The organism is Psychrobacter pocilloporae, from assembly GCF_029872915.1.
Taxonomy (GTDB): domain Bacteria; phylum Pseudomonadota; class Gammaproteobacteria; order Pseudomonadales; family Moraxellaceae; genus Psychrobacter; species Psychrobacter pacificensis.
On record NZ_PGFT01000001.1, the window covers coordinates 2018502 to 2076172 of the forward strand.

Sequence of the window (57671 nt, forward strand, 5' to 3'; positions counted from 1 at the left end):
TAAAAACGGAAAACCACCTATCAAGGTGGTTTTTTGCTTTTGGTAGATAGTTTACCGCCAAACTCTCGCAAGCTTGTCGTTTTGCTTATGCACCACTTATCTCTTCCATAATGGGCACATCAACCGCCTAGTGGAGAGACACAAATGATCGCATATAACCAAGCAGAAAAAACTGTACAAAATATGGCACAGCAAATGGCTCATGCAGCTGACCAATTGCAACTGCATGGATTTGATCGTTATTATAATGCGATGGTTGGCGCTTATGTCTCAGAAGTTTATAAGACACTGCCTTATTCAACCTTTGCGCAGATGACCAACCGTGCAAAGACGCCGCTATGCTCGGTTGAGCAGGCGATAACTTATACTACGCTATATGGTAAGAGTCATTTTGACCGCTTCAGTAGCGTTATTGGTCAAATCATGGGGCGCAGTACACGTACAAAGGCCGTTACCAAAACGATCAATGTTGTAGATTATGGCTGTGGACAAGCCATCGCTAGCCTAGCCCTATTGAGCTATATTGAAACGTACGTCAACTGTGAGAACTTTACGTTGAACTTTTATCTGGTGGAGCCTTCACAGACTACGCTTGATATAGCGGTACTATTGGTGAGCAAAATGTCATCACGTATCGCTGCCAATGTCGTTATTCATCAATACCATACGGATCTTGCTGGGTTTTTGGCGGCAGACAGTCATAAACTTGCGCCAGCAGATTATTCTCTGCATCTATTCTCTAACGTACTAGATATCCCTAAGATACAGCAGATAATTCCAACACTGTCTACCTATCTGCAAGCTATCGATGGCAAACAGATGGTCATCGCTGTGGGTCCGCAGTATTCAAATAACTATACGGGTCTGCAGCAGCTAAAGCAGTCATTAGGCGGGGTGACGGTCAAACAAGACATCACTGACTTCTCTGTTGAGAGTGAGATATACTCAGTGACCAGTAATCATTGGCGGCACTCTCACTCTCGTGGTGTGATGATGGGGCTGTGTTTCAAAAACTCACTCGATGATGCAGGCAAGACAGACTTGGCTGCTTAATCATAATGCGAAGTCAAAAAGCTTATAGAACGATTAGTGCCAAGTGCAACTGATATTATATTTTTGAGGAGCGTTATTATGGATTTATTTGACAGCCTACCGACAGACGATTCTGCATCTGCATTGACCAACTTCATTATCGATGGCAAATTTATGCAGTCTGACTACCCTGCTCATATTCATGATGATGGTAAAGGCATCGTGATCGATATACCAGATGGCAGACTCTACTACGCGCCGCGATACTTCGATAGTACGCTCAGCGATAGCATCATAGACAGTTTGCTAGCGTGCGATGGCATCGACCATAGCACTCACGACTGGCATCAGCAGAGTGATATTGGTGCGCTGCCCTTCAAAAACATACAGTGGCAACAAGACAGCGTGAGTATGTTTGGCAAAACTCATGATTTGCCTCGGCTATCGGCATGGTATGGCGATAATGATAAGCCCTATACCTACTCGGGTATCACCCTACAGCCCAAACCATGGAATGATATCCTGCTAGAGTTGCGAGCAGCGCTCGTGCCCATCTGCAAAAGACAGTTCAACAGCGTACTGCTCAACTGGTATCGCTCCGGCAATGACCATATCAGTTGGCATACAGACGCTGAGCCTGAGCTTGGCACAAACCCACTCATCGCCTCGGTGAACTTTGGAGCTAGCAGGCGGTTTTTGCTACGCCGCCGTGAGGATCATACTATCAAACTAGAGATACCGCTCCAGCACGGTAGCATACTCGTGATGGCAGGTGCATTGCAGCATCATTGGCAGCATAGTGTCCCCAAACAAAAAAAGGTCAAAGAAGGTCGTGTCAATCTGACTTTTCGTACGATTCATACTTAAAGCGCATCTATATACGGTCAAACTCAAAGCCATCTCATCTAGCATCGCTCTGTTCACAGATCTTACTTCCGGTCGATGCAGCACACTTATGGACGTCAGACTATGACACAACGGCTATATCTTGTCGGCTATGATATTAGTGAACCAAAGCGCCAAGCTCTGCTGCGCTATAACATCAAGAGCTATAGCGCAACAGGTCAGCAGTCTGCCTATGAGTGTCTGTTATCAACAGATAGTATGCAACAATTGAGCGAGTTTGCTGTCTCCAAAGTCGAAACAGGCGATGCATTCTTTATTGTCAAGACCCTTAATACATACTGGTCGCAGGTGGCAAAGGACAATCCTTCAAAACCAAAGGATGCAGCGATAGATCATTTTTATATTGGGTAATCATTTGCTTAGGAGGCTGTGATGCAAAATATAGTCATCGACAAAAAAGGCAGTCAGATCTACTCGCAGCGAAACCTGCTCATCATTCAACACCCAAGCTTTGCTAAGCCGTTGAGTATTCCTATATCTCAGATACAGAGCCTAACCATTACCACCCAAGTAGACTTGAGTAGTAGTCTCTTGACTCGACTATCTGAAAACAACGTGAGTCTATGTGTGATACCCAGTGGTCGAACGGGCGAGGCGTGCTTTTTATTGGGTAGTTGGCATGCCGCTACAGAGCGCCGAATACAGCAATACGATGTCATTCATCAGGCATCATCGAAAAGTTACTGGGCATCGGTACTGGTCAGGCTTAAACTGCACCAACAAGCAAATGTACTAATCAAATTAAAGCAGCATTACATAGCAGCGATTACCCAAACATCAGGCAGCACAGATCAGCGCAACCGCGCTGCCATCACAGAATCGCAGCTTGCAGAGATAGATGAAGCAGTACAGAAGCTCAAAAGCTTGCGAGATAAGTTCCGTAAGCATTATCCGACCGCAGCTGTCCCGCCCAGCCATCCATCGAGAGTCTATAACGACCACATACCTCATTATCAGATAGCGAGCCTACTCGGTACAGAGGGTATTGGCTCTGCCATTTATTTCAAATGTTATCAGCAGTTTTTTGCGGATGATCTACAATTTCGCTCCCGTAATAGACGCCCACCCAAAGACCCTGTCAATGTGGTTTTGTCCTTGTCTTATACCCTACTACAGCATCTATATCAGCAAGCCATATATAGTGTTGGGTTTGATCCTTATTATGGCGTGCTACACAGTACAAGCTATGGCAGGCAGTCTTTGGCCTGTGACTTTGTTGAGTTGCAGCGCGGTACGGTTGATTTTTGGGTATGGACGTTGTTTGAACAACGCATTTTGGTCTTGGAAGATTTTAGTCTGTCTGGTGATTCTGCTATATCTGACGATAGCAGCTATCCATGTGAGCTACTAAAGTCTGGACGTAGTAAATTCTATAAGGCATTCTCTGGCATTCGCCCCATACTGAGTAAACACGCCTTAAGCCATGCTTGGCTATGGCAAAACCGCATACAGCTTTATCATTCTGATAAAACAGTGCCCTCATCTCTATCCTTCGTCAGTCATCACCCTGAGTCCTCGCACCCCTCTCTTTGATAAAGTGATGAAATGGCGATAAGGATACGCGCTTGGATACTATCGTTGATACTGTCTCTCACCATAGGTTCTGATATGACTATGAAAAAGACGTGTTTTATCATTGCCTATGACATCAGTGAAAAAAAGAGACTTCAACGCTTGCAGCGGCTAGTCAGCAATCAATTTTTGCAATTACAGTACTCGGTGTACTATGGATCGATGACGCATCAAGCGATGGATCGCTTCATCATCGCTATACAAAAGATTATCCATAAAGATGACGACGATGTGCGTATATATGAGGTCGAACCGTTAGAAAATGCCTTTGTGATTGGCAAGCGTTGTGATGACATTATGATGTTCAGTGATATAGGAGAAATCACACTATAACAATCACTAGCCAGCCGCTATACATAAAACGGCTCTCTAATAGCTCGTTAATGACTGATTTTTTATCGCTTGTCTCAGTGGCACATCGCATCTTGCACTTGATGCAGACATCTATTATTATAATGTAGTGAGCTATGATTATTCACACCCTAAGTGATTAGGGGCGGATTCAGACTTTATCTGACGAAGATATTGGCTACTATTTAACGTTTTGGACGTATAATTGGTTATTATTTATACAATTTATGGCAAAAAATTGGTTAAAAAATCACCAACTTTTAAGTCGACTTATGTTGGGTAAAATAAGATATGTAAGTTATTGATTTTATTGATAATAAAAATGGTTGTACAGTCTGAAACGCTCCCTGATTTCTAAGGGATTAAGACGTTTCGACTTAATGTGGATATATTATTAGGTAGTCTGTCTGAAACGCTCCCTGATTTCTAAGGGATTAAGACTTAAAGTCTATCGCCATTTGTTTAGCATCTTCCGTCTGAAACGCTCCCTGATTTCTAAGGGATTAAGACGGTATATGCATCTGTATCTGCTAGTACAGTAATGTCTGAAACGCTCCCTGATTTCTAAGGGATTAAGACCCACTACCAAATGGTAGCAGCCAAACGAGGATGTGTCTGAAACGCTCCCTGATTTCTAAGGGATTAAGACAGCACAACGAATTGCACTAATGATTAAATCTTTGTCTGAAACGCTCCCTGATTTCTAAGGGATTAAGACAGCAGAAGAATCTGTTCTAGCAGATGATCTACGTCTGAAACGCTCCCTGATTTCTAAGGGATTAAGACATCTGACGTTGAACCTCTTCAACTGTCTTATCGGTCTGAAACGCTCCCTGATTTCTAAGGGATTAAGACATATGGAGGCTGAATAATCCATTCATTGTTAAGTCTGAAACGCTCCCTGATTTCTAAGGGATTAAGACATTCCGGTAGCTTTTTTCTACCCCAGTTGTTTGTCTGAAACGCTCCCTGATTTCTAAGGGATTAAGACGCACCCTAAATACAAATCTCTAGCTTCATCTTCGTCTGAAACGCTCCCTGATTTCTAAGGTGAGAGACGTTAAAAAATTGCATGCCAATTTTAGTCTCGCAAGAGAAAATTCCTTAAATGGAATTTTCTGAGGAAATAACGAAACACTGCCTCAATCAAGCGCAAGAGAATTTGCATTCTCGCAAATTCTGTAAAGTTTGACACAACAGGCTAAATAGGATTTTCTGAAAGACGACTGTCACAATGTCTGAAATCGGAAAATCCCAGATTTTCCCTTGCGTCGGGGCAAAGCACTGCTTTGCTGCTTCCCTCCTCATCCCTGATTTATAAGGTGAGCGAGGATCAGTAAGTGTCTGGGAGACACTTACCCGAAGCGCAAGGCGCAGAGCTATGCTCGAGCAAGACGTTAAAAATTCCACTGGAATTTTAGCTTCGCAAGTAAAAATCCTTTAAATAGGATTTTCTAAAGAGTTAGTAAGCGTGTGGGGCACGCTTACACAAGGCGCAGATCAGATTTATGACTGGCTTACGATGACAGGGCAAAGGTTTTAAACCTTTGCCCTGTTTTTTATAGCTGATATAAAATACAATCAATGCAACTGGTTTTTGCTATAGCCTGCGCTACTGGCACGTATAACTATATGCAACATTATTGCGACCAAATAACCCTAATAAGAGGATAAATACCAAGTGACGACGCTAATCAGCTTTTTGGGTGGTGGTAAACAAGGTGACAGCTATAGAAGCACAGATTATAAATTCTCAGATGGGACACTTTATAAAGATGAACGCTACTTTGGATTGGTACTCACCAAAGAAGTGAAACCTGACAAACTGGTTTTGCTGGGGACATCAGGCAGTATGTGGGATGTGTTTTTTGAGGCTGGATTCGAAAACTATTTAGAAGAATGGAGCGAGTTATCACAAGCAGTGATAGACGATTCTGTGACCGTAGCTCAGTTACAGCCTTTTGAGCAGTTTTTGACTGAAAAGCTAGGTCTAAATGTCACCTGCCAGCTGATCGATTATGCCAAAGATGCTACAGGACAAGTCAGTATACTCAAAAAACTCGACGAGCTACTGGTTGAAAATGAGCAAGTGGTCATGGATGTCACTCATGGCTTTCGCCATTTACCACTGATTGCATTGGTTGCAGCGCGCTACCTACAAGTTACCAAAAACGTGCATATCCAACATATTTATTATGGTTTTCACTCGGCCGAGCTCAAAGTATCTGAGGTATTAGAGCTGCGCGGCTTGCTAGATATGCTCGACTGGGTCAGCGCCCTTGAGACTTTTGATAAAGATGGGGATTATGCCGTGTTTGCCCCATTACTGGTCACTATCGGGCTGGACAAGACTTCTGCGGATGAGCTAGAGCGAGCCAGCTATTTAGAGCGCTTGCTCAATGCCAGTGGCGCAAGTGCCAAGCTGACACAAATCATGCCAAAATTAGAGGCACTGCATACTGCAGATGCGCCGCTGTATAGCTTATTTTATGAGCCATTAGCCAAACGGCTCTCGTGGTACAAAAAATCGTCGCTAGGGCTACAAGAGCAAGATCTGGCCGAAAAATACCTAAAGAGAAAAGACTATGTACGAGCGGTCGTCTATGCGATGGAAGGACTGATCTCCAGAGAAACCGCTCTAAACAATGACAACGTTCATAACTTTCAAGATCGCAAAAACGCTTATGATCATTTGATAGACTCAAAAGATAAGTTTAAGGATTTTAAAGAATTTAGAAATGCCATGGTGCATGGCACCGCCTCTGGCAAAGATAAGATACGCCAGATAATGAAAGATCCTACGCGGTTGCATGCTTCGTTAAAGGATCGCTTTAAACAGTTATTTAAAGAGACACTATAATAGACACGATCACGCGCTACTATTTGGCGCAGTTATAATAACCCTCTGGATAGTCGAAGGATGGTATTGGCTACTATATGGCCGCTACCAATGCCACTTACGCTCCCACTTAGTATGTATATCGCTACATTGGAGACTTGTTCACTACGCGCTTTTCCATAAATACACCAGTTGATGAAATGTTCACAGTTATTGGTCAGCAGATTATACTTATCTTCAGTCAAACGGCTACGAGCACGTTTAACAGTTTGCTTATGACAAAATACCCTATTGTCATACGACTGAACGTAGGTGGGCTTGCCTTGAGAGAAGTGATCCAAACTTGTAATCTCGACGGGTCCGGCACGTAGACCATTAGCAAGTCCAGAGTAGTGTATGAGCTATGCTGAAGAAACCGTACAACTAAACTTGGTAAACTAAGCACAATTATAGGAGTTTACCATGACCAAGAAATTAAGAACCTACAGTAACGAATTTAAAGCTGAAGCTGTCAAGAAGATAGCAGATAATAATGGCAATATCTCAGCTACTGCAAAGCAGTTAGGTATTGCCATGCAAACGCTATCAAACTGGCATAACAAAGCCAATCAAGGCAAGCTTGTTGGCACAGAGCAATATGATCCTGACCTTATGAGTGCTCTTCAAGAAATAAAGCAGCTCAAGCGTCAGCTCAAAGTGGCTGAAGAGGAGCGCGAGATTCTAAAAAAGGCGACCGCGTACTTCGCGAAAAACAGCCCGTAAAGTACGCTTTTATCAAAGACAATCGTCAGATATTTAGCACCACTACTATGTGCCGTGTATTAAGCGTTAAGCCCTCAAGCTACTACGATTGGCTAAGTCGTGACATCAGCGAACAGCAGGTACACCGCAATCAGTGCGAGCTACTAGTTAAAGCCGCTCACAGTGAAATGAAAGAACGTTATGGCGTAGATCGATTGCATGCTCATCTAAGCAAACAAGGCCACAACATTAGCCTGTATATGGTAAGAAGCATCAAAGAGGAACACGGCATCAAATGCCGTCGTCATAAGCGCTTTAAAGTCACTACTGACTCAAACCACAACAAGCTGGTCTATGACAATGTTTTAGATCAGAGGTTTGACGCTAAGCGTCCTAACGAAGCATGGGTCAGCGACATTACCTATATCTGGACTGCTGAGGGCTGGTTATATTTAGCTGGAGTGAAAGATTTATACACCAAAGAGCTTGTCGGCTACGCTATCAATAAGCGCATGACCGCTGATTTAGTATGCCGTGCACTCAATATGGCAATCAAGAACAAACGACCTACTCAAGGACTGATTGTTCATTCAGATAGAGGTAGCCAATATTGTAGCCATGCGTACCATAAGATTATCGAGCAGCATAAGTTTACAGGCTCAATGAGCGGCAAAGGTAATTGCTATGACAACGCACCTATAGAAAGCTTCTGGGGCGTCTTGAAGAATGAACTAGTATATCATCAAGATTATAAAACGAGGTTTGCAGCCATTAGCGATATCATTGGGTATATTGAGCTGTATTATAATCAGACTAGGATTCAAAAGGGCTTGGGCTATCGAGCGCCAAGACAGGTGTGGTTTGACTACTATCGTCAGGCTGCGTAATTAAAATCTCCCAAGTTTGGTTCTACGGATTTGACAGCATGGGTCAGTATGACTTTATCCCTACCTAAGTAGATACCATGATGCGTATAGCCCAAACGCTTAGTAACCAAATGATCACCCACTGTTAACTCTCTATTGAAAAAGCTCATCGCAACCTCACTTGTCATTGACACTGTGAGATTTATCATAGCAACTACTACTCATAACGGTGCTTATGACAAGCTTGTCATTTATACTGCAGAATAATAGAGATATAATGACGAGTAGATAAATGGCTGAGCATAATGCCATACCTTATACTATCTATCGTAGGCTAAAATGAGAGTCTGTCATGAGTATGCGCTTGCCATCGTATCTTCTCTTGCACTTGATGCAGACATCTATTACTATAACGTAGTGAGCTATCACTGTTCACACCCTAAGCGATTAGGGGCGGATTCAGACTTTATCTGACGAAGATATTGGCTACTATTTAACGTTTTGGACGTATAATTGGTTATTATTTATACAATTTATGGCAAAAATTTGGTTAAAAAAACACCAACTTTTAAGTCAACTTATGTTGGGTAAAATATGTAGTATAAGTTATTGATTTTATTGATAATAAAAATGGTTGTACAGTCTGAAACGCTCCCTGATTTCTAAGGGATTAAGACAAGTGGACAACTCTAGAGTGCAGCTTTGAGTCGTCTGAAACGCTCCCTGATTTCTAAGGGATTAAGACATACTCATCAAATGCTGAAAGGCTATTTCTTTTGTCTGAAACGCTCCCTGATTTCTAAGGGATTAAGACTTTTAATGCTTATATCTTTGAGGAGTTTTATAGGTCTGAAACGCTCCCTGATTTCTAAGGGATTAAGACAACACCGAAGATAGTCTTGCAAACAATTAATACGTCTGAAACGCTCCCTGATTTCTAAGGGATTAAGACAAAGAGATACCCTTGTCTTCCATAAGAGTATAAAGTCTGAAACGCTCCCTGATTTCTAAGGGATTAAGACTTATTCGGACTCTTACAAGCCATGAAATAATGGTCTGAAACGCTCCCTGATTTCTAAGGTGAGAAGCGTTAAAAAATTCCACTGGAATTTTAGCTTCGCAAACAAAAATCCTTTAAATAGGATTTTTTGAAGACGAGATACACCAGTCTGATCAGAAAATCCCAGATTTTCCCTTGCGTCGGGGCAAAGCAGTGCTTTGCTGCTTCCCCCCCCTCATCCCTGATTTCGAAGGGATCAAAACGTTTTATTTTCAACGCCTTTCGCATACAATTCAGTCTAAAAAGTCGTAAAATCAATATAAAAAAGCCGTCTATCACTGATAGACGGCTTTTTTGTACTTTTTATATGCATCCTCGCAAGCTTGTCGATTTATCAAACATCAGCCAGAGAGGTCAATAATAGCCCCAAGACATCAAACAACTGCCTTGGGGATCACCGTTATGCCAACACCTTTTCAACTTCAGATTGATACTGCCTGCGAATCTATGACTGCTGGCTTTTTTGACTATTATCAAAATATGGTCAGCTACTTTCATCATAATGCTGCTCAAAACCTAAGCTATAGCGCTTTTTCTAACCGTACTAATAGAGCGACGAATGCACTTATCTCTGAAAAAGAAGCCATATTTTACATCGTTGCTTATGGCTGGCAGCATCACCAAAGTATGCAGCATCTATTAGCCGAAACGATCGACGTTACCAGTGATGTGCCAGAGTACCTGCGCGTGATAGATTATGGCTGTGGTCAAGGCGTAGCAACCTTAGCTTTTATAGATTATCTGGCACAGAAAGGGGTCGCTCAACAAAGCGCGCTTGAGGTACATCTGATCGAGCCCTCAAAAGTAAGCCTAGACATTGCTAAGCGCCTGATTGAACGATTAGCAGATGTCTATGGCATGCAAGTGTCTGTTCATTGCCAGCAGTGCACTCTCGATGATGCAGTACTGCAATTGGATAGTGAATGCCGAGAAACCTTTCACCTGTTATCTAATGTCATAGATATAGAAACGGTGCAAAACGCCCTACCAAATCTAGCAAAGCAGATGCAGTCCTGTACTGGTAAAAACTTCTTACTCGCTACCTGTCCGAAGTATCTACAAGCACAGGCAGGCTTTCACATATTGCGTCAAGAAATGGACTTCGCTGAAAACTGTCATGATGAGTGTTGGGAGATGACTTATCAGATGTACCGTGTCACACAGGCAAGCTGGAACGAATATACCTCTACACAGCGAATGCTCATGATGGAATGGACTGGTCTCTAATATAGCCTACCTGTGATACAGCATCATGCATTCAAACAGAACCAGAGATGTCACTAAAACTCAAAGCTATTTATGACACATTACACATGCTTTGCCTTGTCCATAGATATCATCCATATCTAGCTCAGGCTCACCATTAGGTCTAAGCGGATTAACTTTAATCCGCTTTTTCATTTTTGCTATTCTTTTTTCATGATCGGCTTTAATTTCAGCAATGCGCTCAGGGCGACTAAGCTCTTCCAGTGATTCACGCTCCGACCAAGTAAAAGGGGTTTGATTAGCGAGCGCTTCTTTCTCATAAGCCATAGCCTCTTTAAAAGCTTCAGGATGACGTTCTAGAAGCCCAACCCACTCTATCTTGCGTTGGAAGAAACAAAAGGTACAGCCACTGCGTGTACGCCATTCATAATACGACGGTAACCCTACTCCAGAGTTTTCTAGTATATCCATCACACCTGACTTATCGATACCATCTTCTCTAAAAGGTAATTTAATGACAAGCTTTTTATCACTAGAGTCATAACCAGTACGATATGGCTCATCTGAACGAATAGCGACATATGAGTGCACCTCATAGCCATCATCTAAAAATCCCTGTACCCAGTCTTGAAATGGTTTTAGTTTCATCTTAATAGTACACCAGCGAGCCTGGGGTGATGGCAAGTAGTCATTATGCTGAGTTAACCAAAAATCAAAATCTCTATCAGGATTAATATGTTGTACAGCTTTACCTAAGTACCCTTCTAGATAAGAGAGATACTCATATACTTCATCAAGCTCTTTACCTGTATCGGTAAAGAAGTATTCAATCTCTAAATCCGGGTAGTTATCACGCATATAAATAGCCAATGCTGCACTATCTTTACCACCTGATATACCCAATACGTGCTTAATTTTTGACATTTAGGATTCTTCCTTTTCAGCATCTTCTTCATTTAGAGCTTCTAAGAGCTTTGCAATCACAGCGATTCTATCGTTCATATCGAATTGACTTGCTTTTAGAGAGTTTGCAATTTCTTCTACCTTTTTACTGATAGGCTCGATATTTTTAGAGGTAATGTGTGCTTCTCTCACTCGACTGGTCGTTGCACTAGGAGACTTAGTAATCACCCCGACTTTTTGTCTATCTGGGCTGGCATTCACATCAGCATTGACTTCTGCTTCTAAAAACTGAAACCCATACGTCGCAATACGCTGTTGCGCCTTGATGATATCTTGATCAATCCACTTTTTAGATGGCTTATTGCCTGCTAATAAACTAATGAGACTTTCAGCATCATTCATAGAGCCATCGTATTTAACAAGTCTAGCTATAAATGCATCTAACAAATAATCACCAGACTTGCCAAATAAAGCTTCTGAACGTTTATTGATTTCAGTATAAGGGTTAATACTATCTTCTTTTATTTTAAGATAATTCTGTAGTCCCATATTTATTTCAGATACGAGGTCTGGATAAACCTTATCTAACTCTTGTAGACCTTTGATGATTTTTTCTACTTTTGCATCATCATCATCTACGGCGTTAAAGAACTTTGGTAAGTCATCAAAGAGTAATTGGTTAGGATCATTTGCTTTTTTCAAAATATCACGCAGCTGCCTAGTTTTAGGTGATAATTTGTTGGTACGTTGAATCCATGGATGCAAACTATAGAAAATACTGACTAATGCTTGAGCAATAGGTAAAGGTTCATCTTCAATATGAGCATTTAGACGAGCGCCGAACTCTTCTTGCAATCTGTCTCTCAAAATATGAATCCACGATTGGACACCCTCTAAGAAAGATACTTCTCTTACACCTACATCAGCAGGGACTTTAATTAGATACTCAGCCAATAAGTATTGGACCGAAGGCTTGTATTCACCATTGATATAATTAGCTAAATCACTATGACGCGATAATATATAAGCAATATATAAGATTTCATGAAGTCCTGCCTTTACGCCATAAGGAGGTGCCTGCCAAGCTTCATAGATCTCCTTAGCAGTAACTAGATCTCCTTTAGCCTCAGCAATGATGTTATCAGCACACGTCCAGATAGCTTGTAACTGCATATTATCGGGCTTAGAAAAATAATAGTTACCTTCACTATCCGCCTTATGCAAACCATTTTTGACAATAACTGATTCATATACGCCTTTTTCAGGTGGGTACTTATCAATTCCTAAGCTTGCTTCTTCACTACATTCAATCATACGTTTAAGCAATTCACGAATAGCGCCTTTTGCGCTAGGTGAGGGTTTATTGCGATTGACCAGCTCGTTATTACAAATGAAGTTCTGAGTCACTTGCTTATCGGCGATGGTCGATGCAAGCGCTGAAAGCTTGAATCGATTCAATTGGGTTTCAGGACTTGCTAAATGCCTGCTATACCATTTCGATGCATTTAAACTCTTATCAAGCAACGTATTCAAAGCATCTTCAATTTCAACCAAACGCCCTTCGGTTTCTTGACGTGCAATCTTATCGTTTAGCAATCTCTCTTCATTTTTCAAGATGTTACTTAAAGCGATCTTATCTTTTAACATATCGATGATAATCGTATGACTATCTAAGATGGCAACCACCAAATTATTAAACTCATCAGAATTATCTATTTTTTTACAAACCTCTGTTGCCAACAATACTTCTTCATCATTTTTAGGTATGAGCAGACAAAAATATCCGACTAACGATGCATTGATACTATCTTGCAGACCCATAAGTACATTTTCTAATGCATCAGTCACTGGAAGTAGTTTCACTTCCATCCAACGGAGGCTACCAGTAAGTTGATAATGTTTTTTTGCAACGATAGGCTCAAACTGTTCTAGCTGCTCAAACGGTAGTGAGTCAAGATCCTGAATCTGTTCTCTCACCGCATCGTTTAGGTTAAAGTCGCTCCCTTCACTAAGCACGTAGGATTGTTTAAATTTACTATAAAATATAATTGAAGCAGATTCTAACGACTTGATAAGCTCATGCAGTTGTTCTTCATTTATATCTAGTAGTGTATTTAATAGCTCAGGACTCGCATGCACTCCTGTCCCATCTGCGAAAATACTAATCAAAGCAATTATTTTAATTAACTTAACGGCAGCCTCGTCATCAAGTCCTTCATAACGGTTGACTGCCGTTTGAGACAACAGCCATTGTTTGCTGTACTCAGAAGCAATAATAGCGCTATTTAAGTTACTATCCAGATAGTCCCAAAACTGATACGGCTTAAATAGAACAAACTCATCCAACAAAGTATTTTTTAGATAATAGCCAAACCCATTTGGTTCAGAAGACATTAAGAAAGAGAAAATACTACGCTGATTTTGTCCAAAGTTCTTTTGAGACAATTTACATAGTAAAATTGCTACAAGCGGATGTAGGGGAAATACATCACCTAGCAGCTTGGTTAAACTCTCTGAGTTGGTTTGACGGTAATTAGCAATATTAGCAACTAGCGATTGGATTTGGGTTGTGAACTCATCGCTGTTTTTGTATTTTTCTAACTGTTCATTAGTCATGTTAATGACTTGACCAATCAGATAGATCTGCTCTTCAACTGATAATGTAATCGCGAAATCGACAAACCTACCCTGAATCTTCATCCATTCATTATGCGTTTTTGCAGTCGCTTGACGCGCGTAAGCTGTAAAAGATTGATGCAACATACCAACTAAAAGTATTCTTCCATTGGTTCTATTCACAAATTCAGCAAGCTGCTGCAGAAAATAAATGTCATCTGGACGATGGCTCTTGGCTGCACCATCAAACACCTTGCCTAGCTCATCAACAAAAATAATCAGACGTTGTTCATCATCGATATAGCCATCTAATGCCTCTAGAATATCCTTCGCATCTGCACTTGAGGGTAATTGTAGCGCATCTTTAAATATTTGCTCTGGCGCTGTCGTTTGACCTGTTAAGTTAAGCGTTTTCCATTGTTGGTCTTTAGCGTTAAAGTGTTTAACAATAGCAGTCTTATTTTTCTTGCTTAACTTAGAAGATGCGATTCCAACAATCTCTTTATCATCACTTACCAAGCCCTGTAGAAACAAAGCCAAACTCGATTTGCCAGATCCAAACGGGCCTGTCCAAGTAAATGCTGTCTGCCCACCTTTTATATGACCAATCATATTCATTAGAATGTGTTCATACGACGCAGTACAGTAAAAGTTACTGATAGGACCTTTATCGTTGCTATCAGCATAGATATTGATAGAGCGTTGGAAGTATTGATTTCGCTCGATGTGGTCAATAAGGTAGTTATCTACATTAGGGCTAGTATTCATGACTATTTATAACTCTATAATTAATTTATTAAAAATACCGTAATTAAATATTTTTCAGGACATATTAATGGCTATAGTCTTCATTTCGCATATGCTCTACGCATTGCTCAAAAATGGCATCGAGACTACTACCATCTGTTATTTGAAATTGGCGAATCCCAGCAGACTGAGTCCAAGTCAAAGAATATGTAGAGTCTTGTAGTTGCTCCGCGTAATCTATAATCGCATCTTCATCTAACATGAATACCCGACCTGGAGAGCATTCGTCATAAGTGCACATCTCTAGCGACAAGGTATCAGCTCCCCCATTATGTATCCGCCAACAGTTGATTAACGAATAAACGAAAACATGCAGCGTCAAAGAGTTCTTCTCACCTCGTAACGCTCTAATGTTTTGCTTATTAACACGAGTCAATAGCCCAAGCTCGACTAGCGGACCTTCTAATACATTTTCAAAATCGTCATTTGCTTTGCGAGTTTTTGTTGTGTAATTTTGAATCAAGCATTCAATATCTTTTTTTATTGTTGAATCTGAAGGAGCTGATAAACCATGATCTTTAAAAAACTCTTTCAATAATCGAGCAAATTCTTCTCGACTTAACTCTGACTTCGTATTGATATTGAACAGCCAATAGTAGGTCATTAAATTAGGGTTTGTGACAAGGCATAAATGCAATAGCCAAATGGTCGAAGGTGACTCTAAATAAGGATCTAAACCATGATCAGAAAAAATATTGACAGAGTTATAGAAATTATTGAGTTGCTTAGTTACATCTACAGTATCGTTTTTCGAAATTTCATCAATTATCGTAGTAGGCTGTGTATTATAATAAGCACTATTATCTCTGATAATCATGGCCGTCTGCGTTGACCAAAATCGCATAGCATTCAACATATTTTTACCAACACCAAAATCAGCAATAGCGGTATCTTGAGAAAAAACGTTGTCGATTTCTTCAGATTCTGGCTGTACTGCAATTTGATCATGGACTTTTTTCAACCAGCCATACCTTAATGGGAAAGTATCATGGCCTGAAAGAGTTGGTTTTATATTATTTATCAAAGATGCAAAGTAACGCATAAATTTCAATCAATCCATATAATTTTTAATAAACTTGTATAGTTGCTTTCTGCATTGGAACAAGTCTCCAATACAAAATTATATCATGTTACTATCTTTATGTAATGAGATTCTCTTTTTTTCACCCTAAAAACTATCCTATACAAATAAAAAATGAAAATATTATGAAAAACATATATTTAGACTACAATTCACACACCCCATGCGATATATCAGTTATCAAAGCTATGCAAGATATATGGTCTCAGCCTGGAAACCCTCACTCAGATGGACACTCTTTTGGGTGGAATAAACAAACATTAATCAGTGATAGCCTTAAGACATTCACTGATATATATGACTGCTTCGAGGAAGAACTGTTATTTACTTCAGGAGCAACTGAGGCCAATAATTTAGCTATCTATTCAGGCATTCCTATTGCCGAAAAAATGAACCCACAAGCAGACACCATCCTAACCAGTCACTTAGAACATAAATCCGTCTTAAGCCCGTTAGAGATAGCTGCTAGTAAACATGGTCTCAAACTACTCTATGTGGACATCACATCGAACGGTGTTATCGATTTACAAGATCTTCAGACCAAGCTTAAGCAGAATAATGTGCTATGGGTTTCTTGCACGATGACCAACGGCGTTATAGGAACAAGTCAGCCTATCTATCAAGTCGCTGAGCTATGCCAGCGCTACAATGCGATGCTGCATGTAGATGGCTCACAAGCAGGTTATCTAGATATCGCCTGTCATGACTTGCAAGTGGACTTTCTGACACTATCAGCTCATAAAATATATGGTCCATCAGGCATTGGTCTCTTGTACTCAAAGCATCTTCAGAACCCTGAGTTTATACCTATGATTTCTGGTGGCGGGCAACAAAATGGTTTACGCGCTGGCACCTTGCCTGTACCATTGATTATTGGATTTTCTGAGGCAGCTAAAATACTAGATGATAATAAAGAAACTGAAGCTTTACGGTTGAGAGAGTTGAGAGACACCTTGCTAGATGGTTTGAATCAAGCTCTTACAATCATAGTGTTTGGTGATTTGAATGAACGCCATCCTGGTAACTTATACTTAGCGATTAAAAACATTGATAGCATGCAACTTCTGAACAACATGCAACCCCACCTCGCTTTTTCGCTTGGCTCCGCTTGCGACGGTTTGAGTCGTGAATACTCACCTATTATGAAAGCGATGGGTATCCCAAAAGATATCGCTGAATGTGCATTTAGAATTTGTGTTGGTCGCATGACTACCATTGAAGAGGTCGAGCAAACAATAGCTATCGTTATTGATACGGTTAAAAAAATAAACAAGATGTCATAAAATTAAAGTTATTACATCTTATATCAATATTTTAGGATACTGTTATCTGATTTATAGAATGGTTGCTGGTATTTTTCATACAATCTATAAACTAGTCTTACTCTAATCTTTAGCTAAAGTATTACTATAACAAAGTAACTCTATTAAAATATCATTTTAAAAAAGCACACAAAAAATTCTGTGTGCTTCCTATTAGGATTTGAATCTATACTAAATGAGCTATGCTGAATAAACCGTACAACTAAACTTGGTAAACTAAGCGTATTAACCGGAGTTTATCATGACCAAGAAAGTAAGAACCTACAGTAACGAATTTAAAGCCGAAGCTGTTAAAAAGATAGCAGACAACAACGGCAATATTTCAGCGACTGCAAAGCAGATTGGCATCGCCATGCAGACCTTAACTAATTGGCACAGTAAAGCCAATCAAGGCAAACTTATCGGCACAGAACAATATGATCCTGAGCTTATGGCAGCTATTCAGGAAATAAAGCAGCTCAAGCGGCAACTTAAAGTGGCCGAAGAGGAACGAGAGATATTAAAAAAGACGACGGCGTACTTCGCGAAAAACAGCTAGTCAAGTACGCCTTTATCAAAGACAACCAGCAAGTCTTTAGCATTAGTAGCATGTGCCGCGTACTACAGGTTAAACCCTCAAGCTACTATGACTGGCTGGGTCGTCATATCAGCTGTCAGCAGGTACATCGTAATCAGTGCGAGTTATTGGTTAAAGCCGCTCACAATGAAACGAAAGAACGTTATGGCGTAGATCGACTGACCCATGCTGTCAAATCCGTAGAACCAAACTTGGGAGATTTTAATTACGCAGCCTGACGATAGTAGTCAAACCACACCTGTCTTGGCGCTCGATAGCCCAAGCCCTTTTGAATCCTAGTCTGATTATAATACAGCTCAATATACCCAATGATATCGCTAATGGCTGCAAACCTCGTTTTATAATCTTGATGATATACTAGTTCATTCTTCAAGACGCCCCAGAAGCTTTCTATAGGTGCGTTGTCATAGCAATTACCTTTGCCGCTCATTGAGCCTGTAAACTTATGCTGCTCGATAATCTTATGGTACGCATGGCTACAATATTGGCTACCTCTATCTGAATGAACAATCAGTCCTTGAGTAGGTCGTTTGTTCTTGATTGCCATATTGAGTGCACGGCATACTAAATCAGCGGTCATGCGCTTATTGATAGCGTAGCCGACAAGCTCTTTGGTGTATAAATCTTTCACTCCAGCTAAATATAACCAGCCCTCAGCAGTCCAGATATAGGTAATGTCGCTGACCCATGCTTCGTTAGGACGCTTAGCGTCAAACCTCTGATCTAAAACATTGTCATAGACCAGCTTGTTGTGGTTTGAGTCAGTAGTGACTTTAAAGCGCTTATGACGACGGCATTTGATGCCGTGTTCCTCTTTGATGCTTCTTACCATATACAGGCTAATGTTGTGGCCTTGTTTGCTTAGATGAGCATGCAATCGATCTACGCCATAACGTTCTTTCATTTCACTGTGAGCGGCTTTAACTAGTAGCTCGCACTGATTGCGGTGTACCTGCTGTTCGCTGATGTCACGACTTAGCCAATCGTAGTAGCTTGAGGGCTTAACGCTTAATACACGGCACATAGTAGTGGTGCTAAATATCTGACGATTGTCTTTGATAAAAGCGTACTTTACGGGCTGTTTTTCGCGAAGTACGCGGTCGCCTTTTTTAGAATCTCGCGCTCCTCTTCAGCCACTTTGAGCTGACGCTTGAGCTGCTTTATTTCTTGAAGAGCACTCATAAGGTCAGGATCATATTGCTCTGTGCCAACAAGCTTGCCTTGATTGGCTTTGTTATGCCAGTTTGATAGCGTTTGCATGGCAATACCTAACTGCTTTGCAGTAGCTGAGATATTGCCATTATTATCTGCTATCTTCTTGACAGCTTCAGCTTTAAATTCGTTACTGTAGGTTCTTAATTTCTTGGTCATGGTAAACTCCTATAATTGTGCTTAGTTTACCAAGTTTAGTTGTACGGTTTCTTCAGCATAGCTCACGACTGCATGCGTATCTAAGCGGACAAGGACATAATATTAGTCTATACATGGTCAGAAGCATCAAAGAGGAACACGGCATCAAATGCCGTCGTCACAAGCGCTTTAAAGTCACCACCGACTCTAATCACGACAAGCTGGTCTATCCAAACGTGCTCGATCAGAAGTTTGACACCAGTCGCCCTAACCAAGCATGGGTAAGCGATATTACTTATATCTGGACACATGAGGGTTGGCTGTACTTAGCAGGAGTCAAAGACTTATACACTAAAGAGCTGGTTGGCTATGCGATCAACAAACGCATGACTGCTGACTTAGTTTGCAAAGCACTAAGTATGGCAATCAAAAACAAACGGCCTAATAAAGGATTAATTGTGCACTCAGACAGAGGTAGTCAATACTGTAGCCATGCCTACCACAAGATTATCAAACAGCATCAATTTACAGGTTCAATGAGCGCTAAAGGTAATTGCTTCGACAATGCTCCAATAGAAAGCTTCTGGGGCACTTTAAAGAACGAGCTGGTATATCATCAGGATTATAAGACTAGATTTGCAGCGATCAACGATATTATTAGATATAGTGGATCCTAAATAAAAAGATTACAGCTTTTACGGCGTGCTACTGGGATGAATTTTATGCAGCCTCTGGAGTGACGAAGTCACACAACAAGCAAAGAAAATTTATACCAGTAGCACTGTATTTATTTTATAGTGGATCGACTATACATCGAGCTGTACTACAATCAGACTAGAATTCAAAAGGGTTTGGGCTATAAATCGCCAAGACAGGTGTGGTTTGACTATTATCGTCAGGCTGCGTAAGTAAAATCTCCCAAGTCAATGTCTACAGGTTTGACAGCATAGCTCAAAATAATTTCATTCATTAATTACAGCATCTAGTTTTTTATTATATACCTATGAAAAATGGATCAGATTGCCTATCATTAATATAGCTAGTAAAGCCACGCTCTTCTAGGGCAGTAATATCCAGTTTTCTTACGACTTCCTTAAACTGCCCTCTTTCATCTTCAATATAACCTGCAAAGAAACATTGACCTTTTTCAAGACTATTAAGGTGTTCAATCCAGTCACTTCTTCTCAGCTCAGGATGTATTTTAGATAATAAATCAGCAAAACTGCTTATTTCTGTAGTTGCAGGCTTAAAAAATAGTTTCGTAGAAGCTTGAAATAATCTATCCCTTTGTTCATTAGTAAAATTACTAACCGTTTGCGTTGCTAAAACCAAACTGATACCAAATTTTCTGCCTTCACGTAGTAGCTTATCAATTGGGGAGTCTGCACTATGATCAAGGTTTTGCATCTCATCTAACACAATTGTAATAGGCTTACTCTTGTGACCATGTTTTTGCACATATGCCCATAAATCCCACAAAACAAACTCAGTAATAATTCTCTGTAAATCTTTGGGAATCTGAGTGAGCTGAATAATTTGTACAGCGTGTTCCTTACGTACTTTATCTTCATACAAGTTAGTAGAAGCAGTATTATCAAAACAATTCATTTTTACTAAGGTACGAATTTTATTAGCAACACTTTCGCCCCGCGTACCTTCATCTTCTAAATCCTCAACAAATCCTTCTAAATCATAATGAGGGTTAGCTGTTAGCCCAGCTTCAAGTACCTTATCAATAATTGCAACTTGCTGGCTTCCAAAGTCTGAATATACAGAATCTAGAATATTTTTTACTCTAATCGCTACCTGAAAAGGCTTTTCTATAATAGTTTGGCCAGGGGAGATTTCTGTTGAGTAACTTTTAAATGGATTAATGGGCAATGGATTTTGTATGACGAAATACTCTTGGGGCTTACAGACATCTTGATATACAAGTTCTGATTGATGCTTCAAAAATCCATCTGTGTAATCAATAATAAAAGAAGAAACACCTGCTAATGCTAATTCAGAGAGTAAGCACTGGATTGCATACGTTTTGCCTGAACCCGAAGAGCCAAAAATAAGCAAATGCCGGTTACTTAGCTTCGCATGATTATATTCCCAATAAATTGCAGTATCTCTTCTACTTTCTGTCCCGATCATTATTTTTCTGTCTTCAATAGCCTCTACAGTATCAGATGTATCAGATGTATCAGATGTATCAGATGTATCAGATGTATCAGATACGGTACATTCGATCATCGCCTGACGTGTTGTCAATTTTGTAACAGATACATCGTCGAAAATAGAGCCGTCTGCACTACCTATATCTATAGTTGGCGTTTTAACAATAGACTTAAGGTCATTGTCATTGTCATTTTCTTTACTTATCAATTTTGTTTTGGGACCCGACAAACCTTGTGAATAAACATTATTTAGGATAGTTTTTTCAAAGCTGACTTCTGAGTATTTTCTAACAAAATACTTCTTTGAACCCTCTTCTAGATTATTAAACTCATCAGTATAGAATTTTTCTATTATCGAAGAATCATTACTATTATCTTCGGTATGGCATATCACTACACTGGACGTCCAATGGATTGCAAAATCACCTTCGCTTAATCGTTCAAGGGCAATATTCAGTTGTTGAGCCTCTGCCTGATTAATATGTGAACGTATTACTAAAGCCCTATGCAGCTGTCCCCACCAATATCTTCTATTATAGCCATTATTACTTTTTTTACTGTCTCTTGGCGCAAACAGTTTACTTAGATAATGTATGCTGGCCTCAATTTGATCTTCAGCTTTTTTTAACAAATCTGGCGAGCCAACTTTAGCTTCGACAATATGAGCACTCAATATAGGCTTATTATTTTGATCTAATTTCAGTGATAACTGCAATAAGTCTGCTCTATTATAGCTATCTTGTAATTTAAACCAGTGTTGGCATGAATCTAGAGGTATCCACTGGCTAAGTAAACAATCCTTTGGTTTAGAAATTGCTTTGATAGATAATGCATAGCCATACAAATTTCTTACAGCTTCATTATTACCTAAAACTGCTTTAATGTTAGCAACACCTGATAAAGACTCATTCAGACGTAATACTTCATCAATTAACTGTAATAGTGTTTCTTTATGAAGATAATGCATGATACCGGAAATATGATTATACATACTTTCCTTAAGCTTCTGTTGGGCATCGTGTGCAGTTGATAAAGTAACATTTAGCTCGCCATAATGACCATGACCAGAACTGAAACTGATAACTTTATGGTTTTCATTATTACCTTTCTGCAGTAGATTATAATCAAAGTATTCATCAATATTTACTACCCACTGCGATATCTGATGCAGCGTTTCAATAAACTCAATATCAGCTTGCTCATATTCCATTTTAGATACTACAAAATACTGCTCATTTTCACTTCGATTGGATACTTCGAGGTTAGCAGTCAAGTTTGCGTGTTCAGATTGGATGGCAATCTGTCGCTGACTAAGGCGTAGTTCGCGTAGATTATCTTGTTGTTGGATAATAGGTTTTGGATAGTAAATAATCGGAAAGATTAAGCCACGATCCTCATTTGATTGTAAGGATATAATAGGTGCTGGATCAGTCTTACCATAAGTTCTATTTTGTAAAAAGCTAAAATTAAACACCATATCAAAGCAACCAAGACCCGTTGCATCTTGTATTTCAAGTATTGACTCTAAACTTCTTTTAATATGAGCTACTTCAGAATTAAAGTGGCTAATTTTTAATTCTATAACCTTGTCCTTTTTAGCAAACTTATCGACTAAATCTTCTTGCCAGTTTTTTAATGTATTCACTGCAGTTAATTTAGATAAGCCAATGGTATAGACTGAAATATGTAATGAATAATGAATACGATTTGGGTCTTTGATTAGAGAATCTTGGCAATACTTCGTTACTCCAGCTAGTAGCGAGGATAGATTCGTTACATTTGTTGCTAATATACGTAGTCCATCTTTTGCATGAAAGTAGACCTTTTGGTAATCATTGAGTGTATTATAAACAATACTTTCTTCAGGAGTGATAGGTTGCACATCCTGAGTGTCTTCATCATCATCACTTTCTTTCAGCAAAGCCTGTACAGATAAGTCGATATTATCATCAAGTGGTTTACCAATATAATGCAGCCAACCAAAAGACTTCGCATGAGTACTAATACCCTGTTTTTGTTTTAGCGCAAGGATTGGTGTTTCAATCTCAGACTGAACAAAAACATCATCAATACTATTTTTGTTAAAAATATAGTCTGAACCACTATATATATCAGAAACAGCAAAAGTAATGAAATCTATCTGAGCAGAGACTAACTCAAATACTGCCGGATGATAAGCATTAATTAATACTCCCTCTATTGCATTAAAACCACTATGACCTAAACTTTCGGTCATAAAGAAACCATAATAGAATCTTTCTTTAATATCTTGTGCGATATAGGCTTCAGATGCCATTATCTTTTTTAATACGGAGCTATAGGCATTTAAAAGTATTTTAGATTGATTTCTGGCAACATATAATCCTTCATCGACAACACTTTCTAGTAAACTTATGTAGGTGTTGCTTAAATCCCGAAGTGATAACTGAATACCTTCAACCTGTGAAAAATCATAATCTCTGAAAATATCAATGACTTTCATATCACTCAAGCCTAGACTTGTTAATCGACAAGCCTCTTCTTGATTTGAAGCATGGTAAATTGCTTGATAGATTTGTTTATTCATTACTAATATAGGTAAAAGACAACCTTTATCAGTCTCTATTTTTTGTAGTATTGTTTTTGCGATTTGAACATGTAACCGCTCGATCTGAAACTCTGATAGCTTCCATTTAAACAGATATACTTCAGTACTCTCTCCAATTATCTTTGTCTCAAAAACTACATGTGGATTGGAGGTGGACGAACGATAGGTGGTATCTTCATCAAGTGGTAAAAAATCCACCACACAATTTTCGATCGCTAAATCTAAATTCCCGATATAAACCTCTATACCACCCAACACTCCTTTCAATACAGATCTAGCCAGCTCATCTTTATTTATATTATTATTTTGAGCATCTTTACTATTGAAATCGTGCTGAAAATGCTTGATTCTAATAGTAACTAGCGAAATACTACGAGATTGATGCTCATTACTAAATCTCTCTAAGGAAAAATTTAAACCTTTACATACAGCTTCAAAGCTATGGCAATTGAAAGAAGGTATGCTTGTATTAGAAGAAGTCTCCTTCTTTTCTTCTTTTATATTTAAAGCTTTTAATATAGGCAATAAGTCTGTTTCAATGAGCTTTAATTTGCAATCATTATCTGCATTGAGAATAAATTTTTCGATGTAAGAAAAATAGAGCTTAACATCTATTTTATTACCTGATATATCAGATACTTTAACTTCAGAATTTTCCAGTAAGTATTTTCTGATTTTATCAAGATCTTTTGTTTTTTTACCACCTTGATTATATAGGCGATGAGAAATAAATTGATGAGCAGCTTTTAAATATTGATGGCCTTTTTTATTCTTAAACAGCTTTATATCATCCTCGACATGTAGATAAGGAAGACCTAAGTTAGTTAAGCTTGAGAATAAACTACATAACAAACTATCATAGTCTTCACTATATTTGTTATTTGAAGAATACTTCGCTAACCATTCTTCAAGTAAGTCTGCTTTTTGACTCAATGTCAGAGGTACTAGACTGTTTATCAACATTAAATAATCATTTAGCTGATTATAATGTTGCTCTCCAAGCGTTAGACCTTCGTTTTCAGCTATTTCTTTTAACCATTTATTATAATTACCTCCTAATGAATCCCAAACTTTGTTACTTGTACAAACGAAGAAATCGGCGAGTCCTCCTTTATCAGTTGTATGATCAATACCTACTAGTAGAACAAATAGTCTTTCAACGCCCTCATCAACAGTTGTTCTATTACGATACCAAGTTAACTTATCTTCTTCATCTAACCATGAGTTAAGTCTTAGTCTAGTGAAAGCTTCAGTATCATTACTACTTAGCTTTAAAGTCTCCCAATACTTAACCAAACCATGAGCGACCCTTAAATATGATGCACAAACACTTAAAGGATATAATACTGTCATTTTTTCAAAAATTGACAGTACCTGATTAGGCATTAAACTTTGAGTGATAATTCTAGTTTCACCAGCATGAGTCAATGAATTATCAATGATATTTTGTAAATAGTCAGTATAAGCAGATAAAAACAACTCACTTGAAAGGTTCATAATTATTTCTTCTTTAATCATTTATTTTTTTATTTAATAGCTGAAGCCGATTAATCAGTGATCTAGATAAACCTTAAGGGTTATTAACTATTGAAATAGCATCTGATAGCTCGATTAACAATCCAGACTGCTTCAGACTTTCCTCTACCCAGCTAACATCTATATTAATTACTGAATCATCATTACGCTCTAATTGCCATGCAATAGCTTCTTGAATCTGTTGACCTTCTATCGCAATACCAAAATGGGTATAAATTCTGCTCAAAAAATCATTAAGTTTAATACGTGTACCACTTTCAATTAGAGAATACACAAACAATCTTATTAGGCTAGGCGTTAGTATAAAACGTTGTCCTGAACCTTTGTATGGAATTACCAACCCTATATTTTTTGACATTCTTCTAAATACGTCTGAGCTATGTTTATCAACTTGCGTATAATCGCCTGGTTTAAGATTTTTCTCTTTGCCAACTGAGCGCATTACTCTATAAATAATTTCTTCAGACTTACTAAAAGAAGATTCGGCCAGTTTTCTTACATTATCTTTAGTAGTCGCGCTCGGATTGCATACAATCCACGCATAATTTCCGTGATAGTTGTTAGTTGTGTGATTATTCTGATCAATTTGGGTAGAACGAGCCATAATAGAGCGTAAAACTTGGAGTACACAAAGCTGCTGTAAGAGCTCGATTTTTTCAAGCTTGCTTATTTTAGAGCTTAATAAATTGAGCATTTCATTAGCAAATAGAAAGCCTTCGATAATATAACTCTTCGGAATAGTTGCCAAAGTAGCTGAACGATTATCGTTATCTTCAATATCATATTCACTTAAGGTGCTTTCTACAAAGTTGCAGATTTCCTCTAGTTGATGAGTTTCATCTTTTAATAGTTTTACTAGCGTATTCTCAAGCTTCTGCTTTAAATTTGGCAAGTTAAATTCTAAATGTTGATAAACAGCATTTTGCTCAATTTTCTGCAATGTTGATCTAATAGCAATATCGTTAGTAAATAAAAATGCTATCTGCAAAAATAATGCTTCTCCACCTCGAGCCATAAAATTATGACGATCTAATTGGAAACGTTCAGCGCTATCTGACCAACTTCCATATTCTTCAGAAGAATGTGGCCAGGTTACCTCTCTTCCAAGAAAACTAGGGGTGATTGGCATAAAACTATAAGTAGACCACGTTCGGTTATTAGCAACACCAACAAAGCCATATAGCAAATTTTGTAGTGTATTTACCAAGTTATTTTTTTCAGCATCAGAAAGACCTCGCTGAGTTTTAGCTCCTAACTCATCTAAAGCGTCTAAAAAAGATTGTTGATGAATAGGGTGACGCGTATCCAGCTTTGATTGACTAAAAAAACTAAAAAGTTTGAGTGGAATTCTGGACTTTGGGAAATAATATCTACTATCTTCACTAACATTAAATGAGTTTTCACTTTGGTTCATTTTGAGTTCATCGGTATCAACCTTTTTTTCACTCTTTTTAGAATGAAAGACTAAAAGGAATTCTGATAAATACTCTATAGGAGTTTGGTCAGCTAAGAATCTTCTACCATAGACTTGAATAGCAATATTGGTTTTACTATCAGCTCTAAAGCTAGCACTAGGGAATTGAATTGCATTAATATCAGTCATTACTACCCTTCCATTCTAATAATCTTGTGATTGCCCGATTGTTCAAAATATATTTCTAATTTATTAACACTCTCATCAGACTTCATTCTAACCAGAGTAATTGCATCGTCATCAACATCTTGAGCATAATCAATAAGGCTTAATTTAAAACGTTCTAACTGAGCCTTATAGATAGGATTTAATGATTCGGTAACATCTCCAATCACAATATTTTCAATGTAATCTAATAGTGGCAAGCTTAAGTCTAAGCGAACATTTTCTGAATCTTTTGGTTTTTTTAAGTGTATAAAAGGCAGCTGTTTTTGATTATCGTAATCAATACGAAAGGAGTTTTTAGCAATACTACAAACCATTAATTGAGCGATCTGAAATACTGAAGAATCTGAACGCTTTAGCGTGATATTGATATTATCCTTATCATCTGAACCCGAATAAAATAAATTCAATGCTTTCTCACATAACCTCTTAACTCTTCGGGATTCATTATTAAAACTATCAGGGTTTATTTGCCAGTTATTGAATTTGTATATGCTAGTGGAACCCAAAAATAGAGACTTAGTGTTTTTATTCTCATTAACACCATACATAAATAGAATTCTACGTAACGCGGCTTTTTCGTGATGGGACTCACTTTTCTTGTCGTTTTTGATATATTCTATAATAATAGACTTTAAAGGCTCACTGACTAACTCAAAGTTGCTCTCATCTGTAATAAAACTCTCAACTTCTATGCCTGTATATTTGCCAGCATGAATTCGAGAAACTAGATCTATGGCTTTCAAGTCTTTTGCTTTATGCCAAATCCTATTACCAATGTAGCCGAAAAAAGTATCGCTAAATAATAGAGTTTCAGCACTATTCTTAAATGGCATATCATCATTTGATAGGCTCATACCAGCAGTCAAAGAAACGCTTAGATGCGCTAACATCTGCCGCAAAGTCATACGCTTTTCATAATTCAGTAGATATAAATATGTTAAGCGAATACTTTCTTCGACATCTTGATAGTGATTTTTGATGGTGCAATAGTTAATACTAATAGGATGAGTGGGATGTTTTTGTATGATTTGCTGCCACTCTGGATGGTTAATAATATTTTTGAAAATATTCAAGGCTACTTCTATATTATTTAACTTAGCAATATTTACAATATAAAATTCTTTTGAGTTGACGTTATCTAATTTCAAGTTACTTATATCTTCAATAGCAATATCTTTATCAAGAAATTCCAGTATTTTAGATTCTATTTCATGAGTTTTAAAATTGGAAGTCCAATTAGTCTTTTCCAATGAGCTAGCAATTGAAGTTAACAAAGGGCCTGTATTACTTACAATCAACCAATTTCCTGATGAGTTAAATGCTTTTCTTAACCAACTTTTTCTATCTTCTAAACTTAGTTCACTCATATCCTTGAGTACGTTTAATTCATTTTTTTCGAGATATTCGTGCTCTTTGAATTGATATTCTTGTGGATACTCTTCTTTACCTAACTCTCTCAGCAACTCGAATGCTATTGTAGATTTCCCATCCCCTGCATGGCCGGTCAGAATGATGATAGCATCCTGATCTTTAGAAATAATTGATTTCAAAGACTCAACAATGGGAAAAGGATGATATATGTCTTTAAAGTAAGATGAGTTAACTTGAGATTCTGCAAGGCTGTTCGTACCTGAAGCATTAAGATTATGAAGCGAATTAATATAATTTATGAGTTCCATGGTGACTACTTAATATATGGTTTTAGAGTTAAGTTACTATTGATATCAAATTCATATTGACTTATGTGCAACTACTATTATTTTTAAGTAGCCCTCATAAATAACAAACAGTGTAGTGGTCAACTAATTTAGGACTAATAAGAGGTTTTGATTAAGGTAGCGTCTCTCTGTCTCTAATGGTGTTAAAGAGTTGTTGAAGCTGGGCGGTCTCACAGCTTGATAATAGCCCCAAATATAGTCAGTGATAGCACTTGATGCTTCAGCAATATCTTCGTAGCCGTCCTTTAGCATCCACTCCACCTTGAAGCTTCTAAAGAAGCGTTCAGTTGGGGCGTTATCCCAACAATTTCCTTTTCGGCTCATACTTTGAACCATGCCATGACAACTTGCGACTGACTCAGCGAACTGCTTGCTGGTGTAATGCGTACCTTGATCAGAGTGAAACAGCACTCCATTAGGCTTGAGTCTCGTCTGATACGCCAGCTGAGGCAGTCAAAAAGCTATCAGGAGAGTCTGAGACGCTAAAGCCCACCACGCGCCGTGCAAACAGGTCTAGAACGACAGCCAAGTAACACCAACCGCCTTTGATACGGACATAGGTTACATCACCTGTCCAGACTTGATTAGGCGCTTCGGGGCTAAAGTTGCGACCTAAGATATTGTCATGGGTTTTGTGTTCTTGATCAGCTTGCTTGTATTTATGCGTCTTGAGCTGACAGCTCATTAGTCCCATGCCTTTCATAAACTTAGATGCTAGGTAGCGCGTCAACCGAATCCGTGCTCATTCCATAATATGGCGATAATGGTACGAGCGCCTGCTGAATGCTTAGAATCGTTGAATATCCTACGTATCAGGGCTTTTAATTTAACGAGTTTATATCTATAGGCTTAGATTGTATACCATAGTAGTCACTGCTTCTGACTACACCAAATAAGTCACATAGCTTGCGTGTGCTCAGTTGTCTAAGGTGGAAGTACCAATGCCTAGCGACTGGGCAACCTCAGCAACTTTGCGTTTGTGCTCAATGACTAAGCTAATGGCTTCTAACTTGAATTCTCGGGTGTATTTTTGGCGTTTGGTTGTCATACTAATTATCCTCTTTGGGGTAGTATAACCTCTTAAACATGGTCCGATCTAATTATGCCACTACACAGTTGTTATGTTATCATTAAAGTTAAGATTATCCTTCCGAAAATGCATTTTTTCTATAAAAAACCTTCATTATTCTGTTTAGCTGATGTCCCTTGCTGTCAAATTCATATACATAAGATAGAGCTATCAATCACTCAAACCATCAACAACCAGCAAAAAATGCAACACATAACTCATCAAAGCCGAAGACAGCTTTGCTTTGCCCTTTTGCTTAAGTGGACTAATAACCATTAGTGCATAACCGTTATAGGTGCCTGTGCTTGTAACCTCGCCTTCAAAACTAGGGACTTTTTGTCTAAACTCTTCTATACGTTTAAGCTGAGCAGCTTTATTGACAACAGGACGATACGCTTTTTTATTCTTCTCATTGATATAAGGCTCAGACTCAATACAGCTGATATTTACCCGCCAATGCTTGCTGGGTAGAATTTGACACATGGTTTTTAGATAGCCATAAAACAGCTTTTTTTGCTTAAAGCTAAAGCGAATCTCACTCTTTGAAGTATTGGTTTTCTCGTAAAACACCTTAAGCATTTGCTTTATTTCACGCCTGCTTGCTTTGGATGTATAAAGCACCTCAAGGTTATCGAAACATTGATACACCAGCGCTTGCTCTTCATGATAATGCAGCGGTGTTGGCGCGATTAAAACATGGTCAGAGCGCTGTTTACGTCTTTTAGAGATAAGCTTATGATTAAGCGTTCCATCATCATTTCTCACCAATCTCAATGCGCGCTCATAAATCATCAATGCGTCATCATACCCAAAGTTTAAACTGCTAGCTTCCCCTAGCGTTTGCCCATCCTCTATATCGCATAACAGCTTTTCTATCATTTCACGGCTATAGCTACCAAATAAGGCTGAAGGCTGTTTTTTGACAGTGTTGCTAGTATGGCTAGTTGAATAAGGTGCTTTTGCTTTATTAGTAAATATTAATTTTTCACACTCAATCTTACGATTCACGTATGGTCTGATTTGATTGAGATGAACCTTGTCATCTCTACTCTCTAAAGCAAGTGGATTATGCTGTTTTAGATCCATACGACTGGTGCCAATCAGCTTGTTTACCACATGTAAAGGTAGAGTCAATTTAGCCTGCTGTAATTGGTGGCTTGCAACAAGATCAGCAACATGTATATAAGAGCTAAAAGTAGTGCTAAGGTCAGCATGACCTGCAAACTCCATCAGTGCATCCCAGTGATTGGTCGAGAAACGACGCTTTTTACCTAAAAAGTGTGTTTTAATAGTGTTGATTTGCGTCTTCTCATAATCTGTAAACTGCTGAGCAAACGTAGGATCGCATCTGAGTATAAACGCCATATTAGATATCGCATTATGGCGAAAGCTGTGCAGGGTTAGATCATGGTAAGCGGTATTTTCTAAAATACGTTTTAACGGCTGCTCTATACCATAACGAGATATGACAGCGGCTTGATATGCTAGCGTAAATAAGTAGCGAGACGACTGACTCTCTTTTAGATGAAAGAGTTTTTTAAATTCTTCTAGCTCTTCTGGCAAAAGCAATACTGACAAATGAATTCGGCGCGTACCGTCATCTGATTTCAAATCACGATGGGCGTTAGAGCGAACAATAACGTTGTATTCCTTAAATCCTTGATTGTCGTATTCAATATCTTTAACTTGTAGCCCTAATACTTCACTGATACGCATGCCGGTACGGTATAGCAATATTATGACGATACTAAGCGCTTGTTTGTAGTGGTCACTCAGCGTCTTTTGCTCAGCGATACAATTAAGAATAACGTGATAAACCTGATTCGGTATGAGATAACTAGACACTATTTGCGGATCGCCGCCGCCTCTGATGTCGATATTAGGCGCTTGGTAATGCTTCTTTAAAGAGTAATGCAATGAGCAAACAACCGTTTTGGTAAACCCTAATTTGTTTGGGTTTTTCTCGGCAATAATTTCGTTATATAAATAGTGGTAGTCATGTTTAGACAAGCGTGAAAAATCAGCGGTACGTGTCCCTGCGATAAAACCATTACCGACCTCAGATAAATACCGCTTTAAGGTATTGATTTTATTACCGCTGGTGAGTAAGTCTATCATCCATCTCACCAGTCGTTCTTGATTGGGATATAGGTTTTGGGTCAATAAATCTAATAGCTGTGGTTTAACTTGTTTTTTGTCACTGTTAAGTATGCTGCGTATTTCTTTAACTGCATCAGATCTAAAGCGTGCGACTTTGATAGTATCAAGTGAGTCCTCAGCGCTATTACTAGATTCAATCACTAATTTACTGACGTGTTCATCTGACAGCACTGCCTTGGGTATTTTAATACTCTGAAAATATCTCAGCCACTGCGCTATTGGTAGTGAGGTTTGCTTTTGCTGGCCTGTTAGCACTTGTACTAATTGAATGTCTAGATGCACGTCTGGCATAGTTTGCCAATAGATGGCAATGTGCCGTAAGTAGTTAGACTTCTGGATAGATCTAACTGAGAAGTCCTCTCCAATATACTCCCCTAGCCTTCTTATCACTTGATGGTATTTGGGAAACTCGTTTTGCGCTTGATACTGGCGCTGTAGTTTGAGCAGCCATAAACGGCTAATGTCATCTACGCTAATAAGGCGTGTGAGATATACCTCATCTAACTCGTTTTCTGTAGTCACTACCTCATTGCCATACTCAGGTGATAATAGCCTGATCGGCATAATAAGCAGGTCATCAGCCATCTGGTAAATAGGCTTTTTTTGTTCTAAATGATCGTAAACCCCTTTGAGTATCTCTTCATCGTTATAGCCTGCAAAACTAATAAGTGAGAAGAAAAACCAGCTGACGCTCTCAAGCAACGAAAAGGTATTCCTTTGCCGCCACTTATCAAAGGCTTGTGCAACAATGCTCTGGGCTTTAGATAAATATAGAAACGTCTCAAAATCATTGGTATTTTTAGGGCGCTGAGGACGTACAGCAATAATGGGTTTTGGCAGTAACGGCAGGTGTCTTTTTTTACGCGTATCATTAATTTTATCAAAAAAGCGCATGCGCTCGAAGAGTGCAAATGGTAGTAGATGCGCTGACACAGTTTGCTCAATCTCTTTGTAGAGAGATTCGTATAAATCGTAAATCTGCTCATCCGTTATCGCATCTGCTGATTGGTTTTCCTCAATAAAGGTATCCCAAGCGTTTTGACAAAGCTCTTTTGTATGCTGCAGTGCTTGTTTGCGTCGATCTTGCGCTTGTTCTGAGCGTCTTAAGTGTCCATATTGACTATCCGGCTGTATCCTTGTCATAGTTTTGCCTGCTCTAATTCTAGCTCTACTGCCAATTGCTGGTAAGATTTTTTAGCGTCTATTATATGCCCTATAGACAGTGTTGAGCTTTTTCGCCACGCTTCTTGACCCATCATTTCATGACCAAAAATCGCCAGTATGACTGCTTCATCTACTCTCTGCTCATGTAAAAACCGTTGTCCCACATGGCGGGGCCAATCTGGCTTAAAACGGAAATTGTCACCTAACTCTTGAATAATGATAGCTGGTCTGAGCGCGTGGAATTTACCTTTCTTATCTATAAAGTTGAGTAGCGGCTTTTGGTAATCAAAGATCTTATTCACTTCGATACCGATGTTAGTATCTAAACGTCCATAACGCTGAGCAAAGCTTTTCAAGTAACTTAAAAAACTTTGGATAGCCTCATACAGAAATGAGCAAATAGGCACTAAGCGCTGACTACTCGCTGTCGCTCGTTCTTCCTTATCAGAGATCCAAACGATACCTGCCTCAAGGTTCATTTGGTTGAGATAACCAGGCGCACCTTCTACTGCTCTTATTGAGGTCAGCAGAAGAGATACATGCCATAACCATAAGTTATAAAAATTAAACTTTTCCCTATAGTCTTGGGTAGTTACTACCTTTTGCTGTAGGTAACTCATAAATTGTTTCACTATTGGATAGTCAGGACTGTTTTGACTACCTATAGCCTCATCACTTGGTGCGACCTTGGATAGATAATCAGCCACGCTAGTTTTGTTTTTATAACAGCGGTCAGTGAGAATTTTAATCGCACTATAGTAAACCTTTTTTACCTCTTCAATCGCATGCGAGCTATACCAAATATCTGCTCTTTTTTTGCTATTTCGTGAGGTAATAATAGTGGCCAGTTGAGTGCTACTGACTTCATAAATTAGAATGGTGTAGAGCGACTTTTCAATCCTACCTAAGCTAATCAATGGAAGCCTTAATGTTGTTCTTAAATCAGCAATGACTTCATTGATGTGTGCTGAATCTGGGTATCCTTTATAGGTCAAAAAAATGCCTAATGTCTCAGGTAATGGTAGTTTGAACTGCGTTAACCGATTAGAAATGACAGACTCTATTCCAGCTGTTCTAATGCGTAGCGGGGTAATGTCTAAATCAATAATGAACTCATACTTTGACTTACGAGCGCTGATATCAATGATTTCTTTGTCATTGTTATTTATATCTTCAGCGAGTCGAGCGACTGAATGACCTGTGTATAAAGACAACAGTAAATAAGCAATCGCGCGCTTTTTATCCCTATCGCTTTCACCATCACTATCTTCATCAAACCACTGCCACAATCTAGACACCATGTTCTGAATGGCTGTTATCGGTAGTTGTCGAATATTACTACTTACAAATCGCTCGTTTTTATTTGCATGCGCGAATTTTGCGTGTGTCCTTCGGTAAATCTGATTTGTTGAGAATTTCTCAGTTTCTTTTAGCGTTGTCTGCTCAATATAGTTAAAATCAGGGATTGGGTTGTCTAATCGCTCACGATTAATGTCGTTGTTATTTTTTGTCGGCTCAAAACCTATAACCGATACTAACTCATCTGTATCACCATCCACATCCGTTTGTGTGATGTGCTCTATTTTTGGCGCATCAATTTTACTCTGCTTAGTCTGTTTTCTGCCGGAGGAGGTCCGCGTTATGCTACTTTTATTATTAAACGCAAAATCAATGGTTCGATATATTTTACTAAAAGCCTTGAGTTCAACATTATTTTTACTCTCAAGCTCATCTCGATAATTCTCAAAATTTCTGTACATGGCCTGCAAAGTATCAGCCTGCAGTGTTACGTAACAGTGTTGCCAGATCTCATGGTTACTACTTGTTGGATTCATCCACTTCCGAGCTTCAGCAGTAGTCTCACTAATGCGGTTAGGTAATTCATTTTGAGAAAAATAGATAAGTAGATGACATAATTTTGCAACCCATAGCCATTCTTTACTTGGATTATTGATATCAAGACTTGGTAGATGATAAGTACTAGCGATGAAGGCTCGAGTGATATTTTCTGGCTTAGTCAGCTTATGCTTATAGGATTGGTATATTTTCTTGAGATGCGCTGAGGCCAAAGGTTTTGACTGCTCTGCCTCTACGCTGATGCCCATAAAGTCATTTGAGACTAAACTGGCTACGGTTATAAAGAAATCACGTATATCGGCGGTATAGATGTCCTCCATATTTGGTATTAGTGTCTCTACGTTAGTTGTTGTTGTCATAGAGAACCTCACCAATTAGTTCAGAAAAAGTTGGAATCGTAGTAAGCTGCTGATTACGATATAGACTGGTTTGGTAGTCATAGTGGTGACGCTTGAGACCTTTAATATCTAGAATGTGCTGTATGGTCAAAGGTTTATTAAATAGCGCTTGTTGTATCTGAGCCGGCATACTACTTTTTATAGCCTCAAAAATTCTTGGGTTAATGGGATCTACATCGGTAAACTCATTCATAAGACAAGACCAAGCGCGTCTCTCAATCTCTGCTTTAGAAGGATTTACTTTTCTAATAGATATTTGAGTTCCGTTCAGTAGCAAACATGCATCCTTAAAATTCTCAAAAAAATAATACAGCTCATTTATCTCAACAACTTCTAATAATATTGATCTATCTGTAGAGAACGCATTAACCTTAGCATCAAACAATTCGCAGAATATCTGATACGGCTTAAAAGCGCATTCATGCGCTATCAAATTACTATTCACGGTAAAATTTCCGACTCTTCGACTCTTCGACTTATTTGCCTGCTCAACGGGCTTCGCCATAATCAATAACCTATATGTCAGAGGCATATACCACAAAAATCAATTACCTTCGCTAGGGTAGACATGCTAAAATATCTTTGGTTGGTGTCATAATACTATAATAACACAGTGTCCAAAGATATATTTATACCTGCAATATACTTATTATTTATAGAATATAAAATATATTGAAAACAACCAAACCCTTTAATATTAAAGTGTACAGACTAATATAATTTAATGCAATTTTGGTCGACGCCATTGCCAAGGTTGGGGTCGAGAGTTCGAATCTCTTATCCCGCTCCAAATACTTAAAAAGCCTCACTACTCTTTATATGAGCAGTGAGGCTTTTTTTTGTCCATTTTTCGGGGCTTGTAGAGTATTTTTTCGAATATTTATTTTCTTATAGTTAAGTTTATCTAATATATTAAAAAGCTCATTTTTGGTGCGGTGCCCATTTGGTGCCCAAACCGTGCCCTGCCCTAAAACTGCGAATACTGAATTGCCCCCAACCTAGCTATTTTTAGAGCAGATAGAAATGAAGCGTGGTTTAATATTATGATTAAAAGCTTTTAAATTAGCGAACCTCTACTATAATAAGTTTACTGGTTAGTATTAACTAAGTTTTAGATGGCTCAATGACAATTAGGAAAAATATTATGGCAAAATTAGAATCAAACATCGAATTAGAAGCGGCGGCATTTCGTCGCTTATTGGCTCATTTAGACGAGCGTAAAGATGTACAGAATATTGAGCTGATGAACCTTGCCGATTTTTGTCGTAACTGTTTATCCAAATGGTACAAAGCTGCTGGTGAAGAGCGTGGTATTGAAATCGACTACGAGGATGCGCGCGAGCTTGTTTATGGCATGCCTTACGCTGAGTGGAAAGCGAAGTACCAGCAAAAAGCAACACCAGAACAGTTAGCACGTTTTAACGAAATTGAAGCTACCAAGAACAAAACGAATTAAAACCAACTAGTAGTGGCTCAAATAAAAGAGCCACCATGATATAATTATATCGAAGAAGACAATATTGCCGCTAGATTAGCGGCTTTCTATAGATTTGAGTATACTACTAAATCCTATGGTTCCTTGTTTCTGCATTTGACGATCAAGTAGGCGACCGATTAATGGCAACGGTACAATCAATCGACCCTCGGATATCCAAGTCACGTGTGTGGTGCCATCGCCCAAGTCTTTTAAATCAATGACGCCTTTATCATGTCGCATTTTGACGGGTTTAGCTTTTTCGATTTGGTATTGCATATGAGTAGGACGCTCAAACGCTGTAATCCGCTCCCAAAACTTAATAGGTCCCGCTTGAATGCTACGTAAAGCGCCAACACCATTGCGCTCCTCATTACCTTCAGCGACTAACTTAGCAACTCCCACCGCTTTAAATGAGCCATAACTGGCATGGTCGCTCAGTGCTTCAAATACCTCATCAATCGGTTTTTTGACAATGCGTTCTACTTTTATTTTGAACATAATATGATCTCGTTAGGATTAAAGTTATTTCGCTTAGTGCCATTTTAGAAACAAATAAAGCCATCATACTGCAAAAACTTATGATCGTGAAGAAGCTCGTCCTTTTGAAAGACGCTTACCATCAATACTATTCAACATCATCCAATAGCTTATTTAGCTCATCAACCATTACGTCATCTATGATGCTGCCTTCAATATAACTTACGATCTCATCTACAGTCGTTAGATCCATGGCCGCAATGCCCAAGCTGGCTAGCTGCTCATTGATTGATTCCAAGCTATCATTATCTTTGGAGTCGTCCAACAACTCTTCTTCAAACCTGCCTCTGGCAAACCAATACATTTTTTCTAGCACGGTTTCTTTTTTGGTCAACGTAGAGTAGCCATCGCCATAAATGAACAGATTAAAATGATACGGTATCTCCACATCATTGATGAAGAAGGTACGCTGGCACTCTAGTGTATAGGCCTGAATCTCTTCGCTGTCAGTACTGTCGTCACTTTGAGTATCCTCATCATATTCAATCGCTTCCTCTACCAATCCGCCTAGCAACTGATAGCCGCCCACTTTGATTTTGTGATTATAAATGATAGAGGAGTCTGCAATTGCCTCAAAAATAACGGCGCTGACATCTAAAGTATGATTATCAATATCATAAAATGCTTTTAGGGCAGGCAAAAACCCTGTCAGCTCCTCTTCAGGTACTTGAATGAGAAACTGCTGCTCGTATATCTTGATCATGTCTTCAGGCGCGTAGGTATTCGCCGTGTCGGTTTCATTTCTGCCAGTGGGCTGTAGTGGTAGGAAATTATATGGATTATCTTTGGTCATTCGAGACTGCCTTTTTGCTTGAGTTAAATTTGTGAAATGTCTGTGTGGCTCAATCTTTAAGAGCCTTAGTACATGATACTTTCTTAATATCACGGCGCTCTAGATTTTATGCGCATATTGTCTCTTATCCAGGCAATTTTAGATAGACAGATATACAAGTTCAATCACTCTGATTTAGACAGACAGGCTAAATAACACAAACTAAAAAGGCATCTCCATACCAGTGACTAGCTAATTTGCTGCCATCCTGAGGTTGCCTGATATTCATCTTGATGCGCAAACAAAGGGTGAGCCTTGGCTTCCTGTAAATTCAGCACGGGGGTCACACAGACATCCGTTGCCGCAAATACGCCTTGCCAATGCTCAAGCGTTTGACTGGCGAATTTTTCCGCCATTGTTTTAGTCGCTATTTGACTCTCAGGCCTATTGGGCATGATGCCAAGCTGCCAATGTACGTCTTTAAGCGCTGGCAACTCCAATACCTCACATAGACCTTGCCAAAATTTCAACTCTAACGAACCAACCGCCATATGTCGCTGGTCAGCGGTTTGGTACAGTCGATAACATGGTAATGCACCGCCTAAAAAGTCATGCTGTGGCATGGGAGCTGTACTTGAAGTATTATTTGAAGCACTATTTGAATTGTCACCTGAAAAACGACTGATTAGCTTACCCGTCACCTTTGGCATGACCATATGATTGTACAAACTGTGCGTCATGCTAATCGCAATATGTCGTCCTTTTCCGGTACGCTGCGCGGCAAATACAGCAGCCAACAGTGCTATCACTGCTGTATCACTACCACCTGCCAAGTCCGCAAACTGGACATTGGGCATAGCCTGCTCACCCTGAGCTGTTTTTAACTGATCAAGCACACCACTCATAGCCATAAAATTAATATCATGACCGGCCTTATCAGACCAATTATGATTTATTTGAGAGCTATTTTTTGGCTCAGCACTTTCTAAGTAGACACCTTCTTTTGCGTAACTGCCTGCGATACCATAGCCAGTAATAGATACCATTACCAGCTTTGGGTTGATGACATGCAGGGTTTTAGTATCTAATCCCATTTCTGCTAAGACACCTGGGCGAAAGCTGTCTAGCATCAGGTCAGCTTCTTTGAGATGTGCCTTAATAGCTTCAATCGCTTCGGGATCATGAAAATCATGCTTTTCAGTCGTCTTACCGTGGTTCAAAGCTGCGAATAACTCACCAAATACGCGAGCAGGATCACCTTGTTTGGGTTCGATTTTAAGAACGTCCGCACCCAAGTCCGCAAGCAGGCGCGTGGCAAATGGCCCAGGTAGGTTACGAGTCAGATCGATCACTCGTAACCCTTGTAGACAATCTGCCATTTGATCATGATTTGATAAATGCGTATCAGTCATCGGAGAACGCCTCGCCTTTGGCTGCCATGTCTAACAATATCTGGGCAGGCTCAAACCGTTCACCGTATGTTGCCGCAAGCTCGCAACTACGTTTGATGAATTCATTGACGCCCATCGCATTGATAAACTGTAGCGTGCCCCCGTGATGCGGTGCAAACCCCCAGCCAAAGATAGACCCTATATTGGTGTCGGCAACTGAGCGCACGACGTTTTCCTCATAGCATTTGGCAGATTCATTGGCTTGAATAAACATCAAACGATCAACCAAATCTTGCTGCGACGGTTGCTCTGACTTTGGCGGATATAAGTTTATCAACTCAGGCCATAGATGCTTATCACCGTCTTCTGGATAATCATAAAACCCTTTGCCATTTTTCTTGCCCTCGCGCCCATGCTCATTGACCAGCGTCTTTAGTATCTTGTAAGAAGGGCGCACAGCAACGGACTTGCCTTCGGCTGCCATATCTACCTGCTGTTGTTCGCTGACATGCAACGCTAGGCTTAACGACACTTCATCTTGTAATGCTAAGGGCGGCATCGGCATACCTGTTTTTAGTCCGGCAACTTCGATGCTACGCGGATGAACACCCTCTCCTAGCATTGCGATACCCTCTGATACATAGGTGCCAAATACCCGCGAGGTATAAAAGCCGTGACTGTCATTGACGACGATAGGCGTTTTGCCTATTTGCACAACATAATCAAAGGCTTTGGCCAACGTTTCATCATCAGTTTGCGCGCCTACGATAATCTCAACGAGCGGCATCTTATCTACTGGCGAGAAAAAATGCAGACCGATAAACTGGTTTGGTCGTGTACTGGCTTTTGCTAGCCCAGTAATCGGTAGTGTTGAGGTATTAGACGCATAAATAGCCGTGTTTGAAATCACTGCTTCACTCTGCTGGGTACATTTGGCTTTGATTTCTCGGTTTTCGAACACCGCTTCGATGATGAGATCACAATCAGCTAAATCATCGTAAGAGACGGTTGGCGTGATACGTTTTAGGAGAGCTTGTTTTTTCTCTTCGGTAGCGCGCTGTCGGCTGATGGCTTTATCCAAAATATTAGCAGAGTACGCTTTGCCTTTTTCTGCATGGGCAATTTCCGTGTCCAATAACACGACATCTATACTTGCTTTGGCAGTGACATAAGCGATGCCAGCGCCCATCATGCCAGCCCCTAAGATACCGACTTTTTTGGTTTGGGTCTGCTCAAACCCTTGAGGTCGAGACTGACCTTTTTTGATGCTATTCAGCTGCGTCCATAAGGTGTTAATCATGTTTTTTGATTCAGTCGACAGCACACAAGCGGCAAAATAACGCGACTCAATCTCAAGCCCTGTATCGATATCCACTAGGCATCCTTCAAACACACAAGACATGATATGAGTAATCGCTGGATAGTTGCCGTGAGATTTTTGATTGGCCATGGCTGGGGCGATAGAGAATATAGACACTACCTTTGGATGCTTACTATCGCCGCCAGGAATTTTAAAACCCTTCTCATCCCATGGCTGCTGCGCGCTTGGATTGTTTTGAATCCAGTTTTTTGCTTGCTTCAGCATATCTGCTCGATCAGTGGCTATTGCATCAATAAGTCCAATATCTTTTGCCGCTGCTGGTCGCAATTCTTTGCCTTGCGTCATCAGCTCCAGTGCTACTTGAATACCGACCAACCTTGGTAAGCGCTGAGTACCGCCGCCGCCAGGTAACAAGCCCAGTTTCACCTCAGGCAAACCAAGCTTGGTCTTAGGCATGTCAATGGCAATACGATAATGACAGGCAAGTGCCAACTCTAAACCACCGCCTAATGCGGTTCCTGTCATAGCAGCGACGACGGGTTTACCCGAGGTCTCAAGCGTACGCAAACTCCCTTTTAATTCCTCGGTCAATGTAAATGCTTGCTCCGCTGTCTCTATCTGGTTCAATTGATCAATATCTGCGCCAACCACAAAGGTGTCTTTGGCCGATGTGAGAATTAAGCCTGTGGCGGCGTCATCATTGATAAAACTATCAACTAACGTGGCGAATGCCTCCGTAAAGCCATCACCAATGACATTCATTTTGCGTTTGCTTTGGTCAATCGTAACGGTGACGACACCCTCGTCATCACGCTGGACGGAGAAGTCATCTAATGCGTTAATGGCTATTACGCTATCTACTGTTTGGTTATTTGTCATCATTTTTATCCCTTAAATGATTCTTTGTATATTGCGTTTTAGTCTAATTGGTTTTCAGTCTATTTTAGAGAAAGGTTAAACACGCTCGATAATAGTGGCAATTCCCATACCACCGCCCACACATAGCGTAATCATAGCAGTCTGTAAGTCGCGGCGTTCCAACTCATCAAGGACTGTCGTCATTAGCATCGCGCCCGTTGCCCCAAGCGGATGACCCATAGCGATTGCACCACCATTGACGTTGACAATATCAAGCGAGATTCCAAAATCATCAGCGGTATTCATCGGCACAGCAGCGAATGCTTCATTAATCTCCCAAAGGTCTATGTCAGAGGCTTGCATGCCCGCTTTATCGAGGGCTTTTTGGCAAGCTGGCGTTGGACCTGTCAGCATAATGGCAGGCTCTGAACCAATGACTGAGGCCATTGTGATTTTGGCGCGTGGTTTTAGTCCTGCTTTTTGCCCAGCCGCCGCGCTACCGACCAAACAAATCGCCGCCCCATCAACGATGCCAGAAGAATTACCCGCATGATGCACATGACTCACGGTTTCAATCGTGGTGTATCGGTCTAATATCACACTATCAAAGCCCATTTTTCCCGGCATAATAAAAGAAGGTTTAAGACCCGCTAAGGTTTCGACATTGGTATTAGGACGGATGGTTTCGTCTTTATCCAATAGCATCATGCCATTGATATCGGTGACAGGGACAACAGATTTGTCGTAATAGCCGTTCTCCCAAGCCTTTGCTGCGCGGCGATGTGATTCAGTGGCAAAAGCATCGACATCGCTACGGCTAAAGCCTTTAAGCGTTGCAATGGTATCCGCGCCCACCCCTTGCGGTACGAAATGCGTCGCTTCATTCACACGCGGATCCATGTACCAAGCACCGCCATCAGAGCCCATCGGCACGCGGCTCATTGACTCCACACCGCCCGCCACCACCATGTCTTCCATACCTGACATGATCTTGGCCGCTGCCAGATTAATAGACTCCAGACCAGAGGCACAAAAACGAGACAAGGTAAGACCTGCCACACTTTGTGCCCAACCAGCATCAATGACGGCGATACGCGCAATATCAGAGCCTTGCTCGCCCACTGGGGTCACGCAGCCAAGCACCACATCATCGACCAAACTGGTATCCAAGTTATGACGCTGCTCCATCTCCTTTAATAAGGTACGTGTCAGCCAGATTGGTGACGCCTGATACAAAGCGCCGTCCTTTTTTCCTTTGCCGCGTGGCGTGCGGATAGCATCATAAATGTAAGCAGTCTCAGTCATAAAAAATCCTTTTTTTATTTTTTAAATAAACAATAACTATTGTAATCTTATAATATAAGCGTTTACATAAAGCGTGAAGCCAGCTCTTTCATAATCTCATTGGTGCCGCCATAGATTTTTTGCACGCGCGCATCAGCATATAAGCGGGCGATAGGATACTCGGTCATATAGCCATAGCCACCAAACAGCTGCACGCATTCATCGATTACTTCGCACTGTTTTTCGGTGACCCAGTATTTGATCAATGACGCATGCGGTACAGACAGTTTGCCATCTAACATCGCATCGACTGCCGCATCACACATGGTACTGGCAGCGAGATAATCGGCATAGCATTCAGCCATCTTAAAACGCGTGTTTTGAAACTTCCAAATAGGTTTGCCAAAGGCTTCACGGCCCTTTACATAATCTAGTGTTAGATTGATAGCCAGCTTCATCGAACCGACCCCTGATAGCGCAATGATGAGGCGCTCACGTGGCAACTCCTGCATCATCTGTATAAAGCCCATGCCTTCCACCGTACCCAGCAGGTTGGTTTGCGGTACACGGACATTGCTAAAGAAAAGCTCTGAGGTGTCTTGAGAGGTCAGGCCAATCTTATCGAGATTGCGCCCACGTTCAAACCCTTCTACGTTGTCCGTTTCTACGATGATAAGTGAGACACCTTGTGCGCCTTTTTCACGATCTGTTTTGCATGCTAATAAGATAAGATTGGCGTGCTGCCCATTAGTGATAAAAGTCTTAGAGCCATTGATAATGTAATCATCACCGTCTTTTACTGCATAGGTTTTGATGTTTTGTAGGTCGGAGCCAGTGCCAGGCTCAGTCATGGCGATAGCGCCGATATATTCGCCCGTTGCCATTTTTGGTAGCCATGCTTGTTTTTGTGCTTCAGTACCATGGGCTAAAATATAAGGCGCGACAATACCTGAATGCACCATACCGCCAAATCCTGACTGATTGGCCTCAGTCTGTGCGTAGATAAGCGCGGCTTCGTGACCGAAATCGCCGCCGCCGCCGCCATACTCGCTTGGTATTGCCGCACACAAAAACCCCATCTCGCCTGCCTCTTCCCACGCATCGCGATCGATCATGCCGTTTTTGCGCCACTGCTCATCTTTAAGATCCCAAGATTGAAACATTTTTAAGGCACTGTCGTATATCATCTCATGCTCTTCAGTCATCCAGTTTGGGGTAAATTTTTCAATACTCATGATGTCTATCCTTGACAAGGTTGAATGAATAACAGCTATATCCAAGTCATTTTTTAAATTATGGTAATTTATATTACCGTTATAGATATGCGATAAATTCTTTGTATTTATTAATATACGAGTCTTATACTAGGCTATGAAAAACCACTTCGCAATCCATTAAATAAAAATGGTAATTCATATTACTCATTAATTTAATAATGAGAACTAATCAGCAATTTATTCAATCAGTAGGACATATCAAATAACCAATACTTTAAGAAGCGATAAATATGAAAACCTTTAATCAGTCAGATAGCCCCACGCAAACGCGATCGCTAGCACCCCTATCCGATATGCGACCCGCAACTTTGGATAAAATTGAGCAAGCCGTTCGTAAAGTCTTTGCAGGATTTGATGCTAATGAGGTGACGATGGCGCAGATTGCAAAGTCTGCAAATGTTTCCTTGCAAACGCTCTACAAGTACTTCGGGGACAAGCAAACGCTGTTTTATACCATTATGGATATTGTGCTCGGCAGATTAGCCGCTCGCATCATGGATCATCTGCAAGGGATTGATAGCGTACAAGATCGTCTACGTAAGACGCTGTGGGTCTGCTTTGATTTTGTCGACTCGCATCCAGATGCGGTGATGGTACTGTCTTCTGTGTCGGCCTCGCGTATACGTAATATCGCAATCTATGAAAACAAAGAGTTAATTGGCGCGTTTTTGGCGGTATTAGAAGATGGTCAAAATCGTGGGGTGCTCAATGACACTGTCCCACTGCACATACTCTTCGATGTATTTATGGGATTTATTAGTCGACTTGGCTTAATGCATACCATTCGCCAAACAGAGACGCCATTAAATGCAGAGTTTGATGCGCTATTTGTGATTTTATGGCGCGCCATCTCTAAACCTGAAGCATTAAACAAAAAAATTTAATGCAAAGAACCAAAAAGCCCCACGATAAAGTGAGGCTTTTTTATACTGAGTCTTCTAATTTATACTAAGGCTTCTTAGTCGATGAGCTTAGATTACTACACTCTTCATGTACTCACAGCATTTTAGATACTGCTGGATTTTGGTAAGCCATAATCTGCATGATCAACCACATGGTTGTTTTGTTCAATCGTCAGTCGATAACCTTTGATAACACCATCGTATGGCAAACTGCCCTCATACTGCTGATAATGCTCGCAGATGCTGTCTTGAATCACTGATTTACGTTGAGCATCGTCTAATTTGGCAAATCCATCTGGGAGACGTATGTGAGCCAAACGTGCAGCATTACCACGAGACACCCAATTATCGACACTCGTAAAGGTAAAATCCACTTCCGCTCGTAAGCTATATCTAGGTAGCGTATTAGAGTGGTTCGTCAAGTCATTTTTAATCTGAGCAATATCTTCTGCAAATGGCTGATACGGTATCTCAAGCACGACAAATAGCTTTGCCAAAAACTCATCAGCGGTAAAGTATTTGTCCATATAGCTGCTATCAAGTCCAAGATACCTATGCGACAGTACATGGCGCAGGCGGTCACAGGCAGGAATGGTATGCTTGATAGGATAACCCATGGCGCTGACAATATCTTGCGAACGTAGCTCAAGTGTGGCTATCTGATTGATCGCATATTGTGCTAAGAGATGGCGTGGGTGATAACGACGGGTATATTGAGATTGGTTGGCAATGTGGTTCATGATATTGAACACCTTAGACTCCTATAACTCCGACGAAAAAGGTTGATATACGCCCAAATAGGCAAAAAATCAGGCACAAATGAGGTTGTCGGAGTACAGGCTCATGCGCTTTACCAGGGTTATTTTATATCGTGCTGGAAGTTGCAAGGTTTATCACGCTGCCATGAAACGGTTGTCACGGACGGCAATAACAAAACTGTTAAACCCACGATAGATCGTTCAATGATGATAGCACAACAGATAGCAGAAAATAAATACCGATATGTTTACTTATTTTTCAATAGTAAATGGTTAGGTTTTTAGATTAAAAGCACCTCATATTGAATTTTATTTTCCTATATCTATTGCGTATTTTTTATTAACTCTCTTTTCCTAGGCCTTTCATGCTGAGCTTTAGGTTAACAATCCTTATCAAAAAACATCTTTTACAATCGACTTTGGCTTGCTATCTTGCCTCGCGACCCTTGTATTCCAAGAATACCTGCCCCACCTTGACTTGTCACCCGCTTTATTAGGGCGTGTCCCTATTTTAAAAATGGTGATAAAGATAATATAAATCGCAGACAAACAAGGAAAATAGCTGGTTAATATCGAGATATTGACTAGCTATTTGACGCCGTTTGTCAAAGATTTAGCTATTTTTAGCCCATTTAGTGATAAACGTTTGAATTAGGGACACGCCCTAGCACCTGCTTTGTATTGGATTTTATGACACATAACCTTGAGGCGAGCGCGAACGCTCGCCGAACTCAGTATTTTCAAGTATTTTTGATGGGCGTTAGTGCCTTTATTATGAACACCACAGAATTTGTCCCTGTGGCGCTATTGAGCGATATCGCCCAAGACTTCTCTATTACCACAGCAGAAACGGGCTGGATGTTGACGCTCTATGCTTGGATTGTGGCAGCGATGTCATTGCCGCTGATGCTATTGACCAGTCGATTTGAGCGTAAACGGTTACTCTTAGGGCTGTTTGCCGTCTTTATTGCCAGTCATATGCTATCTGTATTTGCATGGAGTTTTGATGTACTGCTCATTAGCCGAGTTGGGATTGCGCTGTCGCATGCGATATTTTGGTCCATCACAGCAGCAATCGCCATACGTGTGGCACCCGAAGGCAAGAAAGCCATGGCGCTGAGTGTGCTCGCGACTGGGACGTCGCTTGCGATGGTACTCGGTGTGCCGTTGGGACGGTTGGTGGGTCAATGGTTTGGTTGGCGCGCGACATTTGGCGGCATTGGTGTCATTGCGCTTGTCGTCTTTATTTTGCAAGCGAGACTATTACCTACCTTACCAAGTATGTTTGAGGGGTCTTTTAGAAAGATTCCAGAACTACTCAAGAACCCCTTACTGGTCTGTCTATATTTGCTTATCTTGCTCGTCTTTACCGCACACTATACGGCCTACTCTTACATAGAACCCTTTATGCGTCAGGTCGGTAATATCAGCGAAAACGCAGCTACTTTTGTGCTACTACTGTTTGGGGCAGCAGGCATTGTGGGCAGTGTGATATTCAGTCGTTGGGGTGATAGATATAACACTCAATTGATGCTGATATCTACGATATTAATACTTGTCTCTATGCTGACATTGCTGTTTGTCGTGACGTCTGTTTGGGCGCTTAGTGTTAGTGCACTGCTTTGGGGCGCGGCACTCATGCTACTGATTATCTCAATGCAGGCAAAAGTCATCATGGTCGATGTCAATGCACAAGACATGCTGATGGCGATGTTCTCAGGTATTATCAATTTAGGTATTGGTACAGGTGCGCTATTTGGTGGCTATGCAGTGACGCATATCTCGATATCAAGCGTGGGTTATGTCGGCGCGGCTATTGCGAGTATCGCTCTGCTCCTAATGTTATTTATGATAAAACGCTTCCCTGAGTTGAGTCGGCGACTTGGCTAAGTGTAATCTATCTATTGATACCGATGCTTTGTGAATGCTTAAAAGTAGTGATGTATGTAATAAAATGGTTAGGTAATAGTACAGCCTTGCAAGGCTGGCTAGATTTTTTTTAAGGATATGGTCGAACCACTATTAAAGTGTTACAGCGTTAGACTCGTTTAGCCTACTACTGTAGTACTTGCACTCGTCCGCCTTGTACCACTTTTAATATTGATTGACTATACAAAAGTTGTAAAAATAAGACAATATTATTTTGATGTTGTAATCAAAATGATTGCTAGCCTTCTAAAAAATAGTTACACTCCATTGACAATCTATTACATTAATGACAAGGATGTCGCTATGCCCCGTAATACCGCTCGCTCCATAGTTGGTCATACTACTCTCAAAAATTTTAACAAAAGCATGCTTGCCATCAGCCTATCTATCGCTGGTATTTATCACGCAAATGCTTATGACAGTGTCACTTTTTTTGGCGACAGTTTAACGGATGGCGGATATTTTAGCCCCCTCACTCAAGGTGCGTTTGGGCTTGAAGAGTCAGGTCAATTTACTACTAACCCTGATAATACATGGGCAACGTCATTCGCTGAACAACTAGGTACTACTGCTGTCGCCAATACTTATGATGGTAGTCAGACAGGTAATAATTATGCAATTGGTGGTGCAAGAGCAGGCGTAGATGTCACTGCTTTTGGTATTCCGGTGGCCTCTGCCAATAGCCAAGTTAATAATTATATTGATAATAATCAAGTAGATCCCAATGGACTTTATGTCGTGTGGGCAGGTGCAAATGACTTGCTTGCGGCGGCTGAAGATCCTGCTAATGCCCAAGCTACGATACTTGGCGCAGTAGCGAGCCAGGCCGAAACGATTAATACACTGAAAGACAATGGCGCAAACTACATTTTAGTACCTAATATTCCTGATATCGGTCTGACGCCTAGAGCTATTGATCAAGGGCCTGTGGCACAAGCGCAAAGTACTGGCGCTACTAGTCTATATAATCAATTTATGCTTAGTGGCGTAGCAGCTACTGGTGCGAACATCATACCGCTAGATATGTTTAGCTTGACTCAAGAGATTATTGCATCGCCTGCTCAGTATGGTTTCACTAATGTCACCGATGAAGCTTGTGGTGACAACAATAGCTCTCTAACTTGTGGACGCAACACTCTTGTAGAAACAGATGCCAACGAAACCTACTTTTTCGCTGATAGCATTCATCCAACAGGTGCTACCCACCAACTGATCGCCGACTATGCAAATGCTGTTGTCACTGCCCCTAGCCTAATCGGTGTACTACCTCATATTGCAACGACAACCGGACTTGCAACCAATGAGCGCTTACAGTCACACGTCAACCAAATCCAAAGCAGTGCGCAAAAACCTGCCCGTACACTATGGGCTGTCGGTGAAGTCGCCAATCAAGACATTGCAGGGTTTGATAGTGATAATAATACCCAAGTATTACTTGGTGTAGATTTTGCTCATCCTAATTCAGCCAATGCCGTGACAGGCTTATACGGTAACATCACCCAAAAAGACTTTGAAAACTCAGATGTCGGCACAGGTTTAAGTGATATTGATCTAGGAGAAGTTGGTTTTGGTGTCTATCATAGCAACAAGTTTGGTGATTTACAGATAAATGGCGCTGCAGGATTTGGCAACATGGATGTCGATGTCACACGTGCTGTCACACTTGGTAGCAACCAACAACAGTTCAAGTCAAATGCTGATGGTAAACGTTATTATGCCAACCTGCAGGCAGGCTACCCATTGCAGGTAAGTAATATTGCCGTCACACCTTATATCGGTGCAACAGCGAGCCGCGTAAAAATTGACGGACTCAAAGAAAAAGAGATGTCTGGCGTTGCCATGCAGTTCGATGAGCAGAAGTACTCTACGACATACGGCAAGATTGGTCTCAAAGCCAATCATACCTTGACGGAGAACCTCAACTTATTTGGTGATATTCATTATCAAAAGCAGCTGAGTGACAATCGCGAAGCGGTAACAGCAAGTTTGAATACACTATCTAATATTAGTTTTGAGACACCTATGGTCGAAACTGATGATGATAACGTTGCCATGACACTTGGAGTGTCTAGAAACTTTGGTCTATTAAACGCTAATGCTGGTGTCACACATTCACAAGGTGATGACGATGACTCAACCAGCCTATTTATTGGACTTAATGGCGCATTCTAAATAACTATTTAATCTAGCATAACGGTATAGGTGATAATTTCTCGCCTATACCACTATAGACTCAAAAACCGCCATAATCTACGATGACTTTTGCTGTATAACTGTTGTGTCGCAAAACCTCTCAATGACAAAAGCTAGTATCACAAATTCTCTAGAAATCCACTTTACCGCGTAAAGCTTTGATTTTGCCGCGCTGAGTTTTTTGATCGACGCGTTTGCGTTTGGCATTTCGACTGGGCTTGGTCGGCCGTCTGGTTTTATTGACATGCGTGGCTTTATTGATAAAGCTTTGCAGCCGTTCAAGCGCATCGATTTTATTGCGCTCTTGCGTACGAAACTGCTGCGCTTTGATGATGAGCACGCCTTCTTTGGTGATTCGGCTGTCTTTACTGTCTAGCAATCGCTGTTTGTATTCATCGCTTAGGCTTGAGGTGTGAATATTAAAACGTAAATGGATGGCAGAGGAGACTTTATTGACATTCTGCCCGCCTGCGCCTTGTGCGCGCATGGCACTAATCTCTACCTCATTATCATTGAGGCTAATATGGTTATTGATAAAAATCATAATGTGCTTTTATATACGAGTAGATATGGCTCATGATAAAGCATTATAGCTTTGCCTGCTACTTTGCTAATAACCGCTGCTTCTTCAAAAGTTGACGACTGCGCGCAATCACTGGCGCATCGACCATCTCACCATCTATTTTAAACACCGCTTGCCCGCTTTTTTCATACTCTTCTATCACCCGCGTTGCAAACGCAAGCGCTTTGTCTATCGGCTGCAAGGCTTGCTGCACAGTGGCAACTTGCTTAGGATGAATGCATAACATCCCTGCCATACCCATTTTTGACCACAAGTTTACTCGATTACTTAACCCTGACTCATCTTTAAAATCAGGATAAATCGTATCGATTGGCGGCGATAGCTGATGTACTTTTGAGGTCAAAATAAGCTGATAGCGAATCTGATTGGCAACTATCTCGGCTGATGGCGTCCCTACTTGTACTTGTAGATCATTACACAGATCCAAAAACCCATAGCTAAAAGCGGCCAAGCCTACTGCTTTTGCCATGCTATCGATTTGGTATAGCCCGATGGCACTCTCTATCAAAGAGATTACAGGTAAACCTGTCAGCTGATGTATGCTGTCGATATCTTCGGCGCGCTCGGCCTTAGCCAATAACACACCAGCCAAGTTAGACATTTTCTGACAAAGCACGATGTCTTTGAAAAACTCTTCACTACCCGCTTGATTGATACGCAGCCAAATGGGCCGATAAGTTTGCTTTGCATTTTGCTCATCGTAGTAGTTTTTTAACGCCTCTCGAGCCGCCGCTTTGTCTTGCTTGGCAACAGCATCTTCTAAATCCACAATCACGGCATCTGCGCCACTAGCAAAGGCTTTTTCTATCCTATCGATGCGAGTCGCTGGCACGAATAGCCATGTTTTATTTTGAGAAATAGTATTTATTTTATGATTGGTCAATGAATCCATATTTGACTCCTTTTGGTTATTTAAATTAATTATGCCACGGTATAGCCCATTTTTACTTCGCACTAATAGTCTATTCAATGACAAGGTAGGAAGAGTAGCTATGCAATTCATTAAAAATGAAAACAAAAAAACCGCATGAAAATTTATCTCATGCAGTTTTAAACAATTACTTTCTTATCTAACCTATGTCTTATAGACTAGCTAATTAAGCCAGCATGCCACCATCGACAACGATAGTCGCGCCTGTGGTATAGCTTGACGCATCCGACACCAGATACAGCACCGTACCAGCCATCTCATCAGGTTCCGCCACTCGCCCCAGCGGGATCGAATGTAGTGCCATTTTTAAGACTTTATCATTGGTCGTTAGCGCCGAGGCAAACTTGGTATCCGTCAGGCCTGGTAATAACGCATTCACACGGATATTAAGTGGACCACATTCTTTGGCAAAGGCCTTGGTCATGCTAATAACTGCCGCTTTAGTGATTGAGTAAATGCCTTGCTTATCACCTGCCACCAGTCCATTGACTGACGCGGTATTCAATATAACACCGCCGCCTTGCTCTTTCATCATTTTGCCAGCGGCTGTTGACATAAAGAAGTAACCACGAATGTTGACCTCCACCGTTTTATCAAAAGCGGCTAAGTCTGTATCTAAAATATGGCCATAATACGGGTTGGCTGCAGCGTTATTGACCAAGATATCAATTTGACCAAACTCACTTTTAATATGCTCAAAAATCGCGTCAATTTGCTCCATATCTCCCACATGACAGGCAAAGGCACTGGCTTTATGACCGTCAGATTTGATGCTATCTGCGACTGCTTGGCAAGCATCGATTTTGCGGCTAGAGACAATCACGTGTGCCCCTCTTGAGGCCAGCAGACGAGCAATAGACTCTCCAATACCGCGGCTCGCACCTGTCACTAGGGCAATTTTACCGGTTAAATCAAATAAATCCTTCATCACTATTCCTTATAGTTTTAAATATTCTAGACGTTTTTCGCACAAATTATGCCAACATGCCGCCATCCAAGGTAAAGGCATGGCCATTCATAAAGCTGCTCTCGTCGCTAGCGAGCCATGCAATCGCGGCAGACACCTCGTCCACCTCACCCAAACGGCGCAGCGGACTGGCTTTGACGGTTGCTTGCTGTGCGCGTTCATTCATGGCTGCCATGGTATTGCGTACCATTGGCGTATCAATAAAGCTTGGACAGACTGCATTAAAACGGATATTGGCGCGGGCGTACTCGTGGGCTGCCGACTTGGTCAGACCCATCACGCCATGTTTGGCGGCACTGTAAGCCGATAACATGGGCGCAGAACGCAGACCAGCGATAGACGCCACATTGATTACATGACCACCGCCATTCGGTATCATACAATTGACAGCGGCACGCATGCAGTGCCAGACCCCTTTTAGATTGACGGCGATATTGCGATCAAAGTCCTCATCACTCAGCTCATGCATGGGCGAAGGCTTGTGGTCGATACCCGCGTTATTGACCACCACATCTAGACCGCCTAGCGTCTCTACCGCAAAGTCAAACAACGCACGCACTTCATCACCACTGGTCACGTCTACTTTTTTGAAGACGATACTGTTGCCCGCATCTCGGCCTTGCTGGGCAACAGACTCACCCATCTTTTCTGCCATATCACCGATCACGACTTTTGCGCCGCGACTGGCCAGTAGCAGCGCGCTTGCCGCACCAATGCCTGATGCGCCGCCTGTGATCAAAATACGCTTACCCGTTACATCTGATGCAATTCCGTTTGTATTCAGTGTCATGAGTTATTCCTCTACTTTAAGTACCAGTTTGCCGAAGTTTTCACCGTTAAAGAGCATCATAAGCGTATCAGGGAATGTCTCAATCCCCTTAACGATATGATCTTTTACTTTGATGTCGCCTGACTGAATCCAGCCTGCAATCTCTTTCATGGCGATTGGATATTCTTTGATATTATCAAACACCACAATGCCTTCCATACGGGCGCGGTTGACCAGGAGTGATAAATAGTTCGATGGGCCTTTGACGGCTTCCGTGTTGTTGTATTGACTGATCGCACCGCAGATGACGATACGCGCATGTAGGTTTATTTGAGTAAGTACGTCATTTAAAATGTCACCGCCAACGTTATCAAAATAGACATCGACGCCATTTGGACAAGTTTGCTTCAAGGCTTTTTTGACGTTTTCGTTTTTATAATCGATCGTTGCATCAAACCCAAGCTCATCAACTAAGAATTTGCATTTCTCGCTACCGCCTGCAATACCAACGACGCGGCAGCCTTTGATTTTGGCAATCTGACCGACCAAACTACCAACGGCACCCGCAGCACCTGATACCACAACGGTCTCGCCTGCTTTTGGTTGGCCTGTTTTGAGCAAACCAAAATACCCTGTCATGCCCGGCATCCCAAGTACGCCTAAATAATAAGGTAGCGGTGCAAGATTTGGATCAACTTTATGCAATCCTGTGCCGTCACTGACCGCATATGACTGCACGCCATCGTGACCTGCGACATAATCCCCAACGGCAAATTTCTCATGCTTACTTTCAATCACCTCGCCCACCGTACCGGCACGCATGACTTCCCCAATCTGGACAGGTTTGATATATGATTTGGCATCATTTAGCCAGCCACGCATTGCAGGATCTATCGAGATATAATCAATTTTAATCAGTAATTGACCATCGGTGATAGTCGGTATTTCTGTCTCAGTATAATCCCAAGTCTCAGTGCTTGGTGCGCCAACTGGTCTTGTTTTTAGTCGCCATTGTCTATTTATGGTTGTCATTGCTCTTTCCTTAGCGTTGTTCTTAGAACCAGTCTGCCTGCATGTCGGTGCAAACAGCGTTGTCATTGTTTAAAATGGCTATATCACGGTTAATCAACGGTAGTTCCCAATCGATGAAGTACTTCGCCGCTTGTATCTTGCCTTTATAAAAGTTTTGTTGCTCAATATCTTGCGTCGTGCTTAATAGCTGCTCAGCTTTACTGGCTTGGCGAATCCAAATCCAGCTCAGCACGATCGAGGCAAAAATATTCATCAGCGCTTGGGCGTTACCAGTAAGCGTAATGGCTTCTTCTGTCTGCAACACTTTGCTTAGATGCACCAGCACTTCATGCAGCTGACCCATGTAAGGCGTTAATTTACCCGCGAGTGCCGCAGTCTCAGGCGTGGTGATATTTTCTAGATCTTGCGTGATTTCACGCTTTAATATTTGAATACCAAGACCACCTTTTTGCCATAACTTACGGAATGACAAATCCAATGCCTGTACGCCATTAGTCCCTTCATGGATAGGATTGAGACGATTGTCACGCCAAAACTGCTCAGCATGATATTCACGCGTATAACCAGCACCGCCCAATACTTGAATACCCAAGTCATTGGCTTTTGGCCCATATTCAGACGGCCATGCTTTTAGTACGGGCGTAAGGAGGTCTAACAATTCGGTCAACTCATTCTTTAGGGTGTCGTCTTCGCAAGTATTGATACGGTCAATTAGGTTTGAGCCGTATAAGCACAAGGAAATACCGCCTTCAGAATAGGCTTTTTGTGCCAATAGCATACGCTTTACGTCACCATGCTGGATGATAGCAGTCGCATCATCTTCAGGTTTATTGTTCGGTGCAATGCGCCCCTGCGTACGATCTTTGGCGTAATCGAGCGAATACTGATAACCGCGATAGCCAATCATCGCCGCGCCAAACCCAACCGCAATACGTGCCTCGTTCATCATCTTGAACATATAACGCAGGCCAAAATGCTCATCACCGATCAGGTAGCCGTAACAATCGCCCGCGTCACCAAAGCTCAATGCCGTCGAGGTTGCCCCTCGATAGCCAAGTTTATGAATCAGTCCTGTCAGATGCACGTCATTGCGCTCGCCGACAGACATATCATCGTTCAAACGGTACTTTGGCACCGCAAATAAGGAGATGCCTTTTACCCCACTAGGGCCACCTGGAATCTTGGCCAATACTAAATGCACGATATTGTCAGACAGTTCATGGTCCCCTGCTGAGATATAAATCTTGCTGCCTTTGATGCGGTACGAGCCGTCGTCTTGTTTGACAGCGGTGGTCTTGATGTCAGCAAGTGACGAGCCTGCATGCGGCTCTGTCAGCGCCATGGTACCAGTGAACTCGCCTGTTAGCATACGCGGCATAAAGGCGGCTTTGATATCCTCACTGGCAAAGTGAGAAATGACATTGATGGCTGCAGTGGTCAAAAATGGATAGGCGGTCGTCGACGGGTTGGCTGCCATAAAATAGCCTGCCACCGCGGTCATGATTGTCTCAGGCAGTTGCATGCCGCCATCTTCAAAACTGTAACGACCAGCGATAAAACCTGAGTCACGAAACGCATCAAAAGCGACTTTGACATCGCTTATCATGCTGACTTTTTTGCCATCGAACTGCGGCTCATTCTTGTCTGCCAAGTGATTGTGCGGCAAAAATAAATCCGTTGCGATCTTATTTGCGGTATCTAATACCGCATCAAATGTCTCGCGGCTGTGCTCTGAGAACTTTGCGTGCTCAGTGAGGGTTTGTGTTCCTAGCACATCGTACAGCTGGAACGGTAATTCAAAGTCGTTGATAAGGGTGTCTGCGGCCATAGTCGTCTCTTTTAGTTTCTCTTGATTACATGTAACGATCGTAAATCAGGCAAATCCGTTTGTATTATCACCCTCTGTCATGACCCTATCTGTGATATTTACGGCATCATTGAGTCAGGCAAAACAAAGGGGGTTAATGCTTATCAATTGATATTAATCTAAATTAGCGCACTGCCGTATTGTCATTTATGACATAATCATGGTCAAATGTGACATAAATTTGGAAATAATTTCTCCTATGGACGTTATGATTAGTGAGAAAAATAACAGATGCGAGTAACTGATGCCCTATTTCAAACCATTTAATGTAATCGTTCTTGGCTTCGATGGTGTGCTTGGTAGCGTGCTCGCTGGTGCCTTAGATTTGTTTTCATTTACAGGGGTTAGCTGGCAGCGATTTTCAAATGAAGCGGTTGAACCTAGGTTTAAGGTGCAGATCGCAAGCTTAGGCGGCGGTGATATCAGATGTAGCAACCGCTTAATGATGCGAGCGCACTGCGATATCCAAGATGTCACGGAGTGCGACTTGTTGCTGGTGCCCACCATTGGCGATTCTATAGACAAGGTACTCAGGCAAAACCGTGAGCTGCTACCACACCTAAAGCGACTGGCGAATACCAACGCGGATATTGCCAGCAATTGTAGCGGGGCTTTTTTCTTGGCGGAGGCAGGGCTATTAGATCATAAAGTCGCCACCACCCATTGGGGCTATGCCAATAAATTTAAGGCAGACTTTCCACTGGTGGACTTACAAGAGAACCAGTTTGTCACTCATGCAAGCGATGAGCTGGGTAGTATATTTTGTGCAGCAGGCGGCAGCGCCTTTTATGATTTGGGGCTATTATTAATAGAGCGCTACTGCGGACGGGAGATCTCGACCCAGATGGCAAAAACTCAGATTATTGATAGCAAACGAGGCAATCAAAACAGCTATACCAATGTGACCTTGCACAAGTCGCATGCAGACCAGCTGGTCAAACAAGTGCAAGAATTCATTGAGCAGAACTTCCAGCAGCCAATACAAGTCAGCAGCCTAGCTGCCATGGCAAATATCACTCCGCGCACTTTGAATAGACGCTTTCAGGCCAGCGTCGCGATGCGACCCGTTGAATATATTCAGGCCGTCAGAATCGAGCAAGCCAAGCGCTTGCTCGAGTTGGGGGATGTGAGTATCAAGTCTCTTGCCGATCAAGTCGGCTATGACGATATCTCTTCATTTACTCGCTTGTTCAAACGGGCAACAGAGTTGACGCCTAAGGAATATCAAGATAAGTTTTCACGGCTGGCGATTTAGAGTCTGTTAGTTAGTGCTCATGCATGTTTACATATTCTGCCAT

At 41.0% G+C, this 57671-nt stretch carries 43 protein-coding genes, 2 pseudogenes and 2 CRISPR repeat arrays (1 of these 47 only partly in view); of the genes and pseudogenes, 16 read left to right on the forward strand and 29 right to left on the reverse strand.

The features are described 5' to 3' along the window. Positions 1 to 144 precede the first annotated feature (144 nt). The 6 genes from CUR83_RS08615 (at position 145) to csx2 (ending at position 6721) form a co-directional block, all read left to right on the forward strand. On the forward strand, positions 145 to 1053 hold the full coding sequence (locus tag CUR83_RS08615; RefSeq protein WP_284719476.1) for a hypothetical protein: 909 nt from the start codon (positions 145 to 147) through the stop codon (positions 1051 to 1053). Positions 1054 to 1131: 78 nt separating this feature from the next. Then, positions 1132 to 1899, forward strand: a complete 768-nt coding sequence (locus CUR83_RS08620) for an alpha-ketoglutarate-dependent dioxygenase AlkB family protein (RefSeq protein ID WP_284719477.1) — start codon at positions 1132 to 1134, stop codon at positions 1897 to 1899. A 102-nt stretch (positions 1900 to 2001) separates the two neighbouring features. After that, positions 2002 to 2289, forward strand: a complete 288-nt coding sequence (cas2, locus tag CUR83_RS08625) for a CRISPR-associated endonuclease Cas2 (RefSeq protein ID WP_284719478.1) — start codon at positions 2002 to 2004, stop codon at positions 2287 to 2289. A 21-nt stretch (positions 2290 to 2310) separates the two neighbouring features. Further along, positions 2311 to 3471 (forward strand): CRISPR-associated endonuclease Cas1, encoded by a 1161-nt coding sequence (gene cas1, locus CUR83_RS08630; protein WP_284719479.1) that lies wholly within the window; start codon positions 2311 to 2313, stop codon positions 3469 to 3471. Between the two features lie 75 nt (positions 3472 to 3546). Next, on the forward strand, positions 3547 to 3843 hold the full coding sequence (gene cas2 / locus CUR83_RS08635; RefSeq protein WP_284719480.1) for a CRISPR-associated endonuclease Cas2: 297 nt from the start codon (positions 3547 to 3549) through the stop codon (positions 3841 to 3843). Between the two features lie 351 nt (positions 3844 to 4194). Next, a CRISPR array of direct repeats spans positions 4195 to 4852; the repeat unit is 36 nt; unit sequence GTCTGAAACGCTCCCTGATTTCTAAGGGATTAAGAC. 690 nt (positions 4853 to 5542) lie between these two features. Further along, positions 5543 to 6721 carry a TIGR02221 family CRISPR-associated protein gene (gene csx2 / locus CUR83_RS08640; RefSeq protein ID WP_284719481.1) on the forward strand — a complete coding sequence of 393 codons (1179 nt, stop codon included), beginning with the start codon at positions 5543 to 5545 and terminating at the stop codon, positions 6719 to 6721. Positions 6722 to 6753: 32 nt separating this feature from the next. Here the strand turns inward: csx2 and CUR83_RS13460 are convergent, their stop codons facing one another. After that, complete coding sequence (locus CUR83_RS13460) at positions 6754 to 7098, reverse strand: lecithin retinol acyltransferase family protein (protein WP_425301326.1); 345 nt, start codon at positions 7096 to 7098, stop codon at positions 6754 to 6756. Positions 7099 to 7162: 64 nt separating this feature from the next. On the opposite strand from CUR83_RS13460, the gene CUR83_RS08645 reads away from it, so the two are divergent. After that, positions 7163 to 8328, forward strand: a protein-coding gene (locus CUR83_RS08645) for an IS3 family transposase (protein ID WP_284719421.1) whose coding sequence is annotated in 2 segments (ribosomal slippage) — positions 7163 to 7421 and positions 7421 to 8328 — 1167 coding nt in all. Because the reading frame shifts where the segments join, the coding sequence is not laid out codon by codon here. On the opposite strand, the gene CUR83_RS08650 is transcribed toward CUR83_RS08645, so the two are convergent. Then, the gene (locus CUR83_RS08650; protein ID WP_284719482.1) at positions 8316 to 8477 is read right to left on the reverse strand and encodes a lecithin retinol acyltransferase family protein; all 162 of its coding nucleotides are present in this window, start codon (positions 8475 to 8477) and stop codon (positions 8316 to 8318) included. The two genes, CUR83_RS08645 and CUR83_RS08650, sit on opposite strands and share 13 nt — an antisense overlap. A 471-nt stretch (positions 8478 to 8948) precedes the next feature. Continuing rightward, a CRISPR array of direct repeats spans positions 8949 to 9397; the repeat unit is 36 nt; unit sequence GTCTGAAACGCTCCCTGATTTCTAAGGGATTAAGAC. Positions 9398 to 9769: 372 nt separating this feature from the next. Between CUR83_RS08650 and CUR83_RS08655 the strand changes: the two genes are divergently transcribed. Continuing rightward, the gene (locus CUR83_RS08655) at positions 9770 to 10594 is read left to right on the forward strand and encodes a class I SAM-dependent methyltransferase (RefSeq protein WP_284719483.1); all 825 of its coding nucleotides are present in this window, start codon (positions 9770 to 9772) and stop codon (positions 10592 to 10594) included. 66 nt (positions 10595 to 10660) lie between these two features. On the opposite strand, the gene CUR83_RS08660 is transcribed toward CUR83_RS08655, so the two are convergent. The 3 genes from CUR83_RS08660 to CUR83_RS08670 form a co-directional block, all read right to left on the reverse strand. Further along, positions 10661 to 11497, reverse strand: a complete 837-nt coding sequence (locus CUR83_RS08660) for a phosphoadenosine phosphosulfate reductase domain-containing protein (RefSeq protein WP_284719484.1) — start codon at positions 11495 to 11497, stop codon at positions 10661 to 10663. After that, a complete protein-coding gene (locus CUR83_RS08665) occupies positions 11498 to 14860 on the reverse strand; it encodes a hypothetical protein (protein WP_284719485.1) in 3363 nt (1120 codons plus the stop codon). A gap of 64 nt (positions 14861 to 14924) precedes the next feature. Further along, positions 14925 to 15941, reverse strand: a complete 1017-nt coding sequence (locus tag CUR83_RS08670) for a DUF4007 family protein (protein WP_284719486.1) — start codon at positions 15939 to 15941, stop codon at positions 14925 to 14927. A 164-nt stretch (positions 15942 to 16105) separates the two neighbouring features. Between CUR83_RS08670 and CUR83_RS08675 the strand changes: the two genes are divergently transcribed. Beyond that, positions 16106 to 17263 carry a cysteine desulfurase family protein gene (locus tag CUR83_RS08675; RefSeq protein WP_284719487.1) on the forward strand — a complete coding sequence of 386 codons (1158 nt, stop codon included), beginning with the start codon at positions 16106 to 16108 and terminating at the stop codon, positions 17261 to 17263. 280 nt (positions 17264 to 17543) lie between these two features. After that, positions 17544 to 18064 (forward strand): annotated as a pseudogene (locus tag CUR83_RS08680) (transposase); the annotation flags it as partial. Positions 18065 to 18084: 20 nt separating this feature from the next. Here CUR83_RS08680 and CUR83_RS08685 read toward each other — a convergent pair. Then, positions 18085 to 19250, reverse strand: a protein-coding gene (locus CUR83_RS08685) for an IS3 family transposase (protein WP_284719421.1) whose coding sequence is annotated in 2 segments (ribosomal slippage) — positions 18085 to 18992 and positions 18992 to 19250 — 1167 coding nt in all. Because the reading frame shifts where the segments join, the coding sequence is not laid out codon by codon here. A 65-nt stretch (positions 19251 to 19315) separates the two neighbouring features. Between CUR83_RS08685 and CUR83_RS08690 the strand changes: the two are divergent. Continuing rightward, positions 19316 to 19894 (forward strand): annotated as a pseudogene (locus CUR83_RS08690) (IS3 family transposase); the annotation flags it as partial. Between the two features lie 328 nt (positions 19895 to 20222). On the opposite strand, the gene CUR83_RS08695 reads toward CUR83_RS08690, so the two are convergent. The 9 genes from CUR83_RS08695 to CUR83_RS08735 form a co-directional block, all read right to left on the reverse strand. Further along, on the reverse strand, positions 20223 to 25478 hold the full coding sequence (locus CUR83_RS08695) for an ATP-binding protein (RefSeq protein ID WP_284719488.1): 5256 nt from the start codon (positions 25476 to 25478) through the stop codon (positions 20223 to 20225). A gap of 73 nt (positions 25479 to 25551) precedes the next feature. Further along, positions 25552 to 27120: a hypothetical protein gene (locus CUR83_RS08700; protein WP_284719489.1), complete on the reverse strand. Its 1569-nt coding sequence runs from the start codon at positions 27118 to 27120 to the stop codon at positions 25552 to 25554. A gap of 2 nt (positions 27121 to 27122) precedes the next feature. After that, positions 27123 to 28838: a hypothetical protein gene (locus CUR83_RS08705; RefSeq protein WP_284719490.1), complete on the reverse strand. Its 1716-nt coding sequence runs from the start codon at positions 28836 to 28838 to the stop codon at positions 27123 to 27125. Positions 28839 to 28961: 123 nt separating this feature from the next. Then, a complete protein-coding gene (locus tag CUR83_RS08710) occupies positions 28962 to 29213 on the reverse strand; it encodes an integrase core domain-containing protein (RefSeq protein WP_284719836.1) in 252 nt (83 codons plus the stop codon). Positions 29214 to 29292: 79 nt separating this feature from the next. Next, on the reverse strand, positions 29293 to 29580 hold the full coding sequence (locus tag CUR83_RS08715; protein ID WP_284719491.1) for a DDE-type integrase/transposase/recombinase: 288 nt from the start codon (positions 29578 to 29580) through the stop codon (positions 29293 to 29295). A 213-nt stretch (positions 29581 to 29793) separates the two neighbouring features. Beyond that, positions 29794 to 29925, reverse strand: a complete 132-nt coding sequence (locus CUR83_RS08720) for a transposase (RefSeq protein ID WP_284719492.1) — start codon at positions 29923 to 29925, stop codon at positions 29794 to 29796. A gap of 192 nt (positions 29926 to 30117) precedes the next feature. Continuing rightward, a complete protein-coding gene (locus tag CUR83_RS08725) occupies positions 30118 to 33249 on the reverse strand; it encodes a tyrosine-type recombinase/integrase (RefSeq protein ID WP_284719493.1) in 3132 nt (1043 codons plus the stop codon). Further along, positions 33246 to 35339, reverse strand: a complete 2094-nt coding sequence (locus CUR83_RS08730) for a site-specific integrase (protein WP_284719494.1) — start codon at positions 35337 to 35339, stop codon at positions 33246 to 33248. The genes CUR83_RS08725 and CUR83_RS08730 overlap by 4 nt, the downstream gene beginning before the upstream one ends. A gap of 130 nt (positions 35340 to 35469) precedes the next feature. Continuing rightward, positions 35470 to 36030, reverse strand: coding sequence for a hypothetical protein (locus CUR83_RS08735; RefSeq protein WP_284719495.1), 561 nt, complete (start codon positions 36028 to 36030; stop codon positions 35470 to 35472). 639 nt (positions 36031 to 36669) lie between these two features. Between CUR83_RS08735 and CUR83_RS08740 the strand changes: the two genes are divergently transcribed. Beyond that, positions 36670 to 36981 (forward strand): DUF1244 domain-containing protein, encoded by a 312-nt coding sequence (locus CUR83_RS08740; RefSeq protein ID WP_058025732.1) that lies wholly within the window; start codon positions 36670 to 36672, stop codon positions 36979 to 36981. A 75-nt stretch (positions 36982 to 37056) separates the two neighbouring features. On the opposite strand, the gene CUR83_RS08745 is transcribed toward CUR83_RS08740, so the two are convergent. The 6 genes from CUR83_RS08745 to CUR83_RS08770 all read right to left on the reverse strand — a co-directional run bounded on the left by CUR83_RS08745 (position 37057) and on the right by CUR83_RS08770 (position 44400). After that, positions 37057 to 37500: an SRPBCC family protein gene (locus CUR83_RS08745; RefSeq protein WP_284719496.1), complete on the reverse strand. Its 444-nt coding sequence runs from the start codon at positions 37498 to 37500 to the stop codon at positions 37057 to 37059. A 127-nt stretch (positions 37501 to 37627) separates the two neighbouring features. After that, a complete protein-coding gene (locus tag CUR83_RS08750; protein ID WP_284719497.1) occupies positions 37628 to 38332 on the reverse strand; it encodes a hypothetical protein in 705 nt (234 codons plus the stop codon). Between the two features lie 227 nt (positions 38333 to 38559). Next, a complete protein-coding gene (locus CUR83_RS08755; RefSeq protein WP_252962516.1) occupies positions 38560 to 39723 on the reverse strand; it encodes a CaiB/BaiF CoA transferase family protein in 1164 nt (387 codons plus the stop codon). Beyond that, on the reverse strand, positions 39716 to 41905 hold the full coding sequence (locus tag CUR83_RS08760) for a 3-hydroxyacyl-CoA dehydrogenase NAD-binding domain-containing protein (RefSeq protein WP_284719498.1): 2190 nt from the start codon (positions 41903 to 41905) through the stop codon (positions 39716 to 39718). The genes CUR83_RS08755 and CUR83_RS08760 overlap by 8 nt, the downstream gene beginning before the upstream one ends. 72 nt (positions 41906 to 41977) lie before the next feature. After that, positions 41978 to 43186, reverse strand: a complete 1209-nt coding sequence (locus CUR83_RS08765) for an acetyl-CoA C-acetyltransferase (protein WP_071001812.1) — start codon at positions 43184 to 43186, stop codon at positions 41978 to 41980. A gap of 62 nt (positions 43187 to 43248) precedes the next feature. Further along, positions 43249 to 44400 carry an acyl-CoA dehydrogenase family protein gene (locus tag CUR83_RS08770; RefSeq protein ID WP_284719499.1) on the reverse strand — a complete coding sequence of 384 codons (1152 nt, stop codon included), beginning with the start codon at positions 44398 to 44400 and terminating at the stop codon, positions 43249 to 43251. Between the two features lie 272 nt (positions 44401 to 44672). Between CUR83_RS08770 and CUR83_RS08775 the strand changes: the two genes are divergently transcribed. Further along, positions 44673 to 45326, forward strand: a complete 654-nt coding sequence (locus tag CUR83_RS08775; RefSeq protein WP_093068295.1) for a TetR/AcrR family transcriptional regulator — start codon at positions 44673 to 44675, stop codon at positions 45324 to 45326. Between the two features lie 122 nt (positions 45327 to 45448). On the opposite strand, the gene CUR83_RS08780 is transcribed toward CUR83_RS08775, so the two are convergent. Beyond that, positions 45449 to 46084: a hypothetical protein gene (locus tag CUR83_RS08780; RefSeq protein WP_093068291.1), complete on the reverse strand. Its 636-nt coding sequence runs from the start codon at positions 46082 to 46084 to the stop codon at positions 45449 to 45451. 708 nt (positions 46085 to 46792) lie between these two features. Here CUR83_RS08780 and CUR83_RS08785 point away from each other — a divergent pair. Both CUR83_RS08785 and CUR83_RS08790 read left to right on the forward strand, forming a co-directional pair. Next, positions 46793 to 47992, forward strand: a complete 1200-nt coding sequence (locus CUR83_RS08785) for a sugar transporter (RefSeq protein WP_093068287.1) — start codon at positions 46793 to 46795, stop codon at positions 47990 to 47992. Between the two features lie 342 nt (positions 47993 to 48334). Continuing rightward, positions 48335 to 50203, forward strand: coding sequence for an autotransporter domain-containing protein (locus CUR83_RS08790; RefSeq protein WP_284719500.1), 1869 nt, complete (start codon positions 48335 to 48337; stop codon positions 50201 to 50203). 151 nt (positions 50204 to 50354) lie between these two features. On the opposite strand, the gene arfB is transcribed toward CUR83_RS08790, so the two are convergent. The 6 genes from arfB to CUR83_RS08820 form a co-directional block, all read right to left on the reverse strand. Then, positions 50355 to 50768, reverse strand: coding sequence for an alternative ribosome rescue aminoacyl-tRNA hydrolase ArfB (gene arfB / locus CUR83_RS08795; protein ID WP_223335270.1), 414 nt, complete (start codon positions 50766 to 50768; stop codon positions 50355 to 50357). A 58-nt stretch (positions 50769 to 50826) separates the two neighbouring features. Further along, positions 50827 to 51699, reverse strand: coding sequence for an HpcH/HpaI aldolase/citrate lyase family protein (locus CUR83_RS08800; RefSeq protein ID WP_223335269.1), 873 nt, complete (start codon positions 51697 to 51699; stop codon positions 50827 to 50829). 205 nt (positions 51700 to 51904) lie between these two features. Next, on the reverse strand, positions 51905 to 52666 hold the full coding sequence (locus tag CUR83_RS08805; protein WP_071001820.1) for an SDR family oxidoreductase: 762 nt from the start codon (positions 52664 to 52666) through the stop codon (positions 51905 to 51907). 46 nt (positions 52667 to 52712) lie between these two features. Then, positions 52713 to 53495, reverse strand: a complete 783-nt coding sequence (locus tag CUR83_RS08810) for an SDR family NAD(P)-dependent oxidoreductase (protein WP_071001821.1) — start codon at positions 53493 to 53495, stop codon at positions 52713 to 52715. 3 nt (positions 53496 to 53498) lie between these two features. Further along, positions 53499 to 54506: an NADP-dependent oxidoreductase gene (locus tag CUR83_RS08815; RefSeq protein WP_071001822.1), complete on the reverse strand. Its 1008-nt coding sequence runs from the start codon at positions 54504 to 54506 to the stop codon at positions 53499 to 53501. A 22-nt stretch (positions 54507 to 54528) separates the two neighbouring features. Continuing rightward, entirely contained in the window at positions 54529 to 56334 is a 1806-nt protein-coding gene (locus tag CUR83_RS08820; protein ID WP_284719501.1) for an acyl-CoA dehydrogenase family protein, read from the reverse strand. 283 nt (positions 56335 to 56617) lie between these two features. Between CUR83_RS08820 and CUR83_RS08825 the strand changes: the two genes are divergently transcribed. Then, positions 56618 to 57628, forward strand: a complete 1011-nt coding sequence (locus tag CUR83_RS08825; RefSeq protein WP_186474284.1) for a GlxA family transcriptional regulator — start codon at positions 56618 to 56620, stop codon at positions 57626 to 57628. A gap of 27 nt (positions 57629 to 57655) precedes the next feature. Here the strand turns inward: CUR83_RS08825 and CUR83_RS08830 are convergent, their stop codons facing one another. Next, on the reverse strand, positions 57656 to 57671 hold the 3' end of the coding sequence (locus tag CUR83_RS08830; protein ID WP_284719502.1) for an LD-carboxypeptidase. It continues 1265 nt past the right edge of the window; only the last 16 of its 1281 coding nucleotides appear in the window; its start codon lies beyond the right edge, outside the window — the gene reads right to left on this strand; the stop codon is at positions 57656 to 57658.

What these genes read in the sequence shown, in the direction of transcription:
- CUR83_RS08615 (WP_284719476.1), top strand. Translation starts at nt 145, where the DNA reads ATGATCGCATATAACCAAGCAGAAAAAACTGTACAAAATATGGCACAG.
- CUR83_RS08620 (WP_284719477.1), top strand. Translation starts at nt 1,132, where the DNA reads ATGGATTTATTTGACAGCCTACCGACAGACGATTCTGCATCTGCATTG.
- cas2 (WP_284719478.1), top strand. Translation starts at nt 2,002, where the DNA reads ATGACACAACGGCTATATCTTGTCGGCTATGATATTAGTGAACCAAAG.
- cas1 (WP_284719479.1), top strand. Translation starts at nt 2,311, where the DNA reads ATGCAAAATATAGTCATCGACAAAAAAGGCAGTCAGATCTACTCGCAG.
- cas2 (WP_284719480.1), top strand. Translation starts at nt 3,547, where the DNA reads ATGACTATGAAAAAGACGTGTTTTATCATTGCCTATGACATCAGTGAA.
- CUR83_RS08650 (WP_284719482.1), bottom strand. Translation starts at nt 8,477, where the DNA reads ATGAGCTTTTTCAATAGAGAGTTAACAGTGGGTGATCATTTGGTTACT.
- CUR83_RS08655 (WP_284719483.1), top strand. Translation starts at nt 9,770, where the DNA reads ATGCCAACACCTTTTCAACTTCAGATTGATACTGCCTGCGAATCTATG.
- CUR83_RS08660 (WP_284719484.1), bottom strand. Translation starts at nt 11,497, where the DNA reads ATGTCAAAAATTAAGCACGTATTGGGTATATCAGGTGGTAAAGATAGT.
- CUR83_RS08665 (WP_284719485.1), bottom strand. Translation starts at nt 14,860, where the DNA reads ATGAATACTAGCCCTAATGTAGATAACTACCTTATTGACCACATCGAG.
- CUR83_RS08670 (WP_284719486.1), bottom strand. Translation starts at nt 15,941, where the DNA reads ATGCGTTACTTTGCATCTTTGATAAATAATATAAAACCAACTCTTTCA.
- CUR83_RS08675 (WP_284719487.1), top strand. Translation starts at nt 16,106, where the DNA reads ATGAAAAACATATATTTAGACTACAATTCACACACCCCATGCGATATA.
- CUR83_RS08695 (WP_284719488.1), bottom strand. Translation starts at nt 25,478, where the DNA reads ATGAACCTTTCAAGTGAGTTGTTTTTATCTGCTTATACTGACTATTTA.
- CUR83_RS08700 (WP_284719489.1), bottom strand. Translation starts at nt 27,120, where the DNA reads ATGACTGATATTAATGCAATTCAATTCCCTAGTGCTAGCTTTAGAGCT.
- CUR83_RS08705 (WP_284719490.1), bottom strand. Translation starts at nt 28,838, where the DNA reads ATGGAACTCATAAATTATATTAATTCGCTTCATAATCTTAATGCTTCA.
- CUR83_RS08710 (WP_284719836.1), bottom strand. Translation starts at nt 29,213, where the DNA reads ATGGTTCAAAGTATGAGCCGAAAAGGAAATTGTTGGGATAACGCCCCA.
- CUR83_RS08715 (WP_284719491.1), bottom strand. Translation starts at nt 29,580, where the DNA reads ATGAAAGGCATGGGACTAATGAGCTGTCAGCTCAAGACGCATAAATAC.
- CUR83_RS08720 (WP_284719492.1), bottom strand. Translation starts at nt 29,925, where the DNA reads ATGACAACCAAACGCCAAAAATACACCCGAGAATTCAAGTTAGAAGCC.
- CUR83_RS08725 (WP_284719493.1), bottom strand. Translation starts at nt 33,249, where the DNA reads ATGACAAGGATACAGCCGGATAGTCAATATGGACACTTAAGACGCTCA.
- CUR83_RS08735 (WP_284719495.1), bottom strand. Translation starts at nt 36,030, where the DNA reads ATGGCGAAGCCCGTTGAGCAGGCAAATAAGTCGAAGAGTCGAAGAGTC.
- CUR83_RS08740 (WP_058025732.1), top strand. Translation starts at nt 36,670, where the DNA reads ATGGCAAAATTAGAATCAAACATCGAATTAGAAGCGGCGGCATTTCGT.
- CUR83_RS08745 (WP_284719496.1), bottom strand. Translation starts at nt 37,500, where the DNA reads ATGTTCAAAATAAAAGTAGAACGCATTGTCAAAAAACCGATTGATGAG.
- CUR83_RS08750 (WP_284719497.1), bottom strand. Translation starts at nt 38,332, where the DNA reads ATGACCAAAGATAATCCATATAATTTCCTACCACTACAGCCCACTGGC.
- CUR83_RS08755 (WP_252962516.1), bottom strand. Translation starts at nt 39,723, where the DNA reads ATGACTGATACGCATTTATCAAATCATGATCAAATGGCAGATTGTCTA.
- CUR83_RS08760 (WP_284719498.1), bottom strand. Translation starts at nt 41,905, where the DNA reads ATGATGACAAATAACCAAACAGTAGATAGCGTAATAGCCATTAACGCA.
- CUR83_RS08765 (WP_071001812.1), bottom strand. Translation starts at nt 43,186, where the DNA reads ATGACTGAGACTGCTTACATTTATGATGCTATCCGCACGCCACGCGGC.
- CUR83_RS08770 (WP_284719499.1), bottom strand. Translation starts at nt 44,400, where the DNA reads ATGAGTATTGAAAAATTTACCCCAAACTGGATGACTGAAGAGCATGAG.
- CUR83_RS08775 (WP_093068295.1), top strand. Translation starts at nt 44,673, where the DNA reads ATGAAAACCTTTAATCAGTCAGATAGCCCCACGCAAACGCGATCGCTA.
- CUR83_RS08780 (WP_093068291.1), bottom strand. Translation starts at nt 46,084, where the DNA reads ATGAACCACATTGCCAACCAATCTCAATATACCCGTCGTTATCACCCA.
- CUR83_RS08785 (WP_093068287.1), top strand. Translation starts at nt 46,793, where the DNA reads ATGACACATAACCTTGAGGCGAGCGCGAACGCTCGCCGAACTCAGTAT.
- CUR83_RS08790 (WP_284719500.1), top strand. Translation starts at nt 48,335, where the DNA reads ATGCCCCGTAATACCGCTCGCTCCATAGTTGGTCATACTACTCTCAAA.
- arfB (WP_223335270.1), bottom strand. Translation starts at nt 50,768, where the DNA reads ATGATTTTTATCAATAACCATATTAGCCTCAATGATAATGAGGTAGAG.
- CUR83_RS08800 (WP_223335269.1), bottom strand. Translation starts at nt 51,699, where the DNA reads ATGGATTCATTGACCAATCATAAAATAAATACTATTTCTCAAAATAAA.
- CUR83_RS08805 (WP_071001820.1), bottom strand. Translation starts at nt 52,666, where the DNA reads ATGAAGGATTTATTTGATTTAACCGGTAAAATTGCCCTAGTGACAGGT.
- CUR83_RS08810 (WP_071001821.1), bottom strand. Translation starts at nt 53,495, where the DNA reads ATGACACTGAATACAAACGGAATTGCATCAGATGTAACGGGTAAGCGT.
- CUR83_RS08815 (WP_071001822.1), bottom strand. Translation starts at nt 54,506, where the DNA reads ATGACAACCATAAATAGACAATGGCGACTAAAAACAAGACCAGTTGGC.
- CUR83_RS08820 (WP_284719501.1), bottom strand. Translation starts at nt 56,334, where the DNA reads ATGGCCGCAGACACCCTTATCAACGACTTTGAATTACCGTTCCAGCTG.
- CUR83_RS08825 (WP_186474284.1), top strand. Translation starts at nt 56,618, where the DNA reads ATGCCCTATTTCAAACCATTTAATGTAATCGTTCTTGGCTTCGATGGT.